General features: G+C 60.7%; 44 protein-coding genes, 5 pseudogenes and 1 riboswitch (1 of these 50 only partly in view). Of the genes and pseudogenes, 12 read left to right on the top strand and 37 right to left on the bottom strand.

The window, feature by feature from the left end:
* From ABID19_RS32800 to ABID19_RS32785, 4 genes and pseudogenes are all read right to left on the bottom strand, one after another.
* Positions 1–111: pseudogene (locus tag ABID19_RS32800) on the bottom strand (sulfur carrier protein ThiS); the annotation flags it as partial.
* A complete protein-coding gene (thiO, locus tag ABID19_RS32795; RefSeq protein WP_263806753.1) occupies positions 80–1,081 on the bottom strand; it encodes a glycine oxidase ThiO in 1,002 nt (333 codons plus the stop codon). The gene thiO and the pseudogene ABID19_RS32800, both read right to left, overlap by 32 nt.
* Positions 1,078–2,913: a phosphomethylpyrimidine synthase ThiC gene (thiC, locus tag ABID19_RS32790; protein ID WP_263806754.1), complete on the bottom strand. Its 1,836-nt coding sequence runs from the start codon at positions 2,911–2,913 to the stop codon at positions 1,078–1,080. Before thiC ends, thiO begins: the two co-directional genes overlap by 4 nt.
* A 104-nt stretch (positions 2,914–3,017) precedes the next feature.
* A riboswitch (TPP riboswitch) is annotated at positions 3,018–3,134 on the bottom strand.
* 188 nt (positions 3,135–3,322) lie between these two features.
* Entirely contained in the window at positions 3,323–3,505 is a 183-nt protein-coding gene (locus tag ABID19_RS32785; RefSeq protein ID WP_354494714.1) for a Fic family protein, read from the bottom strand.
* 484 nt (positions 3,506–3,989) lie between these two features.
* On the opposite strand from ABID19_RS32785, the pseudogene ABID19_RS34420 reads away from it, so the two are divergent.
* The 5 genes and pseudogenes from ABID19_RS34420 to ABID19_RS32765 all read left to right on the top strand — a co-directional run.
* A pseudogene (locus ABID19_RS34420) lies at positions 3,990–4,250 on the top strand (sugar ABC transporter ATP-binding protein); the annotation flags it as partial.
* Between the two features lie 30 nt (positions 4,251–4,280).
* Positions 4,281–4,530: pseudogene (locus ABID19_RS32780) on the top strand (ABC transporter permease); the annotation flags it as partial.
* A gap of 20 nt (positions 4,531–4,550) precedes the next feature.
* On the top strand, positions 4,551–5,483 hold the full coding sequence (locus ABID19_RS32775; protein WP_263806755.1) for an SMP-30/gluconolactonase/LRE family protein: 933 nt from the start codon (positions 4,551–4,553) through the stop codon (positions 5,481–5,483).
* Positions 5,484–5,884: 401 nt separating this feature from the next.
* Positions 5,885–6,334 (top strand): c-type cytochrome, encoded by a 450-nt coding sequence (locus ABID19_RS32770; protein ID WP_263791801.1) that lies wholly within the window; start codon positions 5,885–5,887, stop codon positions 6,332–6,334.
* Between the two features lie 47 nt (positions 6,335–6,381).
* Positions 6,382–7,659 (top strand): molybdopterin molybdotransferase MoeA, encoded by a 1,278-nt coding sequence (locus tag ABID19_RS32765; protein ID WP_263806756.1) that lies wholly within the window; start codon positions 6,382–6,384, stop codon positions 7,657–7,659.
* Between the two features lie 24 nt (positions 7,660–7,683).
* Here the strand turns inward: ABID19_RS32765 and ABID19_RS32760 are convergent, their stop codons facing one another.
* Entirely contained in the window at positions 7,684–7,911 is a 228-nt protein-coding gene (locus ABID19_RS32760) for a hypothetical protein (protein WP_263806757.1), read from the bottom strand.
* Positions 7,912–9,110: 1,199 nt separating this feature from the next.
* On the opposite strand from ABID19_RS32760, the gene ABID19_RS32755 reads away from it, so the two are divergent.
* The 6 genes and pseudogenes from ABID19_RS32755 to ABID19_RS32730 all read left to right on the top strand — a co-directional run bounded on the left by ABID19_RS32755 (position 9,111) and on the right by ABID19_RS32730 (position 22,317).
* On the top strand, positions 9,111–16,754 hold the full coding sequence (locus ABID19_RS32755; protein WP_263806758.1) for a shikimate kinase: 7,644 nt from the start codon (positions 9,111–9,113) through the stop codon (positions 16,752–16,754).
* A 51-nt stretch (positions 16,755–16,805) separates the two neighbouring features.
* Positions 16,806–17,133, top strand: a pseudogene (locus tag ABID19_RS32750) (IS110 family transposase); the annotation flags it as partial.
* Between the two features lie 227 nt (positions 17,134–17,360).
* Positions 17,361–17,756, top strand: coding sequence for a helix-turn-helix domain-containing protein (locus tag ABID19_RS32745; RefSeq protein WP_263806759.1), 396 nt, complete (start codon positions 17,361–17,363; stop codon positions 17,754–17,756).
* Between the two features lie 106 nt (positions 17,757–17,862).
* The gene (locus ABID19_RS32740) at positions 17,863–18,894 is read left to right on the top strand and encodes an AAA family ATPase (RefSeq protein ID WP_263806760.1); all 1,032 of its coding nucleotides are present in this window, start codon (positions 17,863–17,865) and stop codon (positions 18,892–18,894) included.
* Complete coding sequence (locus ABID19_RS32735) at positions 18,845–21,451, top strand: S8 family peptidase (protein WP_263806761.1); 2,607 nt, start codon at positions 18,845–18,847, stop codon at positions 21,449–21,451. Before ABID19_RS32740 ends, ABID19_RS32735 begins: the two co-directional genes overlap by 50 nt.
* Positions 21,448–22,317 carry a hypothetical protein gene (locus ABID19_RS32730; protein WP_263806762.1) on the top strand — a complete coding sequence of 290 codons (870 nt, stop codon included), beginning with the start codon at positions 21,448–21,450 and terminating at the stop codon, positions 22,315–22,317. Before ABID19_RS32735 ends, ABID19_RS32730 begins: the two co-directional genes overlap by 4 nt.
* Before the next feature lie 740 nt (positions 22,318–23,057).
* Here ABID19_RS32730 and ABID19_RS32725 read toward each other — a convergent pair.
* From ABID19_RS32725 to ABID19_RS34415, 29 genes and pseudogenes are all read right to left on the bottom strand, one after another.
* Positions 23,058–24,743, bottom strand: a complete 1,686-nt coding sequence (locus ABID19_RS32725; protein ID WP_263806763.1) for an enoyl-CoA hydratase-related protein — start codon at positions 24,741–24,743, stop codon at positions 23,058–23,060.
* Between the two features lie 9 nt (positions 24,744–24,752).
* Positions 24,753–25,835: a hydrogenase expression/formation protein HypE gene (hypE, locus tag ABID19_RS32720; RefSeq protein ID WP_318528299.1), complete on the bottom strand. Its 1,083-nt coding sequence runs from the start codon at positions 25,833–25,835 to the stop codon at positions 24,753–24,755.
* Positions 25,816–26,955, bottom strand: a complete 1,140-nt coding sequence (gene hypD / locus ABID19_RS32715) for a hydrogenase formation protein HypD (RefSeq protein ID WP_263806765.1) — start codon at positions 26,953–26,955, stop codon at positions 25,816–25,818. Before hypD ends, hypE begins: the two co-directional genes overlap by 20 nt.
* Positions 26,952–27,170: a HypC/HybG/HupF family hydrogenase formation chaperone gene (locus ABID19_RS32710; protein WP_006205709.1), complete on the bottom strand. Its 219-nt coding sequence runs from the start codon at positions 27,168–27,170 to the stop codon at positions 26,952–26,954. The genes hypD and ABID19_RS32710 overlap by 4 nt, the downstream gene beginning before the upstream one ends.
* Entirely contained in the window at positions 27,161–29,431 is a 2,271-nt protein-coding gene (hypF, locus tag ABID19_RS32705) for a carbamoyltransferase HypF (RefSeq protein ID WP_263806811.1), read from the bottom strand. The genes ABID19_RS32710 and hypF overlap by 10 nt, the downstream gene beginning before the upstream one ends.
* Before the next feature lie 2 nt (positions 29,432–29,433).
* Entirely contained in the window at positions 29,434–30,336 is a 903-nt protein-coding gene (gene hypB / locus ABID19_RS32700) for a hydrogenase nickel incorporation protein HypB (protein ID WP_263806766.1), read from the bottom strand.
* Positions 30,337–30,678: a hydrogenase maturation nickel metallochaperone HypA gene (gene hypA, locus ABID19_RS32695; RefSeq protein WP_263806767.1), complete on the bottom strand. Its 342-nt coding sequence runs from the start codon at positions 30,676–30,678 to the stop codon at positions 30,337–30,339. It lies immediately after the preceding gene.
* On the bottom strand, positions 30,671–31,771 hold the full coding sequence (locus ABID19_RS32690; protein WP_263806768.1) for a hydrogenase assembly protein HupF: 1,101 nt from the start codon (positions 31,769–31,771) through the stop codon (positions 30,671–30,673). Before ABID19_RS32690 ends, hypA begins: the two co-directional genes overlap by 8 nt.
* On the bottom strand, positions 31,768–32,271 hold the full coding sequence (hybE, locus tag ABID19_RS32685) for a [NiFe]-hydrogenase assembly chaperone HybE (RefSeq protein ID WP_263806769.1): 504 nt from the start codon (positions 32,269–32,271) through the stop codon (positions 31,768–31,770). The genes ABID19_RS32690 and hybE overlap by 4 nt, the downstream gene beginning before the upstream one ends.
* Positions 32,261–32,476 carry a rubredoxin gene (locus ABID19_RS32680; RefSeq protein ID WP_263806770.1) on the bottom strand — a complete coding sequence of 72 codons (216 nt, stop codon included), beginning with the start codon at positions 32,474–32,476 and terminating at the stop codon, positions 32,261–32,263. Before ABID19_RS32680 ends, hybE begins: the two co-directional genes overlap by 11 nt.
* Positions 32,473–33,321 carry a hydrogenase expression/formation protein gene (locus ABID19_RS32675; RefSeq protein ID WP_263806771.1) on the bottom strand — a complete coding sequence of 283 codons (849 nt, stop codon included), beginning with the start codon at positions 33,319–33,321 and terminating at the stop codon, positions 32,473–32,475. The genes ABID19_RS32680 and ABID19_RS32675 overlap by 4 nt, the downstream gene beginning before the upstream one ends.
* On the bottom strand, positions 33,318–33,767 hold the full coding sequence (locus tag ABID19_RS32670) for a thioredoxin domain-containing protein (RefSeq protein WP_263806772.1): 450 nt from the start codon (positions 33,765–33,767) through the stop codon (positions 33,318–33,320). The genes ABID19_RS32675 and ABID19_RS32670 overlap by 4 nt, the downstream gene beginning before the upstream one ends.
* 159 nt (positions 33,768–33,926) lie before the next feature.
* Positions 33,927–34,223 carry a HypC/HybG/HupF family hydrogenase formation chaperone gene (gene hypC, locus ABID19_RS32665; RefSeq protein WP_263806773.1) on the bottom strand — a complete coding sequence of 99 codons (297 nt, stop codon included), beginning with the start codon at positions 34,221–34,223 and terminating at the stop codon, positions 33,927–33,929.
* A gap of 117 nt (positions 34,224–34,340) precedes the next feature.
* Complete coding sequence (locus tag ABID19_RS32660) at positions 34,341–34,628, bottom strand: HupE/UreJ family protein (protein WP_354494721.1); 288 nt, start codon at positions 34,626–34,628, stop codon at positions 34,341–34,343.
* 35 nt (positions 34,629–34,663) lie between these two features.
* Positions 34,664–34,849, bottom strand: a complete 186-nt coding sequence (locus tag ABID19_RS32655) for a HupE/UreJ family protein (RefSeq protein WP_263806775.1) — start codon at positions 34,847–34,849, stop codon at positions 34,664–34,666.
* 44 nt (positions 34,850–34,893) lie between these two features.
* Positions 34,894–35,472: a HyaD/HybD family hydrogenase maturation endopeptidase gene (locus tag ABID19_RS32650; RefSeq protein ID WP_263806776.1), complete on the bottom strand. Its 579-nt coding sequence runs from the start codon at positions 35,470–35,472 to the stop codon at positions 34,894–34,896.
* Positions 35,473–36,195 carry a Ni/Fe-hydrogenase, b-type cytochrome subunit gene (gene cybH / locus ABID19_RS32645; RefSeq protein WP_263806777.1) on the bottom strand — a complete coding sequence of 241 codons (723 nt, stop codon included), beginning with the start codon at positions 36,193–36,195 and terminating at the stop codon, positions 35,473–35,475. It lies immediately after the preceding gene.
* Positions 36,196–36,208: 13 nt separating this feature from the next.
* A complete protein-coding gene (locus ABID19_RS32640; protein ID WP_006205723.1) occupies positions 36,209–37,999 on the bottom strand; it encodes a nickel-dependent hydrogenase large subunit in 1,791 nt (596 codons plus the stop codon).
* A gap of 21 nt (positions 38,000–38,020) precedes the next feature.
* Complete coding sequence (locus ABID19_RS32635) at positions 38,021–39,103, bottom strand: hydrogenase small subunit (RefSeq protein WP_065518353.1); 1,083 nt, start codon at positions 39,101–39,103, stop codon at positions 38,021–38,023.
* A gap of 216 nt (positions 39,104–39,319) precedes the next feature.
* Positions 39,320–39,559 (bottom strand): hypothetical protein, encoded by a 240-nt coding sequence (locus ABID19_RS32630; protein WP_354494719.1) that lies wholly within the window; start codon positions 39,557–39,559, stop codon positions 39,320–39,322.
* 115 nt (positions 39,560–39,674) lie between these two features.
* The gene (locus ABID19_RS32625) at positions 39,675–40,457 is read right to left on the bottom strand and encodes an aspartate/glutamate racemase family protein (RefSeq protein WP_263806778.1); all 783 of its coding nucleotides are present in this window, start codon (positions 40,455–40,457) and stop codon (positions 39,675–39,677) included.
* Positions 40,458–41,257: 800 nt separating this feature from the next.
* Positions 41,258–41,467, bottom strand: coding sequence for a hypothetical protein (locus ABID19_RS32620; RefSeq protein ID WP_263806779.1), 210 nt, complete (start codon positions 41,465–41,467; stop codon positions 41,258–41,260).
* A complete protein-coding gene (locus ABID19_RS32615; protein ID WP_263806780.1) occupies positions 41,461–42,447 on the bottom strand; it encodes a helix-turn-helix domain-containing protein in 987 nt (328 codons plus the stop codon). The genes ABID19_RS32620 and ABID19_RS32615 overlap by 7 nt, the downstream gene beginning before the upstream one ends.
* 64 nt (positions 42,448–42,511) lie before the next feature.
* A complete protein-coding gene (locus ABID19_RS32610; protein WP_354494707.1) occupies positions 42,512–42,787 on the bottom strand; it encodes a hypothetical protein in 276 nt (91 codons plus the stop codon).
* 715 nt (positions 42,788–43,502) lie between these two features.
* Positions 43,503–43,691: a hypothetical protein gene (locus tag ABID19_RS32605; protein WP_263806781.1), complete on the bottom strand. Its 189-nt coding sequence runs from the start codon at positions 43,689–43,691 to the stop codon at positions 43,503–43,505.
* Between the two features lie 314 nt (positions 43,692–44,005).
* Positions 44,006–45,358 (bottom strand): phospholipase D-like domain-containing protein, encoded by a 1,353-nt coding sequence (locus tag ABID19_RS32600; protein ID WP_263791495.1) that lies wholly within the window; start codon positions 45,356–45,358, stop codon positions 44,006–44,008.
* A 17-nt stretch (positions 45,359–45,375) separates the two neighbouring features.
* Positions 45,376–45,621, bottom strand: a complete 246-nt coding sequence (locus tag ABID19_RS32595; protein WP_263806782.1) for a hypothetical protein — start codon at positions 45,619–45,621, stop codon at positions 45,376–45,378.
* Positions 45,622–45,631: 10 nt separating this feature from the next.
* The gene (locus tag ABID19_RS32590) at positions 45,632–46,384 is read right to left on the bottom strand and encodes a chymotrypsin family serine protease (RefSeq protein WP_354494705.1); all 753 of its coding nucleotides are present in this window, start codon (positions 46,382–46,384) and stop codon (positions 45,632–45,634) included.
* Between the two features lie 426 nt (positions 46,385–46,810).
* A pseudogene (locus ABID19_RS34415) lies at positions 46,811–46,897 on the bottom strand (CopG family transcriptional regulator); the annotation flags it as partial.
* Between the two features lie 284 nt (positions 46,898–47,181).
* Between ABID19_RS34415 and ABID19_RS32585 the strand changes: the two are divergent.
* Positions 47,182–47,367 (top strand): hypothetical protein, encoded by a 186-nt coding sequence (locus ABID19_RS32585; protein ID WP_354494703.1) that lies wholly within the window; start codon positions 47,182–47,184, stop codon positions 47,365–47,367.
* 216 nt (positions 47,368–47,583) lie between these two features.
* Here the strand turns inward: ABID19_RS32585 and ABID19_RS32580 are convergent, their stop codons facing one another.
* The 3 genes from ABID19_RS32580 to ABID19_RS32570 all read right to left on the bottom strand — a co-directional run.
* The gene (locus ABID19_RS32580; RefSeq protein ID WP_081482278.1) at positions 47,584–47,811 is read right to left on the bottom strand and encodes a hypothetical protein; all 228 of its coding nucleotides are present in this window, start codon (positions 47,809–47,811) and stop codon (positions 47,584–47,586) included.
* A 348-nt stretch (positions 47,812–48,159) separates the two neighbouring features.
* Complete coding sequence (locus ABID19_RS32575) at positions 48,160–48,633, bottom strand: hypothetical protein (RefSeq protein ID WP_006205731.1); 474 nt, start codon at positions 48,631–48,633, stop codon at positions 48,160–48,162.
* Positions 48,634–48,984: 351 nt separating this feature from the next.
* On the bottom strand, positions 48,985–50,783 hold the end of the coding sequence (locus ABID19_RS32570; RefSeq protein ID WP_263806784.1) for a Ulp1 family isopeptidase. It continues 2,344 nt past the right edge of the window; 1,799 of the gene's 4,143 nt are visible here — the last part of the coding sequence; the start codon falls outside the window, past its right edge; its stop codon occupies positions 48,985–48,987.

The raw sequence follows: 50,783 nt of genomic DNA, 5'->3' as shown, positions 1-50,783 counted from the left end.
GCTGTTGACCGCCGTTGCCAGCCAATCGCCCTCATAGTCAAGCGCGGCAAGCAGTTCGGCCAGCGTGGCGGCGGCAACCTCATGCGCTTCGCCGTTGACGGTCAGTTTCATGAGCGAGCTCCTTGGTTCTGTCTTGACTGAAAACCAGGTCGGCAGCCTGGCGCGCCATGGCGGGGGCGAGAAGAAAACCGTGGCGATAGAGTCCATTGATCGCGACGGTAGTTCCACGGGCCTCGACGCGCGGCAGGTTGTCGGGAAAGGCTGGACGAACGCCGACACCAGTTTCAACGATCTTGGCCTCGCCAAAGGCCGGATGGAGGGCATAGGCGGCACCCAGTAGCTCCATCATCGAACGCGCCGTGACTGGTCCGGCGGACTGGCTCTCGATCATCGTCGCGCCGATCATGAAACTGTGGTCGGTGCGCGGCACTGCATAGAGTGGAAAGCGCGGATGCAGCAGCCTGACCGGTCGCGACATCGAGATATCAGCGGTGCGCAGGATCAGCATTTCGCCGCGAACACCGCGCAGCCTGTCGTCGACGGCGCCCATACCCGTGCAGTCGATCTGGCGATTGAAACCGGAACCATGCCTGGCGTCGGCGCCGAAGCGGAACTTGACACCCATGGCCGCGAGTCTGTCATGAAGTGCTGCCATCGCCTGGCGCGGGTCGAGATGAGCCTCATCGGGGAACAACAATCCGCGCCGGAAGCGGCCGGCGAGGTCGGGCTCCAGGATCGCAATTTCATCTTCATCGACACGCCGATGCCCTGACGTGCGGCTGGCGAACCGGTCAAGCTCACCGGCATCACGCGGCATGGCCACGACCAGTGTTCCGGCCCGTGTCACCTGACCCGGCAGTACCGCATCCCACCAGTCGGCGGCGTTGCGTCCGAGGTCCAGCACCGGCTGCTCGGCGCTTTCACGCTCGCACCATGGCGCCAGCATGCCGCCGGCGAACCACGATGCATTGCCGCCAAGGGTCTGCCTGGTCTCGGTAACGGTCACCGACACGCCGCGAGTGGCGAACTCGAAGGCGGCGGTGAGGCCGGCGACGCCGGCCCCTTTGACAAGCACCCTCATGACGGTTCCGGCGCCTCTGGCATGAGCGGTACGCCGGTCTCGTCAGCCGCCATGTAGAGATCGCCACCCTCGCGGTATTTCGCCGCCATTGCCGCCATGCCCTCTTTCTGTGCCTCGGCGCGGATGTCGTGGGAGATGCGCATGGAGCAGAATTTCGGTCCGCACATCGAGCAGAAATGCGCCACCTTGTGCGCCTCCTTGGGCAAGGTCTGGTCGTGGAAGGACCGCGCCGTTTCGGGGTCGAGCGACAGGTTGAACTGATCCTCCCAGCGGAACTCGAAGCGCGCGCGGGAAAGGGCATCATCCCTGATTTTCGCCGCCGGATGCCCCTTCGCCAGATCGGCGGCATGGGCTGCGATCTTGTAGGTGATCACGCCAATCTTGACGTCGTTGCGATCGGGAAGGCCGAGATGTTCCTTGGGCGTGACGTAGCAGAGCATGGCGGTGCCGAACCAACCGATCATGGCAGCGCCGATGCCTGAGGTGATGTGGTCATAGCCCGGCGCGATGTCGGTCGTCAGCGGCCCCAGCGTATAGAAGGGGGCTTCACCGCAGACAGCGAGCTGCTTGTCCATGTTCTCCTTGATCTTGTGCATCGGCACGTGGCCGGGACCCTCGATCATCACCTGGCAATCCTTTGCCCAGGCGATCTGCGTCAGTTCGCCGAGCGTTTCCAGTTCGGCAAATTGCGCCGCGTCATTAGCGTCTGCGATCGAGCCGGGACGAAGACCATCGCCGAGCGAGAAGGAGACGTCATAGGCACGGCAGATGTCGCAGATTTCCGCAAAATGCTCGTAGAGAAAGCTTTCCCGGTGATGGTGCAGGCACCATTTGGCCATGATCGACCCACCGCGCGAGACGATACCCGTGACCCGGTCGACGGTCAGCGGGATGTAGTGCAGCCGCACGCCGGCATGGATGGTGAAATAGTCGACACCCTGTTCGGCCTGTTCGATCAGCGTGTCGCGGTACACCTCCCAGGTCAGGTCCTCGGCGATGCCGCCGACCTTCTCGAGCGCCTGATAGAGCGGCACCGTGCCGATCGGCACCGGCGAGTTGCGCACGATCCAATCGCGGATGTTGTGGATGTTGCGGCCGGTGGACAGGTCCATCACCGTATCGGCGCCCCAGCGGATCGCCCAGACCATTTTTTCGACCTCTTCGGCCATCGAGGAGGTGACGGCCGAGTTACCGATGTTGGCGTTGATCTTGACCAGGAAATTGCGACCGATAATCATCGGTTCGCTCTCCGGGTGGTTGATGTTGGCGGGAATGATTGCGCGGCCGCGCGCCACCTCGTCACGCACGAATTCGGGCGTGACGAAATCCGGTATCGATGCGCCGAAGCTTTCACCGTCGCGTTGCAGCTTGCCGCGTAAAATCTCGCGTCCAAGGTTCTCGCGGATGGCGACGAACTCCATCTCGGGCGTGATGATGCCGGCGCGCGCGTAGGCAAGCTGTGTCACCGCCTTGCCGGCCTTGGCCCTGAGCGGCCGGTTGCAAACGGGAAATTCCGGAGTCAGGCGCTCGCCCACCGCGAATCCATTGTCTTCGGGCCGGACATGGCGGCCATCATAGGCTTCGACATCGCCTCGCGCCGTAATCCATTCCTGGCGAAGTCGGGCAAGGCCTTTTTCGATGCTGGTTTCGACAGTCTGGTCCGTATAGGGGCCGGACGGATCGTAGACGGTGACGGGCGGTTCGCCCGCCGTCGGATGGACGGTGATTTCGCGCAGCGGCACCCTGATCTGCGGATGGAGGACGCCGGGCTTGTGGATCTTCCGTGAGGCGGGCAGTGGTCCCGTCGACACGGTGGGGGTGAGGGCATTCATCTTGAGGCTCCGTTGCTCATTGCATTGGAGACCCAGTTCTGTGCCGGAAGGATGAAAAGACGCTTTGGTTGGCCTTCCGAAACAGGTCTTCGGGCGTCAACTCCCGCAAAGCGCTTGCACCGTCCCTACGCCAGTATGAACTGGATCAGGTTCAACGGGTCACTGCGCCGCGAAAGCCAGCAGTATCTCAGCCCCTTGCCGGGACTCCCCTGGTGAATGCGCTGAATTGAACTGGCTGGCGCCATGTTGTCAAGCGCGTTCGGCCCGGGGGCAGTGTCTCAGTCGTCTAATTGGTCCGGCAGCGTCGATCACGGACATAAGCTGATTTGCAAGCATGGCGGATCATCCACTCCATCCACCAACGTCTTCCGCTCCATCAACGGCAGCGAGCGCATCTATGTAGCGGGTATTATCTTCCCCGATCTGCTCTGGGATCGTCGGGCGCCGGTAGAACATACCCAAGCTTCATGCTTAGGAGAGCGTAAGATACAGATCTTGAAGTACGCCCATTGCCATCTGTAAATGGATGGGTCCACTTGAGGCGCCAACGCGCATCCCGGCCGAGGAACTCCGGCTTGGCTACCTGCGCCACATCTGGCCAGAAGCCCGGTATAAGCCGGGCCTTGGGAGGTCAAAGGGGAACACCGAAATCGGGAGGATCGAGCCCTTCGGCATCGCCAATTTTGCATCGCATTGCGACGCCTGCATGAAGCGACTTGAGTACCATCGTCCATGCGTTCCGCGATGGCGAACTCCTGTAGGGTCTAATGAGTCCACACGGCCTAAGTCGCGGGCGAGCGCCGTGGTAATCCTCTCTGGAATCTAGATGACCCACATGATGCGCAAGCGACAGGGCGGTATGCCTACAATCGCAGTCTGTTGATCGCCGAGCAGTTCAATATCCTCGCTGCCCGACGGCCAGTCCGAAAGAGCCGGTCAAAGTGGCACGAATTTTGGCTTGCTCGGGTACAAGGCAGTGAAGGCTTCCTTGTACGACCCGCATGGCTGAAATGAAGGAAAGTAGACAATATGATAGACCCAACAGGGTTCGTTATGGGCATAGTTCCTCCCCTCAACGTAGGCTGGCGCGTAGAGCGAGAGTTCAATCACTGTCGGCCAACTTTCCTGCCGATGAAGGTCGAGCGCGTTCTCGACGCCAGCCGCCCGCTCGAGCAGCGCGGCGTGGCATGATTTATGTCTCGCATCGTCTCGACGATATCTTCCGCATCGCCGACCGCGTCGCCGTGCTGCGCGACGGCAGGCTGGTCAACCAGAAGAAGGTCGCTGACACCAGGGCGGATGACCTGGTGGAAATGATCGTTGGCCGGCCAATCGATCGAAACCCGCGGCGAAATGGCGGCTTTGCCGTCGGGGCCTTTCTTGGCTCGACCACCATCAAGCCCGGGCGCGTCAATGTCTGGGCACGATGAACGGCATCATCATCGTTGCCGTTGGCACATTTCCTGCAGCCAGCAGTTTGGCGGGCTCGTTCCTTGTCGCCCCCTGTTCAACGGCGTGGGGCTGCTCGTCGCCATCGGCATCGCTGGCTACGCCCAGCGCAAGCGCGCCGTCGCCCGCAAGGCTGGGCCCCTGCGCAACCTTCGAAGTGACCAATAGAACACATCCTGGATTATGATATGAGCGATTACGAGATTCTGGACGATCGGTTCCAAAAGTTGACGATCGGGCATGCCAAGCTCGAACGGCTGTGGACTGGTAGCCGTTGGGCGGAAGGACCGGTCTATATCCCGGCCGCAAGGCATTTGCTGTGGTCGGACATCCCTAATGACCGGCTGCTGCGCTACGACGAAGGCGATGGCTCCGTTAGCGTCTTCGAGACGCACTGCAACAGCCAGAACGGCCATACGCTCGATGCGGAAGGCCGCGTCGTGGCTTGCGAGCATAGCGCTCGACGCATTTCCCGGCTCGAGCATGATGGGCATTGGCGCTCCCTCATCGAAACCGTCAACGGCAAGCGGCTCAATTCGCCGAACGATGTGGTGGTAAAATCCGACGGAACGATCTGGTTCACCGACCCTGTCTACGGCATCGATAGCCACTACCAAGGCATGATTGCCAGACCAGAGATCGGCGGCTCCCATGTCTACCGGTTCGACGAGGCATCGGGAGCGGTGAGCGCCGTCATCACCGATCTGATTCAGCCCAACGGCCTGGCTTTCTCACCAGACGAGAGCATCCTGTATGTGTCGGATACCGGCGCAAGCCATGTTCAGGGGCTGCCGCGCGCGATCAAGATCTACGATGTCGCCGAGGACGGCCGCTCTCTGCGCCCGCGCGGTACCCTGGCCGAATGCGAAGCAGGATTCTTCGACGGGTTCCGCGTCGATCGCGATGGCAACATCTGGGCCTCCAGCGCCGATGCGGTTCGCGTCTACTCTCCGGACGGGACGCTGATCGGGCGTATCCTGGTTCCCGAAATCGTCTCCAACCTGTGCTTCGGCGGTCCGAAGCGCAACCGCCTCTACATCACTGCCCAGACGTCGCTCTATTCCATCTATGTCAACGCGCATCCCGCCGGTCTGGGCCCGGTGGCCGGCATCAGTCAGTGACTTGGCGCCGGTGCAAAGCCCCGTGGAAGTCGAGTTCCGGAAGGCCATGCAATCTTTCTGAGCCCAAGGGAGGTACCAAGATGCAACGCAGAGCATTCCAGAAATCTTCCGTCGCCCTGACGATCGCAATCACGGTACCGGCTCTGCTCTGCCGCCGGGCCAAAGGGACTCTGTTTTGCACGTCAAGCACTTCACAACGCAGGCCCGGTCTAGCAATGAGCGGGACCTTGGGCTGTTCGACTTCCTGAACCTTCGGCAGCGCAGCATGGTCGCATTTCGGACCTAGTGGGCAGTTGGAGGCGGGGTCCGTTCGCATCCCGTAGTGAAATCGCCGGCTTTTACGGTTGGCACAAGCGTTGCAGAGCTGTTTGCAACGGCATTTCGCCAAATGGGAGAAACGCATGAATCGCTGGAGCAAGCTGGGCGACATCGGCCGCCCTCAATGTCTAAGGAGAGGACGGGGGAGTTCCTACGTGAAATATCTGTTCGTTGGTGCCACAATAGTTTTGGCGTTACTGCCTCCGGTTGTGCGGGCCCAGGATATCGAGGGCGGCAAGGCGGTTTTCAAAAAGTGCGCTGCCTGTCACAACGCTGATACCGAAGCGAACAAAGTCGGGCCATCCTTGAAAGGCGTCGTGGGCCGGACAGCAGGGACCGCCCTTGGCTATTCTTATTCGAAAGCCATGAAGGATATGGGCGCTGCGGGCCTCGTATGGGATGAGCCGAACCTGATGGAATATCTGGCCAACCCCAAGGCGAAAGTGCCGGCCAATAAAATGGGGTTCCCTGGCCTCAAGAATCCCGACGACGTCAAAAACGTCATCGCCTATCTCAAGAGTGTGTCAGGTTAGAAACATTAGGCCATGCGTTTTGAGCACAGCGCAAGGGAGGAGCGATCGTGTTTCACGCGCTTAAACCTGTTTTGAAAGCCGACTGTTCTGCCGGGCAGAGTGGCGAAGCTATCCCGTTCGAGACGGCGGTAGCCAAAGCCATCGCGCTCGCCAAACCTGTTCGATACAGGGAAACGGTTTCGCTTGCCGGAGCATTGGGGCGGGTTTGCGCGGCCGATATACACTCGCCCATTCCGCTGCCTCCGTTCGACAATTCGGCCATGGACGGGTTTGCCGTTCGAACGGCGGATTTCGAGAGGGAAGGGCCTTGGAGCTTCCCTGTGGCTGAACGGGTGGTCGCCGGCGACGTACGCGCTCTTGAGAACCTCGACCCACGAATTGCACTTCGAATATTCACGGGAGCGCCCGTTCCGCCGAGCTTCGACGCTGTGGTCATGCAAGAGCACTGCGAGCAAATTGGCGATGTCGTGACGATATGCGAGCGGCCCCGTCGTGGCCGTCACATCCGTCTTGCTGGCGAGGACGTCGGCGTCGACATGGAACTGGTAAGGCGGGGCAGGGGCCTATCAGCTAGGGATCTAACCTTGTTGGCAGCGGTGGGGATCGTCGACGTCCAGGTGCTTCGAAAGATCCGGATAGGACTGCTCTCGACCGGAACCGAATTGAAAAACCCGGGTGAACCCCTCGAACACGGTCAGATTTACAACTCCAATCAGATCATGCTCAGTTCGTTGTTGGCGGGCTGTCCTTGGGCAGAGATCGTCGACTTCGGCATGGTCCCTGACAGGCTAGGTCTCCTCACGGACGTTGTCGCTCGCGCCGTCACGTCCTGTGACGCCTTGGTTACCAGAGGCGGGGTCTCGGCGGGCGAGGAAGACCATATGGTGGCGGCCGTTCAGGCTCATGGTGCCGACCTTGACGTCCTCAAGGTGGCGATGCGGCCGGGCAAGCCACTGAAAGTCGGAAGGATCGGGAACACGGTTTTTGCCGGGTTGCCGGGCAATCCGAACGCGGCGCTGATGGCGTTCCGGCAGATTGTCCTGCCCGCCCTGCGAAAGTTGGCCGGCCTTACAGAAACCCAGCCACAGTGGTTCTCGGCGGTGGCTGGCTTCAACCACAAAAAGGGGCAAGGCCGAACCGAGTTTGTGGCTGTCCGCATTTCCGGCCGCACCGAAACGGGTGAACCTGTGCTTGAGATGCTTGAACGTGGATCCCCGGCCAGTTTCATGGCCATTGCGCTGGCAGACGGGATTGCACTCCTGCCGCCTGAGGCCGCCGAAATCACAAACAGAATGCCGCTACGCTACGAGCCGTTTGGGGCCTAGCATTTGGCGAGCCTGCAGGGAAGGTCAGCCTGCCCGCCGCAAATCCTGATGCCGCGCCCGAGCTGCGATGAGCAGGCAGGTCTCGTCGCTAAGTCCATCCTGGAAAAGTCGAACCAGGTCAGAGGCAACGTTCTCGGCTTCTGGAGACCCTGGCTGGATATGGCTCTCTTGGCAAAGCTGGTCGAAAACCGACTTCAGACTTTCCAAGTCGCTCGGATAGAGGGCTGGGTCAAGGTTGAGACGATCAATCATCTGGGCCTCCCGCGGGCTGAGATCTTGAACGAAACAAAACGTGGCGACGAGGAACCCGCCGACAGGCGAAGATGACTCCGCCGAAAGGGATTGTCATCAAAAAAATCATCCACCCTGGATCGGTTGGCACGCTGCGTCGCCATGGCAAGAGCCACCCGAGACTGCGGCACAGACTGATTATTGCTCAAGCGGCTATTCGCCTTCGTTTATCTAATCCTGAAAGCGGGCAATCGTGCCGCGTAAACGATCAGTTGCCACGCCTGGCAAGTCTCGGAATGGTGAATGCGGTGCATATTGCCGATCTTCGTCGACGCGTCTGCCTCTGCCGAATGCGAGGCGCGCCAGATTACGGACCGGGACATCCGATACGCTTGCTCTGGCTTGGCTGCGGTTAACATTTTTGCTGGGGCATTCGGGAACAAAATCACGTGAGGGGCAGCACGACATCTTCTGCCCAGCCCCCAGCGCCATCACCGCCGGGGCGTCAAAGCCCGCGAGCCTACATCAGTAAAGGACCAGCGCATTGCAATGTCCTTGTCTCGGCGGGTGCAAGTCAGGTGTATGTCAGCAACGGAGGCTATGTGCAGGATCAAAGCGCGTCCTCGCCAAGGATGACCGCGCTATGGGCGAAAGATCGATGGTGTCGTCCGTCGTTGAGGGTGACCCTATTGGATGCATTGGAATGAGCGGAGCGAGGTTGCCGAGGGGCACGTGCGGTTTGTGTTGTCATGCCGCGAACGCGAAGCTTCCAATTAAGTGGTCATCGGAGATGGATAGTGACAGGCATTGGCCGAGGCGGGAAGTCGCATATTAGGGATTCGAGAGCCGACAACGCGCGGGGATCGAGCAACTCACGCCCGGAATCAGGTTTTGCCCCTGGAACAGGCAGCCCATCGTTCGCTTCCATCGTGGCGCGGATGCGCTCTGAGCCTCAACATGAAGGGACGTCCTCCGTTCGCAGCCCGCCGCTTGCCGATGATGCCGTTCGAGACAGGCCTGCCAGCTCCTCAGTTGCCCCCCCTGTGATCCCTGGGGCTTTGCCGCGTGCGGTTGGGCGTCGTCGTCCATCTTCCTGGCTGCTGGAGGATGACGCGCCAGCCCCAGAAGAAAGCCCCTGGCATTCCGACGGCGAGCCCTGGCGCGGCGATCAGGCCGCCGGAGGCTCGCAAGCAGATGGGCGACCACCCCGTCGGCAAACCGTGTCCAACCTGAATGCAGGAGCAGGAAGGTGGCGTACCGATGATGTCTCGGCTCAAGGCAGCCAAAACGCAATCGCGCAAGAACAACTGAATGCCGCCTTGCATGAGATTAATGACGCCCGCGGCATCGTTCGATTTTCAACTGCGGTGGTGCAGCATGATAAGGCGCTGCAAAGAGCGGACGGCCCGAACCACGCGATATTTCTGAAAAAGGCGGCCGTCCGGTTCACGCGTGAATTGCTCCCAAACTTGGAGCAAGATATCGACGCCTGGAAATCATGGGGGTATGCCACAACATGCAACGCAGTGAGCCGGGAGGCTGGAGGGCAGGAGGGTAAAGAAGCCTGCAGAGCCATGGCAGCTCGGGTGGCGCAGCTTGATCATGCGCTAATCAGCCAAGTCGACCCCAAGGCGCTTTCGCTCTTGTCATCATCGTTTGGCCGGCATTCCCCGATAGCGGAATGCCGCAATGGCATGATCAGAATCGCCAAAGTCTGCCGCGACGACAGAAGCATACTTCAAGAACTCAACAGTCAGAGCCTGGCGCTGCTGGTGAACGGTTTCAGCAAGTGGCCGGAGGATTGTCATGGCGCCATAGTTGCAATCGCCCGTGAGGTCCATCACCGCGCCGACCAGCTCTCTCGATCTAAACCGCAGGAATTGTCGACGTTGGTGAACGGCCTCAGTAAATGGCCGCAAGAGGAGAACACGCGCCGAGCCGCGCTCGCAATCGCCCGTGAGGTCCTTCGCCGCACCAATCAGCTCTCTGGTTTTAATCCGCAGGAATTGGCGAACCTGGTGAACGGCTTCGCCAAATGGCCGGACGACTGTCGCCCCGCCATAGTTGCTATCGCCATCGAGATCATTCACCGCCCCGGCCGCCCCGATGCGCGGCTCGCTGCGTCTACTTCGCAAGGATTGGCGCACCTGGTAAACGGTTTCAGCAAGTGGCCGGAGGATTGTCGTGGCGCCATAGTTGCAATCGCCCGTGAGGTCGGCCGCCGCGCCGGTCGTGCCGATGTCCGGCTGTCTGATTTTACTCGGCAGGATCTGGCGACCCTGGTGAACGGTTTCAGCAAGTGGCCGCAGGACTGTCGCGGCGCCACAGTTGCAATCGCCCGTGAGGTCCATCACCGCGCCGACCAGCTGCCCCGTTTTAATGCGCAGGAATTGTCGACGTTGGTGAACGGCCTCAGTAAATGGCCGCAAGCGGAAGAGTGTCGCCAAGCCGCAGTCGTTATCGGCGGCGAGCTGCTTCGTCGCGACCGGCTCTCTGATTTCAGCATTCAGAATCTTGCGATCCTGCTGAACGGCTTGGCCAAATGGCCGCAGGACTGTCGCGGCGCCATAGTTGCGATCGCCGGTGAGGTCGGCCGCCACGCCGGTCATGCCGATGTCCCGCTGTCTGGTTTTGTTTCGCAGGATCTGGCAACCCTGGTGAATGGCATTAGCAAGTGGCCGGAAGAGGCTGAGTGTCGCAAGGCCATAGCCGCGATCGCCGGTGAGGTTAGTCGGCGCGCCGACCAGCTGTCTGGTTTTAGCCCGCAGGTTTTGGCGACGCTGGTAAACGGCTTCGGCAAGTGGCCGGAAGCGGGGGATTGTCGCCGCGCCACCGCCGAAATCGCCGCTGAGGTCCATCGCCGCGCCACTGCCGAAATCGCCGGTGAGGTCCATCACCGCGCCGACCAGCTGCCCGGTTTTAATGCGCAGGAATTGTCGACGTTGGTGAACGGCTTCAGTAAATGGCCGCAAGAGGAGAACACGCGTCACGCCGCGCTCGCGATCGCCGGTGAGGTGCTTCGCCGCGCTAACAAGCTATCTGGCATTACTCCCCAGAACCTGTCGAACCTTGTGAACGGTTTCAGCAAATGGCCGGAACAGGCGGATTGTCGCGAGGCAACAGGCGCGATCGCCAGGGAGGTCCGCCGCCGCGCCGGCCGGCTCTCTGGCTTTAATCCGCAGGACATGGCGAACCTGGTGAACGGTTTCAGCAAGTGGCCGCATGTGGAGAGCTCGCGCGATGCCACTGTCGTGATCGCCGATGAGGTCTGTCGCTGCGACGACCAGCTCTCTGGTTTCATTCCACAGGACTTGGCGACCTTGGTCAACGGCTTGAGCAAGTGGCCGGAAGAGGCGGAGTGTCGCGAGGCTATAGCCACGATCTCCGGTGAGGTCCTCCGCCGCGCCAACCAGCTCCCTGGTTTTAATCTGCAGAACCTGGCGAACCTGGTCAACGGCTTCAGCAAATGGCTCGACGGGACCCACTGTCGCGAAGCCACGGTCGCGATCGCCGGTGAGATGCTTCGCCGCGCCGACCAACTCTCTGAATTTACTCCCCAGGACATGGCGAACCTGTCAAACGGGTTCAGCAAGTGGCCGGAAGAGGCGGCGTGCCATCAGGCGATAATTGACATCGCGCACAGACTCGGCTCGGCAAGCCTCCGATTCGGAGTTTTTACCACAGCTGCGCTTGGCACTATCGCCAATGATTTGGCGCGGGGCGTCATGAAGGGAGAGGACGCCGGAGAGATTAATGAGACCGCTCTGCTGAAGGACCGGCTGCACAAGCTCGCCCACCACCTTCACTATGCCACTGATCGCCTGGAGCAGGCCAACGCTCTGACGATCACCAACATTTTCAAAGCGCTGGCGAAGGCCCGGCTGGTTGACGATCTCGGGTTGCTCGCACGCACGGGGTTGGATCGCCTTCAGGAACTGCATCGAGCGCCGGGATTTGCCGCCGAGAATAACCTGGAAACCGTGGGTAATCTCTGCGCCGCTCTGCTGCCGCTGGCGCGCAGCCCGCACAAGCAGCTGCGCTGGCACCGCAGGCAGGCACTCAACCTGCTCAACGATATCCAACCCGTTGTGGAGCAAAAGATCGAGGCGCACCTCAACGCAAGCGATGCCGAACGGGCCCGTGGACCGTGCTCGAGCCGTTGTCCCGCCCTGTCGATCTATCAAGTGTTGAAGACCCGTGCGGTCCTCGAGAGACTCTATAGACGCCCCTATGTCGAGGGCGACAGGTTCGTTTTGCGGAACAGGCAGCAGAAGTTGCAGCGGGAGACCAGAGGCATCCTGGGCCGCACCCGCGATCTTATCGAGCGCGATCTTTCCAACATGAGCTGGAACGTGATCGCGGAAATCGAGGCCGATAACCCGCTGGATGCGGTAGATTCATTCCTGGAGCAGAATGCGGCAACCGTCCACGCCCAGCATCCTGCATCGGTCTTCGACGTGCATCAGGTGTTGCGAACCATGGATCACGAGCCCAGACCGCCGCAGGGTGACGCGGGACTGATGCAGTTGCCGGTGGTGGACATGCAGGGGCGACCAGTGGCCACGGAGGCCGAGACACGATATTCGATTTTTCATCGCCTGACCTCGGGGGCGGTGAAGGTGGTCGCGGTGCAACTGCCAGGCAAGCCCAGCACATTCATGCTGACGCGCACGCTCACCGTCGAGGGTGTGCCGTACCGGATGGACCTGTTTGGCGGCAGCAAGTTGAAGCCGCCGAGATTGACGCTGGCGCAGATCGCGTCGCGTCAGCCAGGCGGGCGACTCGAGCCGTCCGGGGGGAAGCTGCTGGCCATTCCTTATAGTGACACGGCAGCGGGCACGGACTTCGAGAGGCTGTCGCGCGCCTGGGCTCCGTTCAAGGAGGCCTATTATTACACGCAGCGCCGGGGGTTTGCCGCGCCACCGGCCATCCAGGGTCTGGGGCCTCACGACTACGCCGTGGAAGGCGCCTTCAAACTGTTGCTGCTGCCGGACCGCCCGGCCAATGAACAGCATCCCTTCAAGCTGACCGGAAAGGCAGGTCCGATCGCCCTGCAGCCGCATGACGGCTGCGGCTTCATCAAGGCCTCGCTGGCCGCGCTCATGCCAGCTGTTCGCCGGGCCGGTCCCCGGAACGGCTCCGATCGGATGGCTGCCTTTGGTGAGGGAAGGAGATCGTCCTTTCCTGCCTCGGCACTGCAACATTATCCGCGCAGCGAACTGGTGGCGGATGAGGCGCGCGAGAAGGCCAGGACCTGGCTCGAGAGCCAGCAAGGGCGCGCGTTGACGTCCGAAGAGCTGTTTCGCACCGTGACGACCGGACATATCGACGGTCCCGGCGCGGTCGCCGTGCCGTCCAGTGATGGCCGCGTCCACGTGCCGACGCTCAAGAGCGAGACGTTGACGGGCAGGGACGGCGTGCTGATCGGCCGCTCGCCCTATGACAAGCCGAACCTGCGCCCGTTTGCCGCCGGGCAGGTCAGGTCGGCGGTTGACGGGGACCCGACGGCAGGGTTCCTGGATCAGTGCGTGGCCATCCAATACAGCTTTAATGTCGCCCAGAAGTCGGGGGAGAAATTGGCCGCCGCCGATCCGACCTTCTTTGCCAAAGGCATTCTGATCGTGGTCCCCGACGAGATGTGGCCGGCCGACTATGCCGAGCGTGGGCTGGTGATGTCGGCCGAGGACGTCAAGAGCCATTCGAGCTGGACCACGAGCAAGGACCGGGTCACGGTGGACACCTCGCTCGACTGCGTCGGCATCCTGCAGGCGACGGAGGTGTTTGCTCCGGGGTCGCTGGTTGCCGTGCCGACCGGTGAACAGAAAAAACTTGACGGCGACTTCGACGGCGACACCGTCATCATACTCGGCGACCGGCCGCGGCTTTATGAGCATGTGCGCGAGTTCGATCAAAAGGAGCAGGCGCGCGGCCTGCGCTCGCTCAAGCCGCCGAAGTCGCACACTCCGGCCATCGACGGCGAGCGTTACCAGTTCAGCCGCGCCAGCCAGATCCTGGCTGCCACGCAGAACGTCCTGGAAACCTATACCAGCCTGCAGCGAAACTTTCTGGCGCAGCCCCATGAGGCACGACAATGGTTTGCCGAGCGTGCCATCTTTGGCACCTACGAGGGCGTCAACCCCGAGCTCAGGCACGGCCTTCGTGAGCTGTTAGACCAGGAACAGGCGAGCCGGCAGGATATCCAGGACAAACTCGACACTGCGAGACACGAGATCGAGGTTGCCAGACATCCGGTCGCCCGCGAAATGGCCGCTCTGCTCATTTCCGCCCTGGAGGCATGGGCGGTCAAGCCGGATGAGCAACGCCGGCCCGAAACAGTCGAAAGCGTGAACGACGCAAACCCAGGGCTCAGCGCTGCGCTGTGCGCCCTGTTCCCGGATCTGGCTGAGGCCTACCCGGCAACTCCCCAGCCACGCGAGCTCGTCCAGCTTTTGCTCAACCACTGTCCTGCGCGCATCGATCCCCGCCCGGATGGCTACAATCCCGACGACCTCGTCGAAAGCGCAAACAATCTCCTGAGCCTCGGCGTCAAGGTCGGCACCGACGCCTATAAATCCGACACTGGCGCCCGCCTGTTCATGAAGAAGAGCGAGGAGCTGCAGCGGCTGCTGCATCAGACGCCGGGCTTGAAGGCCGTGCCCTACGTCAAGGGTCTGGCTGCGACCCTCAACCGGGGCAGGCTCGATGTCGATGCGACCCTGGAGGACCTGAAGGACAATCCCACGCTGACGGCTTCAATCATGGAGACCTCGATCAAGCTCGCTGCGGAGCAGGGCATTTTGCCCAAACCGTCTGGCCTGCACCTTGGCACCGCGGACGGCGCGACGATGACGCTGAGCCGCGAGGAGGCATCCCGGCGCGCCAACATTGAGGCTGCCCGCGCCAGGGAGGAAGAAGAGGCAATCACCGCGGCAGCGCTCGACGTGGCCACCAGCCTGGCAACAGCTGGCATCCAGGTGAACATGCCTCATATGAAGCTCCGCTTGAAGTCGGCAGCCTCCATGACAGCCCATCTCACCGGCATAAGCGCCCCGAGCAGCAGCGATGTACAGCTGCTCAGCAGCGCCGTGCGCCATGTCTTCGAAGTCCCTGACAAGGATTTTACGCGCGCCTTCAAGGCAGCCATGCTGGCCTTCGATGAGCGGGGCTACTCCGAACTCCAGACCACCAACTGGTTCAGAACGCGGAATCCCAGTTTTGTCGGCATCCAGAGCGTGCTCACCACGCCGGATGGTTACCGCTTCCAGCTGGAGTTCCACACGCCAGGCAGTTACCAGGCCAAGATTGACAATCACGATACCTACAAGGAGCTTTTCGCGCTTCAGCAGCAAGCAGGCGGGGATGGACTGGAAAAGGCCAGTGAACTCGTCCAGCGCGTGCGAGGAGCCTGCAAGCAAGTTGCGACCCCCGATGGCGCCATGGACATCCCCCACTGGGGAACCGAAGAGGGGACAACGGGCGGAACCAGTCTCGCCAGCTTTGGGGTGCGCGCGGCCGAACAGCCAGGACCACCCCAGACCGCCAGGTCACCGGTCGCAAAGGAGATCTTTGCCGCCCTCAATGGACGGCCGGTCGTGCTGGTTGGCATGCCGAGTGCCGGAAAATCCAGCATCGGCCCGGCTCTCGCCAGGCGGCTGCGGCTGCCCTTCGTCGATACCGACAAGATAATCCAGAAGCAGGCCGGCACCTCGATAACGCAGATTTTCGCTACCAATGGCGAGGCGTATTTCAGGGACATGGAGGCAGGTGTGATCGCAGATTTGCTCCAGAAAGGGCCTGCCGTGATCGCGACCGGTGGCGGCGCGTTCATGCGTGAGCAGAGCCGTCACCTGATCGGCGAGAAAGCGGTCTCGATCTGGCTCGACACCAGGCTCGACGTGATCGAAAAACGCACCAGGAACGATACCAGCCGCCCGCTGCTGCAAGGCCCCAACCCGGAGCAGAAGATCGCCAGACTGTTGAGCGAGCGCAGGCCGTTTTATGCACAAGCCGATATCACCGTCGTCCCACCCCACCAGCAAGATAGAAAGAACGTCGATCCATGCGTGAGCGCCCTGCACGCCCACCTGTGCCCCGAGGCGGGCGTGGACCGCGGCCCTGCCAGACAGGAAGCCGATCGGATACATGTGCCAGGAGCGCAAACTGTCAACGGTGAGCCCACCTCCACGGCGCGGGAGCCGGACGGGCGCATTCTTCCCACCCCTCACGCTCGAGTTGCCCAGACGGATGAACCGGCCTCTGGCTCGGGCAGCGCACCGCAGGATCGGCCGGCGCTCGGCCCCACCGATTGGCTGACCGACGCCCATATCACTGCGGATTACGGGCTCCTGGGCCAGGAGTTGCAGGGACGTTCTCCGGATCTGGCTGCCCGGACGCGCCTCGTGGATCCCCTCATATCATATCAACTGCGCTTGATCCCCGAGCGCGATGCACTCGGCGAATTCCAGCGCATAGTCCATAATCAGAATGAGGAGGATACGGCCGACTTCCTGTTCCTGCCAGTGAACGATGGCCGTGCTGGCGTTCCTGATAGTGGCAGCCACTGGTCGCTGCTGCTCGTTGATCGCCGCGACCGGGAAAACCCGGTCGGCTATCACTACGACTCGCTGGGAGAGTACCACCGCCCCATTGCAACGGAGTTCGCAGCAAGGCTGGGCGCCCGCCTGCGGCCAGTGCGCATGGCCAAACAGCACAACGGTTATGATTGCGGCGTCTTCATGCTGGAGGCCACGCGGGAGCTGGCTCGACGGTTGGCGCAAGAACCGCGGCTGCGGCGCGAGTCCCTGCACCTCGACAATCTGGTCGCCGATCGCCAGGCACTCCAGGAGCGGCTCGCGCGAATTTGATGACGCGCTCGGGCTGATGGAGCTGGCTGGGGCGCTCTCGCCGGCGGGGGATTGGATGTTTCGACGGATCGGCGTGCTGTTGCTAGCCGAGAGCGGGCGTACCGGCGAGGTTCGATATGTCGGAGAGATATCCTCCGATAGTGCGCCAGTACGCTGCCTCGTCCGTAAGCTCGGACGCCCGGGTGTACAATCGAAATTTTGCTATGAGGCTGGACCCACCGGATACGGTCTGAAGCGGGAGATCGAGGCGCTTGGCTATGAGTGCGCCGTGATTGCTCCTTCTCTGATCCCGCGCAAGCCTGGCGATCGGGTCAAGACGAACCTCCGCGATGCCGAGAAACTTGCCCGGCTGTTCCGTGCCGGTGAGCTGACGGAGATCTAGACACCGGACGCTGCTCATGAGGCTAGGTGCCTTGTGCTGTGGAAGGGATGCTTTCGGACATGTTGATGCCTTTCATTGGCCGATCTAGTCAGTCTCACCGCGCTTGGCCGAAGTCCCTGTACCCACAACGACACACCCCAAGGAATGAGACGACGCAGCCAAGCGCATTTTGAAACCGTCGGACGCGTGTTTGTGTTGATCTCTGATATTAGGAAACCCATCAGATGATTGCCAATTTGCAATTATCTGATATTCTTCTCCTTATGTCCGTGATTGAATTCAATCCAATTGAGATCGCCACGCAGATCGACTCGGAGCGTCGGAAACGCAAGCTATCTTGCGCAGATTTGGCGCGTCAGTCGGGTGTGCATGTAAGCCAAGTCAGTCGAGTATGCCGTGGCCGTTTCCGCACGGTTAGTCAGAATACGATGCGAATTTGCAACGCGCTTGGCCTTGCAGTCAATCCCGACAGTTCCGCTAGCTGCCAGCATGGGAGGTTGCTCGCTGAGGCCATAATTGCTGTCTGGGACAAAACGCCATCTGACGCGCAGAGATTGCTGCGATTTATTGAAAGTGTAGCGGCATTGCGGGAGAGCACCCATGGGCATTCGGATCAGTGATTTCTTAAAAATTCTGTATCGACGAGCTTGGCCCTATCCGATGCAGGCCTAATATGGATAATTGGGCTAGGGCAATCTACGCTGCCAAGGCTGGCGGAGTGAGAAAATGCGAAGCGATCTGATCTTAAATCTTGCCCACGCAGGCATTGCCGGAGACGGCCCAGGACTGAAGCGGACGGTTCGTGCGTTGGCTGAAGAAGCGGCCGCTAAACAGCAGCATACACTCGCAAAACGCTTTTCAAGTCTCATTGAGGGACGTGAAATGGGGTATGTCGGACAAAGCGCGCGCTTCTCAGTGCCGGACAATGTTCGCGGGCTGTTTCACCAGATCGAGCCGAAGCGCCGTTTTCGGGACCTGCTGTTGCCAACGGGCGTCGTGAGCGAACTGAATGATCTCGTGGAAGAGCACCGCCAACTCGAACTGCTGCGCTCCTACTCCATAGAACCTCGGCACACCATGCTGCTCCAGGGGGCTCCAGGCACAGGTAAGACAAGTTTGGCCGAGGCGGTCGCAAGCGAACTCGGCTTGACCCTGTTCGTTGTGCGGTACGATTCCATAGTTGGCAGCTATCTCGGTGAGACCGCAGCAAAGCTGAACGATCTCCTGGAATATGCGGCCACAACTCCCTGCGTTCTTTTCTTTGACGAGTTCGACGCGATCGGCAAGGAGAGGGGGGATATCCATGAGACTGGGGAGATCAAGCGCGTCGTAAGTTCGCTGCTGCTGCAATTGGATTCGTTGCCACCCCACGTTTTTGTTATCTGTGCGACGAATCACCCGGAGCTTCTCGATCGGGCCGTCTGGAGGAGGTTCGAGATTCATTTCGAGCTGCCTCTGCCCAGCAAGGCGCAGGTCCAAAGATGGCTTAAGTCGTTTATTCGCGACATTGGGGCGGGTGAGGACGTTCCTGTTGAGAAACTTGTTGCTGCATTTGCCGGAGTAAACTACTCAGATCTTGAGCTGTTCAGCCTTGACATAAAGCGTCGGCTTATTTTGACGAAAGATCCAAGTTATTCGAAAGTATTTGACCAGACAGTGCGGAAGTGGAGTGCGCGCCTGCGTGCTGCGAGGAGAGTCAATAAAGTAAATGGCAGCCAATCGACCGATTCTCCTGATCTCTTCCACCAGCACGATTAAGCGGATACCCGGCACGGCAGACGGCCGCCAAAGGCCTTCCTATTCTCCAGAGCAGCAGCGAGGACGCCTTGGTGGCCGTTTCGAACGCATCCGCACGGTTTTGAGCGGCATCGCCGAGCAGGGCGGCTTTACATCGGACGCCACCGCTATTGCGCCTGATCGCGCGCTCGTCTTCGAACTGAAATCACCCCTTAAGGATTTCGAGCGCGAAGCTCGCCGTATAGGACTCACCTGGCTCACCGAAGAAATTGAGGATTCCGACGATCCGTTTGCGGAGGAAGAGGGGGAGGAAGACGGTCCGGAAGACGCAGCAACTCCCATCGAGGACACCCGCCTATATGTTTCGATGCCCAGCGTGGAATCCCTAGCGGAACTGTTGAAGTACTGGGACCTGTACCGCAGCGATGCAAGCGCTCCCTATGGATTCGGGGAATGGTGGAAAATATTCGACCGCTTGGAGAACATAAGGCCGTGGGGTGTGGAAGATCGCCTGGATGACCGGACGCTTGCGTATCTGCGAAAGCGTCTCGCAAGTCAGCCCAATGCAAATGTACTTCTGGAGCTTGATATCTGGTTCTCGTCGGATCCGCTGGTGCGGCAAGCACGGCAGCTTGCGATATCGCAACTTGTGCAAGCCCACTCCGGTACTGTCCAGGATGCATTTGACCTCGCGGAAACAGCATATCACGCACTTCTGGTTGAAATGCCTGCGGTGCGCGTTCGTGAGATGACAGAACGCAGCGGTTTGCTCGCGCAAGCCCATCAGATCATGAGCATTAGGCCGCAATCGTTCGGAATCCAGCCAATTGTCGAGGAACGGGCCCCCCTTCCGATAGAGGATCTGCGGTATCTGGATCCAACGGACGCGCGCGCTCCAGTCGCTGCTCTGCTTGACGGTTTCCCTATCGAGAACCACGAACTGCTGGCGGACCGCATAGACGTGTTTCCGGTCGACATCGATCCGAGCATGGCCTCGATACGTCATCGCCATCACGGAACTCAGATGGCATCGCTCATTCTCCACGGAGATTTGGACGGTGGGGAACCAAGTCTCGGCAGGAGGCTGCTCGTCGTTCCGGTTCTTGCAACCGACCCAAATGGAGGCAACGAGCGAACCCCGCCCCTTCGTCTGCCAATCGGCGTCATTTACCGAGCAGTCCAGGCGATCAAGGAAGGGCTGCCGGGCCAACCTGCGCCCGGGCAGGAAGTGGTCGTGATAAATCACTCCCTTGGAGACGCAAACGCACCTTTCATCTCTCGTCCGAGCCATTGGGCAAAGCTGCTCGATCATCTCGCAGGCAAGCACAACCTGCTGTTCGTGGTGAGCGCGGGCAACGTCTATGAAGGCTTTGAGGTTCCTGATTTCACCGACATTCCCGCCTTTAGAGCTGCCAGGCCACAGCAACGACGCGACGCGTTGCTTACGGCCTTGGAAAGGTGGAAGAACCACAGGACGATGCTCAGCCCTGCGGAATCGATCAATGCTCTCACCGTGGGTGCGCTTCACCATGACTGCTCGTCAGAACCATTTCCGCCAGGCGCCACCGATCCGTACGGTTCCTTCCGAATGGCGAATGTTGGGTCTGGGCTAGGCCTCGGGGTCGCCAGGTCTGTCAAACCAGATCTGGTATTTCCGGGCGGACGCCAAGCTGTCCGCCCGTCAGCCGGACCGCCGTTTAGAGTGTCAGGACAAGAGGTGGCGCAAGTCGGTCAACGGGCTGCGGCTCCCGACAAATTCGGAGCGCGGCGCGACCTGACGCAACGCTCTACTGGAACCAGCAATGCCGCCGCATTGGCGACACGCGCAGCGATTCAGATAGTCGATGCTATCGAAGATATCATTCCACCGGCTTCGCCGGGGTTGTTGAGGTGCAAGCCGGCTATCGTCAAGTGCCTTGTTGCCCATGGGTGCGGATGGGGCGAAATCGGCCGACATCTTGAAGGAATTTGTCCTCCCACGGAAGGGAATGCCTGGAGCCGTCGCCGATCCAATATTGCTCGGTTCATAGGATTCGGTGAAACGCAAGTCGACCGGATAATCGAGGGTTCTTCAAAGCGCGTCACAATGCTGGGCTTTGCCGAGATCAAACACGGCAGGAGAGACGTTTTTCGAATCCCGCTGCCAAGCGAGCTTGCGAGTAGAACGGACCTCCGACGCATCACTGCCACGCTGGCATGGGTTGCACCGATACGGCCAAAGGCACGCAACTATCGCGCCATTAAGCTTGAACTTACTGGACCGGATGGAGGCTTGAATCTTTGGTCCGGAGTGGCGCGCAAGGACGTGCTGCAGCCGCCTTCAAGCACCGCTTCGAAGGGGACCCTTATCCATTCCATCTACGAGGGGGCTAGGGCAATTCCATTTGCCGTTGGCGAGGACCTCGAGATCGGTATTCAGTGTCAAGCGTCGGTATCCTCATTCAATCAGATAGAAGTCCCGTACGCTCTCGCAGTCACGATCGAAGTCGCCGACACGATCCGGTCAGATATCTATCAAGAAGCTCGTGCTGCCATTGCAAGCAGGGTACGTGCTCCACGTGTGAGGTTGAGGCAATGACAGTGTTTTCTCCGGATTTGAGCTTGGGTAGCGAGACGCCCAACAACATCGCGGTGTATCTGTATGAAATTGAAGATCACGCTGCGGCGATGGCGATTTCCGGGAGCGGACCCGGGGGGCAGGGATATATCTTCGATAGATATGTCTATCTTGGAACGGATGCGGTGTACGGGTTTCTCGAGCCTGGTTCGACAGATATTGTCCCCGTAAGCAGCGTCGAGGCGGACGAAAGTCTCAAGGATGCCAAACTGAAGGTTACCCTGGATCGCTTCTTTGTCGAAAACTATCCGGGCGGAGGTGAGCACCGTATTCTCTGCGAGTTCGCCGGAAAGAACCAGGCTCAGGGTGTGGTCGAGGAACTTCGGTTCGCGACCACCTGTGTTGCGAGAGACCAGCAAGGGTCTTCAGTGTCGTCTCTGCCTGTCTTCTTAGGTGTAACAGCCGGGCAGAACGGGATTAGTTTTGAGGGGCGAACGGTTAACGTCCGTAGCTCGTATGATGACACTGTTCTCGAAGTGCTCGGAAGCGAAACGTTCAAGCAGGGGCTTTCCTTGCTCGATGCTGTTCAGCCTGCGATTAGGCCCTTCGCAAAACTGGCTGAAGGAGTCGTCAAAATGGCGGCCAGCCGAAACAAGAATCGGCAGGTTCACACCTTCTCGCTTGGTCTGGATTTTGGATCTAATTCGACGTCGGCAAGGCTGCGCTGCGGTTCTTACATTGTTGTGCAGTCGGGCTCCGTCTACAACTGGGACTGGTCCCTTTACAAATGGGATGCCAATACCAATCGGATTGTGGCCCGCATGGATAGTGGCGTGGCACCGCCAGCGTGGAACTACATGGTATTTGGCGTATCGCGGTACAGTTGAGTCGGGGGCAAGCGGCGAATTACGGGATGGCAAGGTCTTGCTGCGGTTTTCGAGACGCGTCAACCATTTTTGAAGACCGAGTCCGCTGTCATGAAGTCCAGGAAGTAGGAGTCGTGGTCGCCTCGCATCTACCGCGACTGTGGCCATCTGACGAGGGTGTCGCAGACAAGGTCCATCGCTGCCCGCCTGCAAGGTCAATCCTTTAGCATTCGGAATGTTTTCCCTTAAGCTGATCGTAGCCTGGGTAATCCATGGCGAGGGAGCTATGATGATAGCATTGGCCTGTATGCCTGATGGAAATCTCTATCTCATGAAGGCTGGCGTCGCATCTGATTGGACGCGTCGGCGATCCAGGGAAGATCCGAATCGTTTCGCGATGTCGTGCCAATGGTCTGCCACCTGCCGAGCGCCTCAGTCCCGACTTGAGTCGCTGGAAGCTGCTGTTGTATGATGGGGGATTGATTGGAGGAAAGTACTTCCCGGCAATGGAGTGATTGCGCAACGGCGCAGGACGGGCCGTAGGTCGTAAAGTTGCGCACGACCCCCAACTCAAGACGCTGATAGACGGTTGCGTGCAATACGGCATCAGCAGGGACATCGCGGTCAGACGCCCCCCGACGCCAACCATGCACTCGTCGTGCATCATTCCCTCGCACGATGGATAGAGGACCAGCACGCGGTGATCGATCTGCACGCGCGCGTCAGTGGGATCTCGGTTTCTATGGTGGCGAGCCGATTTGTCATCGCCTGTTCCTCCCGCGGTCAGCGCTGGCCCTCTTGTCGCGATGGACGGCAAGGGTAACCGGCGTGCGCGACTTGGGCGTCTTGTGGATGAAGTTGTGACGCGCGATGTGATAGCTGGGATCGAAACCGTAGAAGTTGTTTCGCATCCGCTGCAATTCCTCGACACGATAGGCAGCCAGCGGCTTTATCGCCTCGTCCCGGGCACGACGCAGCCGCTTTGCGGCGATTCGAGCGGCAATGTCGGGCGATCCCGCCAAGGCGGCGGCCTTGCGACGGATCTCCTCGCGGGCGATTTCCATCTCGCCGGGCAGGCGGCACGTGGCGAGTCCCAGTTCGAGCGCTTCATCGATGCCCATCGGCAGCCGCGCCTGGGTTACACGCTTGGTACGCTCTTCGCCGACGCGGGCTGGCAGCAGGTAGGTCCAGTATTCCGAGCCGTAGAGATTGCCCATGTCCTTGTAGTGCAGGTTGAGAACAACACCTTCGCGCATCCAGATCTCGTCGGCGGCAAGCGACAGGAAGACGCCGCCCGCACCGGCATTACCGAGCACGGCGGCGATCACCAGACAATCGTTGCAATCGATGATTTCGCGCACGAGATCGTTCATTGCGTTGATGTTGCGCCAAGATTCGTCCGCGGCGCTCTCGGTGTTTTCGATGATGCCAAGGTGGATACCGTTCGACCAGCAATCCGCATCGCCTTCCAGCACCATCACCGGCAGCGCACGCGCCTTCGCTTCGACGATCGTTTCGCGCAGGGCAGCGCAATCCTCGGACGACATCGCACCATTGTAGAACTGGAATTCGAGGAAACCCACGCCGTTCTCCTCATGATAGCGGCAGGGGTGGGGGCCATCGATCACCGGCAGATGGCCCGCCTCGATTTCGAGAAGATGAAGCGCCGGCAGCTTCAATTTGCTTGCTCCCGGCTGACGAAGATGGCCGATCCAGAGCGCGCCTTCACGGAAGGCCATTGCCACAGCCCGCCCCGAGCTGCCGATCAGCATGCCCGGTCGTTCGGAAAGTCCCGCCGCGACCGCCGCATCGAAGACCAGGAACGGTTGTCCGGCGATCGTCATCAGCGCGCCGGGATCACCGTCCGAGGCATCGATGATCCTGAGTGCTTCTTCGGCGGTATGGAGCATCGGGTCGATGGTGCGGTCGGCTTTGCGGCAGGCGGGCCGGGTGGAGCCCTTGCCCCAGTTTGCCGGCAGCTGAGCGCCCATCTGCCCCTCAATGCGGCCGATCGCCTCCAGGACACAGCCGACTGCCGCTTCCGTCACTTCATGGCGGTAAAGGCTGGATTTTCGTGTCCGGCGCGTCGGAAATTCGCGCCACGCCCAGACCGGCCCCGCATCCATATCCTCGCGCGCCTCGATCAAAGTCACGCCCCACACGGCTTCCCCAAAGAGGATCGCCCAGTCGAGCGCGCTCGGTCCCTTGTCGCCCCGGATGCCGGGATGGACGATCAGACAAAGCGTCTTGCGCCAGATATCGGCCGGAATCGGCCGCTTCAGGAACGGCGCGATCACCAGATCGGGGCAGAAGAGCGCGACTGCCTCCCGCGTCAGGTCGTCATGGATATCGAGCTCGACCGACACGTCATGCCCGGCTCTGCGCAAATCCACATGCAGGCGCTGGGACAGAGAATTGAAGCTATGGCAGAGGAGCAGGATGCGCATCGGCACTCCTCAGCAGATTCTGGGAAGCTGTTCGCCGGACAGCCAGTCAACGATGCGTCCGCCGCCGAATGACGTTGCCATTTGCACGAAGCAATCGTCGTCCGCCACGACATGGCCGACCAGCGCCGCTTCCCTGCCAAGCGGGTGAGCCCGCATGACGGCGAGCATTGCATCAGCGGCTTCGGGCGCCACGACTGCGACGAGCTTGCCCTCGTTGGCGACATTCAGCGGATCGAGGCCGAGGAATTCGCAGGCCGCAGCCACCTCGGGCTTGATCGGAATGGCCTCCTCATCGATACGAAAACCAACCTTCGACGCATTGGCGATCTCGTTCAGCGTCGCTGCAAGGCCGCCGCGGGTCGGATCGCGCATCAGCCTGATCGCGGCTCCGGCAGCCTCGACCATGCCGGCCACCAGACCATGCAGTGCGGCGGAATCCGAGACGATACCTGTGTCGAATTCGAGGTTCTCTCGCTTCGACATCACCGCGACGCCGTGATCGCCGATCGAGCCGGACACGATAACCACATCGCCCGGACGGGCAGCATCGGAGCGGAGATCGAGCCCGGCCGGAACCATGCCGACGCCGGCGGTGGAGATGAACACGCCGTCGGCCTTGTCGCGTTCGACCACTTTCGTATCGCCGGTGATGATCGGCACGCCCGTCTCGCGCGACGCGTCACCCATGGTTTGGGCGATGCGGTCGAGATCGGTTAGCGGAAAGCCTTCCTCGATGATGAAGCTCGCCGAAAGATAAAGCGGCACCGCGCCCGCCATCGCAATATCGTTGATCGTGCCGTACACGGCTAGCGAGCCGATATTGCCGCCCGGGAAAAACAGCGGCGAAACAACGTAGCCGTCGGTGGTCATCACCATGCGGCCGCCCGGCACCATGAAGGCCGACTGGTCGTTGCCGGCCCGCAACCATTCATTGTCGAAAGCCTTGTGGAATATGTCCTCGATCAATTGGCCCATGGCGCGGCCACCAGCCCCATGGGACAGGTCGACGCGGCCATTTTTGAGGTCGAGCTTGCGCCTGTTGGCTTTTATCATAACGTCGTTTGACTGACCTTCATTCAAAGGCTTTGGCATGCTCGCGCAAGCGGCCGTAGGTCCAACGGGCGGCACAGGCACCCTCGGGAGAGACCATGCAGGATCCCATCGGCGTGTCCGGCGTGCAAACGGTGCCGAACAAACTGCAGTTGGCCGGCTTCTTGACGCCGCGCAGGATAGCGCCGCATTCGCAGGCCGGGTCGTCCTTCGCGGCCGGCGTCACCATCGAGAAGCGCTTTTCCGCGTCGTGTTCGGCATATTGCGGCCTGAGCCGCAGCGCGCCATAAGGCACTTCGCCGAGCCCGCGCCATTCGAAGCTCTCGCGAAGTTCGAAGAAATTGGCGACCTGGGCCTGCGCCTTCTCGTTGCCGAACCTCGTGACGGCGCGGATATACTGGTTCTCGACCTCATGGCGGCCGTCGTTCACCTGCCGGACCAGCATCAGGATCGCCTGGATGACATCGAGCGGTTCGAAACCCGCCACCACGACCGGTTTCTGGAATTCCTCGGCGAAAAATTCGTAGGGCTCGGTGCCGATCACGATGCTGACATGGGCAGGGCCGATGAAACCGTCGATCTTGACCGTGCCCAGTTTGCGGACATCCGGGCTTTCGAGAATATTCTGGATCGCCGCCGGTGTCAGCACGTGGTTGCAGAAGATCGAGAAATTCCTGAGCTCCTTGGCAATCGCGACCCTGAGCGCCAGCGCCGTCGGCGGCGTCGTGGTTTCGAAGCCGATGGCGAAGAACACCACTTCCCGATCCGGCTCGGCTTCGGCGATCCGTAGCGCATCCAGTGTCGAATAGACCATGCGGATATCGGCGCCGGCGGCCCTGGCCTTGAGCAGGCTCGATTCGTTCGAGCCCGGCACGCGCATCAGGTCACCATAGGTGCAAAGCGTGATCTCCGGCCGCATGGCAAGCGCGATTGCCGCATCGATGCGGCCGATCGGCAGCACGCAGACGGGACAGCCAGGACCATGGATCATCTGCACATTTTGCGGCAGAAGGTCTTCAAGGCCATAGCGGGAAATCGCATGCGTGTGGCCGCCGCAGAATTCCATGAAATGATAGGAACGCGCCGGATCGGCAAGCGCGGCGATTTGGCGGGCGATTTCCTTGGCGAGCCTGCCGTCGCGATGTTCGTCGATATATTTCATGCCAAGGCAGCTTCGCGGATCAGGGCCAGTGTCCTTTCCGCCTCTTGCGGATCGATCTTGCCCAGGGCGTAGCCGACATGCAGCACGACATAGTCGCCCGCCTTGACGTCCTCGACAAGCGCGGTCGAAATGATCTTCGAGACGCCGTCGAGCGTCACCTTCGCCATGTTGTCTGGCAGCACGTCCTTTACCTTGACCGGTATGGCTAGGCACATTTCGGGTTGTCCACCTGGCCTCTATCGTTGTTGATGACCTGCCTTGCGAAGGCGGCCTGGCCAAGCGCAATGCCGCCGTCATTGGCGGGAATCATCCGCGGCAAAAGTGGCTCCAGGCCAAGATTGCGCAAGGCGTTCGCAAGGCCTTCAGCGAGGACGCTGTTCATGATGCAGCCGCCGCCGAGCATGATCTTGCTCGTGCCGGCTTGCGAGGCCCCGCACGCCGCCCAATCGGCAAGACCGGCGATCAGCGTGCCATGGAACAGGTTGGAGGCGCTGACGCCGCAAAGCTGCCGCTCGGCCAGATGAACGATCAGCGGCCGGAAATCGAGCGTGTCGTCGACAATTCTGTAGCCTTCGGGAAGACAGCGCGGGCTCTCAGCCAGAGCCTCGAACTCCATCGCCGCCTGTCCCTCGTAGCTCTGCACGAGGCGCACTCCGCTGACCGCAGCTGCCGCATCGAAGAGCCTTCCCAGGCTCGACGTCCGGCTCGGCTGCATGCCACACGCGAACATGGCTTCGAGATGCGCGACGCCGGGATGTCCCGGCCAGAGCTTTGGCGCAAGATCGATGCGGCCAGCGGCCCGCAGCGCGGCGACCCCCATGCGCCAGGGTTCGCGCGCAGCACGATCGCCGCCCGGCAGCGGCAGGGGCGAAAGCGATCCCAGCCGATGCCAGCGGTATCCGTCGACCATCAGCATCTCGCCGCCCCAGCTGCCGCCATCGGCGCCATAACCATGCCCGTCGAGCGCCAACCCGAGAACCGGTCCGGTGACGTGATGCTCGACGACGACAGCGGCAATATGGGCAAGGTGGTGCTGGACCGCAACGAGCGGCAGGCCCAGGCTCTCAGCCATCCGCACTGACCGGAAATCGGGATGCAGATCGCAGGCGGCATGGTCCGGCCTGATATCGAGAATGGAACTAAGATGCGCGACCGTCTCCTGCTGGAAGCGGATCGCTTCGGTATTGTCGAGGCCGCCGATATGCTGCGACAGGAACGCCTCCCGGCCGCGCGTGATGCAGACCGTGTTCTTGAGATCGGCGCCGGTGGCGATCACGCACGGACCGTCCTCGCCGAGATCGAGAGGCTCCGGCACGAAACCGCGTGCCCGCCTCAGGAAACTTGGAGCACCATCGATCACCTGCATGACCGAATCGTCGGCGCGAACGGCGATATCGCGATTGTGCGTGACGATGAGATCGGCAATCCCGGCAAGCCGGCGTTTGGCATCGTCATTGCTGGCCACCACCGGTTCGCCGCCCGGATTGGCGCTGGTTGCGATCAGCGCGGCGGGGCCATCTTGCGGACGCTGGGCAAGTGCGTCAAACAGCAGATGATGCAGCGGCGAATGGGCAAGCATCAGGCCAATCCGCTTGAGTCCGGGTGCGATGAGGTTGGAAAGCCCATCAAGACCCTTCACCAGCACGATCGGGCCGGCGGCGGACATGAGCAGCGCTTCTTCGACCCCCGTCAGATCCGCAAGAAGCCGCGCCGCCTCGATATCCCGCACCATGACGGCCAACGGCTTTTGGTGGCGCGCCTTACGCAACCTGAGAAGGCGGATGGCGGCATCGTTGCGCGCATCGCACAGCAGGTGGAAGCCGCCTATCCCCTTGAGCGCGACGATTTTGCCTTTCAGCAACCGTGCAGCAATCTCCCCGACGGGGTGACTGAGTTGCGGACCGCAGGCCGGACAGGCGACGGGTTGTGCATGGAAGCGCCGGCTTTCGGGGTCGGCATAGTCGGCGCGGCAGGACGGACACATCGGAAAGGCGGCCATCGAGGTCTGCCGACGGTCATAGGGCAGGGCGCCGGTGATGGTGAAGCGCGGGCCACAATGGGTGCAATTGACGAAGGGATAGCCGAAGAAGCGGCTCTGCGGATCGGTCAGCTCCCGCCGGCATTCGGCGCAAGTTGCGGCATCGGCGCCGATGCGCGTCGCGCCGTGTCCGCCGACGCTTTCAAGTATCTTGAAGAGTTCTCCGCCGGCTGCGTCCATCTCCAGCACGTCGACGGAGTCTATTCGTGCCAAGGGCGGCGCCTGCATGCGCACAGCTTCGGCGAACCGGCCTGCACAAGTGCCTTCGACCTCGATCAGCACGCCGGCGCTGTCGTTAAGCACGAAGCCCGTCAGGCTCATCGTCCGCGCCAGCCGGTAGACGAACGGACGGAAACCGACGCCCTGCACGCAACCGCGCACCCGCAGCCGCAGCCGCTGGACCGGATCCTCTACTGCCGATGCCTGGCCGCGTGCCATGGTCAGGCCACCTTGGCGCGCCTCGCCAGCGTTGCGGCCGAGGCCTCCAGCCACGCGCAGAAGGACTCCATGCCTTGACCGCTGCGGGCGGAGACGACCAGCGTCCGCAGCCGCGGATTGACGCGCAGCGCATTGGCGATGCAGAGCCCGACATTGAAATCGAGATGCGGAAGCAGGTCCGACTTGTTGAGGATCATCAGATCGGAGGCGGCAAAGATGTCAGGATATTTGAGCGGCTTGTCTTCGCCTTCGGTAACCGACAGCACCACCACCTTGTGGGCCTCGCCGAGATCGAAGGCCGCCGGACAAACCAGGTTGCCGACATTCTCGATGAGCAGGATCGAGCCCGGCTCAGGCGCCAGGTCTTGCCTCGCGTGGCCAACCATGTGGGCATCTAGGTGGCAGCCCTTGCCAGTATTGATCTGGATGGCGCGGGCGCCGGTTTCGCGGATGCGGGCGGCGTCGTTGGACGTCTGCTGGTCACCCTCGATGACATTGATCACCACACGATCCCTGAGTTCGCGGATGGCGCGGACCAAAAGGCTCGTCTTTCCGGAGCCGGGGCTCGAGACGATATTCAACGCGAAAATACCGTTCTGCAGGAAGAAGGCCCGATTTTCTGCGGCATAGCCGTCGTTCTTGGAGAGAATATCCTTTTCCACCTGGATAATCCGATCCTGGCTCATGCCCGGCACATGCACGCCGGCAATGCCCTTGCCGCAGTGGACGCTGCCGTCCTCTGCGTGGTGGTGGTCATGCTGATCCGGGAAATGGTGGGCATCATGATCGTGATGATGGTGGTGATGATCCTGATCGTGACTATGCGCGCCGGCATGGCCAGGAGCCTCGGCCCTGCTTTTGTCACCTCCAATCACTGCCGTTGCGCAGCCGCATACCGTACACATTCAGATGACCTCCATGTCCTTGATCTTCAATTCGTCGCCCGCCGTCATCTGCACCCGAAGCCGGCCGCAGTCCGGACAGGCTCCGAACCGCTCCTCGAGCGCCACCGTCTTTGTGCAATCGAGGCACCAGCCTTCGCCAGCGATGCGATTGATCTCAAGTGCCGCGTTTTCCGCGATCGTGCCATGCCGCACCGCTTCGTAGCAGAACACCAGCGCATCCGGACTGACATGGCTCAAGACTCCGACATCAAGACGAACGGACTTGACCGTGCTCGCGCCGTTCTGCCGCGCCGTCTCGCAGACGATCTCGATCACACTCTCCATCAACGACATCTCATGCATGGGCAGCCTCGTGAACGCCGATCTCGAACGGCACGCAGGGATCAAACAACGTGGCCAGCCTGGATACCGACCGGGCGGCCGACTCTCCCACGCCGATCCGCGATGACAGCAGGGTTTCGACGAATGGACCTGCCGGATGAAAATTCCATTCGGTCGGAGCGAGTATGCGGTAGGCGCAAAGATGCCCGTCCATGCCGATCTCGGCCAGGTGGTAGAGCCTGCCGCGCGCGCACTCCACGGCACCATAGCCCCCGGCGCCGGGCGTCGGTCCGCCGCCCATCAGAGAGGAACACGCATCCGTGTCCTGCTGGTCGAGATTAGAGAGCTGCTGCAGGCAAAGGCCAACGTCGTGAATGCGCGCCAGGAAGCGCTCGGCCAGATGCGGGCCTTCGGGCATGCGGCTCAGCCGGGCATAGGCCCCGGTCTCGGTCACCCGGCCGGCTAGATACGGCAGGCTGGCATAATCCGCCTCATGGCTGAGATGAGCGATAACCTCTGCATCGTCCGCAACCGTCAGCGGGTCGGGCCGCCGGCTGGCGAAAATCCGGTCACGTTCGATATCGCCGAGGATTGCTGCGTAGGCCGTATCCCACGGCGGCTTGCCTTCACCGTCGGGAATGCCAAGGGCGGCAGCCGCAGCGGAAAGCCGCGCCGCTGGTTCGGCCACGAATGCGCAATTGGCGATCTTTGCCTTCGCACCAGCAATAATCGCCTGCGCAGCGGCCAGCGCCTCGCGCAGATATTTGCCTGCCAAGGCGACGATGCCGGCGGGTAGCGGCAAAGGCCAGTGCAGGATCAGTGCTCTCAATGTCTCGAAGATACGCTCCGCAAGCAATTTGGCGGTGGCAGCGAACCGCTCCTCGCCGCGCATCGGCCGGTCAGCCGCATTCAGCACCGCAAGCCGCGCTGCCACCGATTGCGCAACACCACAGAGCGAAAAAACCTGACCAGCAAGCACTGGCGCCTCTTCGGGGCGGCGGCCGACGAACAGGCGTGCCAGTCCCTGCGGGCGGTTGGACTTTATCTCCACGCAACAGGCCAGCGCCCGCGACACCGTCACGTCGATCCGGATCGAGCCCGCACCGAAGGTCATTGCGCCAACTCCTGCTGCTTGCGGAAATTCCCCCTCAGCAGGTCGCGGCGTTTGACATTGGTCGACGGGACCGACGCCGGCGTAAGTGCAGCCGGGTCGAAGAAGGCGCGGACGGCCTCCACCGCGGTCTCCAGCGCTGCTTCCATCGTCCCAAACGCGAAGACCGGCGAAAACAGCGAGCAGGAAGCGACCCGGCCGATCGCATCGAGCTCACCGGCGATGAACTCGACCTCGGCTACGGGGAGACCGATGCGGACGGTCGTTCCTACGGCAACCGGAGCCGATTGCACACTACCGGGAATATCTGCCGCCACCAGGTTCATGAACCACGGCGTCGCAATGATCCCGAGGGCTCTTCCGCCATAAATTCGGAAGCCGGTCGCCTTGATGCGGAGGGCGGGATTGCAGCGCGGCACGTCCTGCATGGCGGTTGCATGAATGTAGCGATAGCACATCTCGGCCGGATTGATTTCCGTGCGTTCCGCCGCGTCAGCGTGCATCGCCGAGCCTCATGAACTTCGATTGCAGGGCGTCACAGTTGGGACAGCGCCAGTCTTTGGGCAGGGCGGAAAACGGCACGCCGGGCGGGCTCTGCCAGACCGGGTCGCCTTGCGCGGGATCATAGACATGCCAGCAGATGCCGCACTCCATCTTGTCGTCATCGGACGCCGGATCGCACTTGCCGAAGTTCTCGAAGCTCGTCATTTGAAATAGGCCTCTTCGATGTCGCGCAGCCGGGCTTCCGAATCCCTGAAATCCTCTTCGGCAGCGATGACGACGGACGGGATGTCGGCAACCTCCAGCGTATCGAGAATGATCGTGTCCATGGCGTTGTAGAACTGCACCGACCAGACGTTGCGGACGCCGGCCGCCACGACCCGACATGTGCCATAGCCGCGCGAGGTGAACTTTACCGGCCCGGTGCCGAGCGTCGCCTGCAGGAAACCCATGTCCTGTGGGCTCATCGGAAAGAGCGAGAAGTTGATGATATCAGCAGGATCGCCGTCGCTATAGCGGCCGATGCGGTCGCCGATCTCGGTCAGCACCGGCATGACATTCATGGCGCCTGCCGGCGCCGGTCCGTGGGAAATCGATGCCGGCAGTGCCGAACAGGCCTGACGTACGGCTGCGGGAATCGACGCGACCTCGATATAGTCAGCAAGCAGCCGGCCATCCGGGTCGGTGAAACGGATGCGCCAGACGCCGGCCATCACCGCTTCCTGGATCTGCGCCAGGATGCCGGACGGCAGCGCGGCAATTCCCGCAACTTCGCCTTCGCCGAGGGTCTGGGTGATCAGCTCCCTTTCGTCATCCGGAAAATCGGTAATGTCGAACAGGCGGCCCGGCTGGTCAGCCTTCTGCACGGCGAGCGCATCGGCGAGTTGCGGCAGCAGCATCGCCGTCCGGCGACAGCAGCGGATCATCTCCTCGGCGCTGCTGGTCGCGAGATAATTGAGCTTGCGGGCGCTCTGCGGCGGCTCCGCGCCGATCGGCATGACCGTCATCGCCGCATCGGCGCCCTCGGGGGCGACCCAGAAACCTGCTTTCATCGGGCGATCTGGTTGCCGGCATGGGTGATCTCGACCTTCGACCCGCCAGATGCCGCCATGACCGGCGCATCCGCAGATAGCCAGTTGCCGATCTTCTCCATATATTCCGACCAGTCGCGGATCTTGCCGATGACGCCAAGCGGCTGGGCTCCGCGCGTGACAACGAGGCTTGGCATGACCACGACATTGAACCGCGGCTTGAGCTTGTCTTCGGCGGCGCGGAGCACGATGGCGCCCCGCACCCGTCCCGGGAACGCTCGTAGGAGTTCGGGAAGAACGACGGCGACGTCGTCGGCTTCAGGTCGCAGCGCAGGATCGCCGGTGAAAAACAGGATAGCATGTTCCGCTTCGTCCGCGGCCGGCGCCAGGAAGGTGTCGATGCTCGCTTCGTCGACGATGGGCAGTCGCATCTGCTCACGCAAGACGCGGACCAGGTAAGAGGGCATTGTCTCCTCCAGAAATCAGCTTGCAGAACGTTCTTGGGAGTTGACCAGCAAGCGGTGTGCCAGATCCGGGGGGTCCATTGATCTGCAAGGAGAGTTTCCAGCTCGGTTGCTCGCGTCGAATTGCTGGAATCCCGGTTTCCAGATGCGGCCACTATTCTCTCACCCCTCACGCAGATGCGCGGGCAATTCCGGCTCGCGGGCGATGAGATCGGCAAACAAGGCTTCGAAGGGCCGGCCTTCGACAGCTTCCGCCAGACCCGCAAGGGCATCATCGATGGCTTGCGCCTCATCACCCTCAAGGACGCGAATGGCCGAGCCCAGATGGGTCAATAGATATGTGCCTGGCAGCTGCGCGCCGACCAACATCATCGACACGGAAGAAATCGTACCATGACGCTCGCATTCGGCCACGCACTCGTCGCCGGTGACGACCCGCATCGGAAGACCTATGCACATGGCGTTGTCTCTTTTCTGTCATTCAAGCTACGAAATCGGGAACCGTGTGGACAGCGCCCACACGGCAGGCCTCCGCCTTGGGAGCGAAATATCAAGCGGCCAGCAGCTCGGCCCCTGTTAGGGCGACGGCAGCTCCGGCAACCCGGCCAGACGCTCTGCCCGGGCCTTGCAGAAATCTAAGCGACGCGAGCGCGATGCCGCCCGCATGCAGCATGCGGCCGGGAAGCCCGTGACATAGCCCGCGGCATGCGACATGGCAGGCGTTTCTGAACCATGGGCATGACCCGTGGGAGAGTGCGCATATCCCACGATCCCCGCCACCGGCGCCCGAACCTTGACTTCGAAGGCGACGAGCAGGCCGAGCACCGCTACGGTGAGGGCAATCCCCGTTTCCACCATCGACAGCGGGACGCCCTAGATGCCTATCGCTCCGCCGATCGTCATGACGATGACGAAGGCACAATCCAACTGTCCCTGTTGCCGAGCGTGCCGGGCCGGAAGCCGACCGCGACGGCGGCAAGGATATGGTGGAGGCCGCTCAAACGATGGCCGAGACCGGCAAGCGTGCCATCCGCATGAAGTCCGGTATGGGCATTGGCGACGCCCGGCACGCCAGGGCCGCGCATGCAGCCAATATTCTCCGAAACTTCATGGGAGCCTCCTCAGGTGATCAATGCGGCTGGCGCTGTTCGTAATTGTCAAAATCCAGATCGTTGCCGAGGAGCGAGGGGACGATGCCGCCGCTCCGCGCTCTTGCCTCGATGCCCCATCCCTTGAGAATGGCGACCGCCGTCCGGATCGCTTCGGGGATGACCGCCTTCACCGGCTCCGTCAGCGGCCCGCCCCAATCCTCGAGATCGACCGGCTGGCAGCCGATCAACGCCAGCTTTTCCGGATAATGGCCGAGCAGGTCGGCGGCGCTCAGCACTTCCTGGAATCCGGTCTGGTGCAGGCTCATCTTCCTGGCGCCGGTGAATTTCGGCACTTCGTCGTTTTCGACGATCTTCAGCGTGCCCGGGCTGAGCCCGTAGTCGATGGCATCGAAGACGATGAGATAATCGGTTTCCATCACGAACTGCACGAGATAGAGCCCTTGCGTCCCGCCGTCGAGGACGGTGACATTATCCGACACCGAATAGGATTGGTGAAAAGCTTCGACCACGCGTACGCCAAACCCCTCGTCGGCCCACAGGATGTTGCCGATGCCGAGGACCAGCACCCGGGGCCGTGTCGAAGACAGTTTGCGCACCTAGTCCTCCAGGTCCTTGAACATGCGATCGCCCGAGATCATCGACGAGATGATGCTCTGCCGGCTCATGATGTCCTCACGCACAGCCACATAGATATGGACCATTGTGAAAACCAGGATCACCCACATGCCGAGATGGTGGAAGGTGTGGACGTCCTGGCTGTTCGGCCAGATCGAGAACAACCAGCCGAACAGGCTGTATTCCCAGCTGTCGCGGCCAGTGCCCTCGCTGTAGAGCGCAAAGCCGGTGATGACCATGAACAACAGCGGCAGCGTGAACATCAGGAACATGGCGGACTGGGCAAGCGGTTTGTGACCGACATATTTTTTCGGCTTGCTGATCAGGAAGGCATACCAGCGCACTTCATGCACGCATTCCTTCCAGAACCGGCCGCTCCAGACCGGGACGTAGAAGATCTGTCGGGCATCGACATTGCCGACGAACACCCAGTAGATTCTCAGGATCAGGGCTATGGCCAGGATCTGTCCGGCGGCGAAATGGTTGAAGCGGATATATCCCATCAGAAAGTTGGCGCTGGCCTCCCCCGGCATCGACAGCAGTGGGCTGCCGATTAAGTAGCCGGTCAGCGCAAGCGTGAGGATGGAGAAGGCGTTGATCCAGTGCCAGAGACGCACCGGCGCCTCGTAGACATAGACGCTCTGGCGCTCCACGGCTCTTTCGCCGTGTGCGTCCAAGGTTGCAAGCGGGTCGAAAAGGCTCATCGCATATCCCTCCTCATCTCATCTGCACTTTTGCCATTTCCTGCCCGTCCGGGCTCATGACATGCGTGGAGCATGCAAGGCACGGATCGAAGGAATGGATTATCCGGAGTATTTCCAGCGGCTGGGTGGGATCTGACATCGGGGTATCCACCAACGAGGCTTCGAACGCGCCGATACCGCCTTTCGGATCGCGAGGGCTGGCGTTCCAGGTGGTCGGCACGACGCATTGGTAGTTGTCGATCTTGCCGTCCTTGATCTTGATCCAGTGGGCGAGCGCGCCGCGCGGCGCTTCGGTGAAGCCGACGCCCTTGACTTCCTTCGGCCAGGTCTGCGGTTTCCATTTGTCGACGAAAGCGGTCGCGCTGTCGCCAGCCTTGATATTGGCGACCAGCTTGTCGAAGAAATAGCGCATCTGGCGGCCCGCCCATTCGGAGTCTAGGGCGCGCGCCGCGGTGCGGCCGAGCGTGGAGAAGAGCGCCGACATCGGAAGACCGAGATCTTTCAGCACCTTCTCGATCGGCTCCTTGAATTCAGGCTTGCCCTGCGCATAGCCGACGACCCAGCGGGCGAGGGGGCCTACCTCCATGGCGTGTCCGCGCCAGCGCGGCGCCTTGATCCATGAATATTTGCCACCTTCGTCCAGTTCCTGGATGTTGGTCTTGGTGCCCTTGGCATTGGGGCCTAGTTCGTAATGCGGCTCGGTGACGCCATCCCAGGGGTGCAGGCCCTTGGCCTCGTGCGGATACTTGTACCAGGAATGGATGACGAATTCCTGGATTTGCTCCGGATCGGCGAGGTCGATCGGCAGAATGTCGGCAAGATTACCGTTGATGATTGCGCCGCGCGGCAGTTTCAGGCTCGCTTCCGAATAATCGTTGGCATGTTCCGGCACATCGCCATAGGCGAGCACGTTCTTGCCCGAAAGGCCGCCGCCAAAGAGCCAGTCCCTGTAGAATGAGCCGATCGCCATGACGTCGGGCACATAGACCTTTTCGTTGAACTCGATCAGCTGGTCTATGATCGACGACACATGGTTTAGGCGCTCGATGTTGATCGCACCGACCGCGCCGGTTCCATCGATGTTGATGGGACAGGGCAGGCCGCCGACCAGCCAGTTCGGATGTGGATTCTTGCCGCCGAAGATCGTATGGATCTTGACGATCTCCTTCTGGAAATCCAGCGCCTCGAGATAGTGCGCGACGGCCATCAGGTTGGCTTCCGGCGGCAGCTTATAGGAGGCGTTACCCCAATAGCCGTTCTTGAATGGACCGAGTTGGCCGGATTCAACGAATTTCTTGAGCCGGGTCTGGATGTCCTTGAAATAGCCGGGCGAGGAGAGCGCCCAGTCGGACACCGACTGGGCCAGCTGAGACGTCGCCTTCGGATCGGCCTTGAGCGCGCAGACGACGTCCACCCAGTCAAGCGCATGCAGGTGATAGAAATGCACCACGTGGTCATGCACCTGCAGCGCAAGCTGCATCAGGTTGCGGATCGAATTGGCGTTTTCCGGGATGGTGATGCCAAGGGCATTCTCGACCGCGCGCACGGAGGTCAGCGCATGCGCGCCCGTGCAGACGCCGCAGATCCGCTCGGTGAAGGCCCAGGCGTCGCGCGGATCGCGGTTCTTGAGGATGACTTCGATGCCGCGCCACATCGTGCCAGTGGACACAGCGTTGCGGATGACGTTGTTGGCGTCGACATTGACCTCGACCCGCATATGGCCTTCGATACGGGTGACCGGATCGACCACGATGCGTTTGCCGGAATTGTCGAGCGTGAAGCCGTTGGGCGTTTGGATTGACATAAGTGTTCCCTGCCCAGAGTTTTAAACGTCGGTTTTTTCGCGCTTGGTGGTGACGCGCTTGACGGCGGTGATCGCGGCGTGGGCCGCGATCGCTCCGCCGATGACGCCGGCTACCGTCATGCCGATCCGGTCGGCATTGGCCTCGATGCCGAACTGGTTGATCGTGGCCAGGCGGTCATAGAAGCTGCCCTTGTCCCAGAACCCATCCTCGGAGCAGCCGATGCAGCCGTGACCGGACTGGATCGGGAAGGAGACGCCGCCGTTCCACCGCACCGTCGAGCAGGCATTGTAGGTGGTCGGGCCCCTGCAACCCATCTTGTAGAGACAGTAGCCGTTGCGTGCTCCCTCGTCGTCCCATTCCTCGACGAACTGGCCGGCGTCGAAATGCGGCCGGCGGTAGCATTTGTCGTGGATGCGCTGCGAATAGAACATCTTCGGCCGGCCCTGCCGATCGAGCTCGGGCAATCGGCCGAAGGTGGTGATGAAGGTGACGACGCCGGTCATCACTTCGGCGATCGGCGGACAGCCCGGGACCTTGATGATCGGCTTGTCGCGGATCACCTTGTCGATCGGCGTTGCCTGGGTCGGGTTGGGCTTTGCGGCCTGGACGCAGCCCCAGGAGGCGCAGGCGCCCCAGGCGATGATCGCCATGGCGTCTTCGGCCACATATTTGAGTTTCTCGACGAAGGGTCGGCCGCCGTCGATGCAGAACATGCCGTCCTCATTGAGCGGCGGATTGCCCTCGACGGCGAGGATGTACTTGCCCTTGTATTTCTGCTTGGTCTCTTCGAGGATGGCCTCTGCCTGATGGCCGGCTGCGACCATGATCGTGTCGTCATAATCGAGCGAGATCATCGAAAGGACCACGTCCTTGACCAGCGGATGGGCCGAGCGGATGAAGCTCTCCGAGCAGCAGGTGCATTCGAGGCCGTGCATCCAGATGACAGGAACCCGTTCCTTGGTTTCGAGTGCCTCGGCCATCGCCGTTTTCGCGTCCGGGCCAAAACCCAGGCTCGCCGCCGTCAGGCTACAGAATTTGATGAAGCTGCGTCGGGTAATCCCCTGACGGCGAATGACATCATAAAAGGTTTCTGTTTTGCGCATCGTGCTCCTCTAGCGCTCCGTCCCCAGTCAACTCACCCGGATGAGATACCTAGGCAGGCATGATAGGGAGAGGTCGCAAGAAGCGGGCCAGTTTGAAAGCCGGTGCCGAACTCCAAACTCAAGCTCGTTAAGCGCCAAATGTACGGCCGAGGAAAACTCGACCTACTCCAGGCGCGCGTCATCGGCGCTGCGTAGGAGCCAATTTTGCACGCCGATTCACAGCTCCAAACACGAAACGCGGTCCGAAGGCAACAAACTCAGAAATTTGGACAAAAGACTGCCAGCCTGGAGGTCTTTTTTCGAGATCGGCAACGGACGCTTGGTGGATGTCCCTGAAGTCGTTAGCGACACGATGTTGCTTCCGCCCTTTAGGGTATTAACATAGTTTAGAAATGATTGCGATATAGGCGCCGTCGCGGTGATAAGTATGTCGTCGTCCCTAGCAAGCCATATCATTCTTTTTGCTTCCGCTGCATTATTCTGCAAATACTTGTCAGACAACGAGGGAACTGCTGTGGCCATGGCGTGGGAGCCAACATTTCCTAGTACTAACGCGGTCATCTTTTCTACATTATGATCGGCTGGCCAACGTGTCCGGAAGTGATTGGCTTTCTGCTACCCACCAGTCAATGCAGGCGTCAGCAAGGATATCAATCGGGTCGACAATATCATTGTCGTATGCGAGGTCACCGCAGATCGCTGATAGTTCACTGCAACCAAGAATAATTTTGTCAGGTTCGAAAGATCGCACGGCTTGAACAAGCCTCGTTAGATTGTCCTGTGCATTTGCCATGTTGCCTGACTTGACGTCAGATATGATCTTGATGGTGTCTTTCTGAAGTTTCGGGTTGCTGCGATAAAATTCTTTGCCGAAGTCGCTCTCAGTTTGTCCGGCGTAAAGCCCGTTGTGCATTGACGCGCTCGTTCCGATGGAAATTGAGCGAAGGTTGCGTGCTTCGCTGCCACGCGAGTCCTCTATGGCTTGTCTTGTTATCTCTACCATATCAATCAATTTTACTGACAGCGCTTTTTTAATCTCTGTGGCCCAGAGATGTGCAGTATTGCAGGGGATAGCGATTGCTCCGCATCCAACTTTCTCTAGCCAATACGCGCGTTCCAAAATTTGCCGCAAGGGGGCGTCGCTGCCGACTAAAATTGCCTGCGAACGATCAGGGATATTGGGAACCGATAGACAAATAAACGGGATGTGATCCTGGTCTCTTTCAACGCGGCTTTTGCGAGCCAGAATCTCCAAGAATTTAGCAGTCGCAAAGCTTCCCATTCCGCCGACCACTCCAAGTGGTTTTCGTTGACCAAGTAGTCCGGGAGATGGGGGCGGGATGGCGTCGATCATCAAGAAATTCCTATTGTTGAGGTTTTGCGCCACCGATCGTCTGTGAGGCGGGGCATCCGCGGTCGCGTGTTCTCAAAGCGAAATGTTCTCTACCTGCTCCGCCGCCGTCTGCGGGATGCCCGGCATCGGTTTAGCTATAACGACGCGGATCCGACTTGTTGACGCACGACGAGCGCATCAAAAATCGTACCACCTTCGCAAAAATAGCCCTGGGTAAGTTTTGATATTAAGATCAGATAGTTAAGCCAGAGCGCGGACGAAATTGGGCCAAACGCCACTATGCCACTATGTAGCAGGCGCGACAAACCCGACAGGGCATGTGGAGACAGCGCCAATGCCGGAATTTTTGCCTAGGACTCGGCAATTGAACCGGCCCGCAACGTGGCTTGCAGGAATGCTTCGATGTGCGCGCCTAAAAGGTGTACCTGGTGCCGTAGGGCATCTCCTTGCCACTCTGCCGGATCAACGCTCCCAGAAGCGCCGTTTTTGAATCTTCCCCAGTTCGCGTATTGGAAAGGATATCGCATCGCTATTCTCGCGAATTGGATGGCTTTCCATTCTGGCATTCCGGGCGCGAGTAAATGTCGCGTGGCATTGTATGATTTTGTCGGACATCGACATGGCTGGTTCGCCCCGGGCCATGTTCTGAAACGATTTTTCTTTGGTACGCAATTTGCTCGTCGTCAGGAGAATGTCGAAAAGTCACGAAAACACATCCTGCCGGGAACTCGGTCCTACTCGTCGAAACGGTCGACACAGCCAAGCGCGAATGTTCGCAGGGCTCCAATGTCATTTTGGTTTCAGGTGCCCTGCTCGACAAAGGCCCAGAAGCGCTCCGCGAAGGCAGCGTCCAGCGCCTCGACGATTAGAACGATGTCAAGATCCTTGGTGGCACGGAAGTCTAGGCCGACCTCGTTCATGATAAGCTCGCAGGCGGCACCACCGATCAGCACATATTGATGTTCTTGGCCCGCGAAATGCGCGCGGAAGCGGTCTACCCCGGTCACCATTCAAACGTCTCCAATAATTGTTCCGCCGCTTGCGCAACACGTTCGTCCGGGCTCCCCCGAACACTGAGATACAGGGACAGCCGATCTATGACATTGTCCCGCGCGAGGATCTGCGGGTCGTAGGTCCAGGTCTGAATTTCTATTCGGTCGTCATCGAACGCCGCGGCTGGGCTGAGTGCGAGCCTCTCCTTGAGGCGCATCCAATGCATCGACAGAATGGCGCGCGTCTCGACCCGAGGGGCCGGCAGCATGGTGTAGTGGGCAAGCGCGCTCTCGCCGGCGAGCGGTGCGATATGGTTTTCTATCCGGCCGCTAACAAGGCGAACCTTGCGCACTGGGGACTGCAATCGCTCTTGGATTGCCTCCCATAGTTCGTGACCACCTAGGAGCATGTGAAGACGCCGTTGTCGGCCGACATGGCGAGCCTTTGCAAGTTGGAGTGCCTCAAGCTCATCTAGTGTTCGGCTTATGCTCATGATCGACACATGCAGTCGCTCGGCAAGGTCGGTGAGGTGTTCATCCTCAAGGGCGACACCCTGCAGGACCGCGAGGAGCACCAATTGCGTGGTAGGGCTGATCTGGTCAGAGGGAGGGATCGCGGCCGTCGGCGCGCGCTCGCGCAGGTCTAGCAAGGCTTCCGGGACATAAAGCTGCGCACCCGGCGCGATGAAGCCGATCTGCCGCTCCACCATCTGGCGTCGGATGGCGTTCGGCACATGGTCAAGTAGCAGCAGAATGAGATCGACGCCAAGTTGGCGGCGGACCAGATCGCGGTGCTTGAGATAATCCGTAGTAGGGCCTTGCCGGGGTTCGCGAATAGCCATGAGAATCAAAGTTCGACCGTCCAGCAACCCTTCCCACAACATGTAGCGGTCAAGCACGAAGTGCGGGACGTTTGCTGGCACTATAGGCGTGAGTTCGAGCCGCCGCCCGAAGGCGTGCTGGACATACACTTCTGCCGCCTGAGCGAGCGCTTTCAACCGTGCTGCAGGGATTGTTTCGGTGGCTCTCTACGTCCGTGCCTGTCCAGATCGCCTTTGCCCGTCAGCGAAAAGCCCCCGCCAGGCGGTTGCTGAACCGTCTATCCTGAGCCGATGTCGCCAGAAGCGGTGCGAAAGCGATTGGTTTTTTATGTGCGGATGGCTCGTAGAACCCTGAGTTCCGCTCTCCTTTCTCGGCAACCGCAAGCTGCCAGTCAGCTTTTCGGCCACTCCAGCCATTCGCCATGTTGTCACTCATAACGTCTGCAATTGGCGCGATCCACATCCCGCTTGTTTGCCTGAGGCCCTGATCCGTGGCGAACGGAATGGCGACTTCCAAAGCGAGTTTCTTACATATTGGCAGCATGCAGGACGCCGACGGGTCCGGACCATCCGGTCGCTTATCGAACCCGCGCCGCCATCGCGGATTGTCAGAATCTGGGAGAGCGCAAGAAGAACCATCATCGCCGACGATTACAAGAGGTTGCGCGATTGGCTTCGCAATTTCGCTCCGGCAAACCCCGCAGCCGAGCACCGCTTTAATAGCGGCTTGCTGGTCTGAACGGATGTCGTCCCGCTGCCAACCGAATACACCTCGTCGGCGAAGGATGGTTACGACATGGCTGCCCGCGCAGGCGTCGCTCACTGTCTCGACGAACTTGCCCGAGAGACACGTCAGCGGCAGATCGTGGTGCTGGGCGCAAGTACCGAGAACGGACCAGCGCTCGTAACCACAGTCGTCAATCGACCGAAGATCGTTCGTGGGTCGGATCCGTTGATCGCCGGGTTTCGCCCCTCGCGCGGGCTCGACAACATACTACACGCCCGACTGTCCGGAAGAAATGCCGCCGACCGCACTTCGGTCGAACGCGCCGATCCGACATGGTCCATGGGCGCGACCACGATCCGCGGATTCCCACGTTGCGCGGGGCGACCGTTGCCATTCCGCCGATCTCAAGGCTGTCTGGTCGGCGCCGACGACCGACGCGAGGCTCAAGAAGCGCATCGTGCGCACCGTCATCCACGAGGTGGTCGCCGATATCGATGAAGAAGCCTCAGAGATCGTTCTCTTGATCCATTGGATTGGCGGCGTCCACACCGAACCGTGCCTGCCGAGGAGGCGGCGCGGACAGCGCAACAGCACTTCGGCCGACATCTTGGCCGCCGTCCGGCAACTGGTTCTCATCGCCAATGATGACCTTATTGCCGGCATCCTCAACCGGAACGGCCTGGTGACCGGCCACGGCAATCGCTGGACACGGGAGCGGGTCACGGCGCTCAGCGCCGCGGGACCTGTCACTTGGAACAGTCGCTTGAGGGCGGCAAGGTCGAGCCCCTCGTACTTGAGCGCGAAGGTCAGATGGCCTTCGAGGGTTGGATGTGGGGCATGGCGGGGCGTTATGATCCGCCAAGCGTTCCGCGATGGCGAACGACTGGAGGCTCAGCGGTGCAAATACAGGAGATCGGCGGTCTCACATGAGCGCGCGCCGCCGCAAGGTGGCGGCTCTATCCACCTTGGGGCCTCGGAAGATTTCGGGGAGCCGATTCGAGCGAGGGATCAGACTTCCTCGTAGTCGCCGCGATCGACGCGGATATAGCCGCCGGCGCCCAGCGCCTCGGGCGTCATGACCTCGGGGGCGTCGACTTCAGGTAGGGTCTGGAAAGCACTCGCCCAGTCGTTCTCGAATATCTTGGTAAAATATGCGGCGATGCCCGGATGGGTCAGCCAGACACCTGCTTCGCGGTTTCTGGAGACTGCGGCGTCTGACCAGTTCTGCGAGCTGATGAGAATACTGTCGCCGTCGACGATCACCATCTTGTTGTGGCAGTGCACGAACTCGTCGGTGTTGATGTAGCGGATGTTTTCGGCGATGTTCAGACCGTAGTTGGCGGCGAGGTTTTCGAGGTTCTTCTTCTCCTTCGCGACGTCGCTCTTGCTAAACAGCTTCCCGAGCACGATTCGGACGTCGAGTTCGGGCGCCGCGTTGCGCGCCTCGGCGATTGCGGCAAGCAGCCTGGCGACCAGCGGCTGGGAGGATCTGATATACTGCTGTTCGATGAGGACGGATTTGCGGGCCTTCGCAATCAGACCGGGCACGACGTCCATGTAGTTGTCGGGACTCAGCACCGGTTGGATTGTGAGCGGCGCGTCGAGGTCGAAGGTTTCGCTTGTAAAGAGCTGCTCGGGTTTGCGTGCCGGCGCGCGCTCGACCAGGAAAAACTCGTCCTCGACCGGACGGCGCAGCATCTCAGGTACGGCATCGACAAGGGCCATGTCGGCTTCCAGAATGCCGGCAAAGAAACCGCTAAGCTCTCTCGATCTGATGGCAAGGCCCGTATCGCGGTTTCCCGGACGGAAGACCCCGCCGGAGGCACCATCCTCGACGTTCATCGGAATGCTGTTGACGCTGTAGTTTCCGCTTTGGACCAGGACCCATTCGTTGTCGATTACGATCACCTTCTCGTGCGAGGAACTGAACACATGGACGGTGGGATTGGCACAGGAGGGGGCCGAGACGCCGCGCGCGCCCATCTGCACCAGGCGGTCGAAAATGTCGCTCTCGGTCCTACTGTCGATGTCGAGCATCAGCGAGACCTTCACCTTGCGGGCCATCGCGGCAAGAAGCAGGTCCTCCATGTAGGATGCCGTAAAATCGTAGATGCCGACGAGGATCGATTCCTTCGCGGCGTCGATCAGTCGCTTCGTCACCGCGAAGGTCGAGTCCGGCGAGGCGTAGGCGATGATTTGCTCGCTGAGGTCGAAGGCTGGAACATCGCGCGCCTGGTAACCCTCGAGGTGACAGCTGCGGCCGACCATTTCGGGGACCGCGATCGCGATGGTCGGTTGAGTGCCGACGGCCTGTGCGGTGGCGAGCGTCGGGATGCGGGTCTTCAGAACATAGGTCGGCATGAATTCCCCTTTTGCGGCTATTGCGGTTCGAACGGTTCGGCCTTCTGGACGACGAGCGGCACGTCGACGTCGTTTCCCTGGTGATTGATCGTCAGCGATTCAGGCAGCTTCACCGCCGCGCCGGGCTGCGTGTAGGCGACCACCACCCAACCCGACCGGCCGTATGGCTCGCCTTTTTCGACTCCGACCGCATGCGCGCCGATTTTTGCAAGACCATCGGCGTGCCTTTGTCGTGCGCTGTTGGCCTCGTCGAGCGTCGCCACGATGCCTCCGTCAGAATGCGAATTTCAGGGCGTCCAGCACGGTACGGATGGGCGTGAAGACGCTGCCCTTGGGCGATCCCGCGAAATGCAGGCCGACGATAGCGCCTGTGTCTGCCGCAACGACTAGCGCGCCGGAATCGCCGCCGCCGGTATAAGTGTCGCACAGGACCTGGCCAATGAAGCCGACGACACCGACGCCTTCATAGCGAACGAGCACCCGGAAATCGACGTCGCGTACGACCGATTGCGTATCCCCGGTCGTGCGGCCGCGCTTCTTGACCGCCATGTCGCGCATGGGTGTGGCCACCTTCAGCGGCGTCGCAGCGCCCCAGATTTCGTTGTCGATGTCCGCCAGATGGTCGGGATCTATCTCTGCTAGTGCGGCATCAACGGTATTCGTGAAGCTATCGCCAACCGTGAAGGGCGAAAAGGCGCTCAACGTCGCGATGATATCGGCTGGCTCCGCCCCGCCATCAGCAGGTCCCGGATAGAGGATCGGATCTCCGGCGGCCGCCAGTCCCGACTTGGCCAGAACGTGCGAGTTGCTCAGCAGAAACAGCTTGCGTTCCTTGCGCACGATCGCCCCAAGCGTCCCTGCTGTCACATCCTTGTGCCCTACGCTGAAACCACTCTGCAATGGCGATTGCTTAGCATTCTCCTGTGGAACGATGTCGCCGATTTCCACGATGTCGGTGTAGATCGCCCGGCCGTTCGCCGCCGCCATGACCGGCGGGAGGATCTGATCGGGGCGCAGGTCGCTCATTGCCAGCTTCTGCCGGACATAAAAGACGATCCCGAGGTCATCCCTGCGTTCGCCGTCCGTCACCTTCCGCGCGATGCCGGCGCCGACGACGTTGTCGTCCTCGAAAATCGTGCGGACGCGTTGATAATGCTGAAGCGTCGTAGGGCTCAGCGATTCCGGCTCCGCAATTTCGGGAGCGGTCACGCGATCCAGAATGTCGAGTAAGGTCCTCGGTGTCGCCATGCTCACGTCCCCCCAAGCAAATGCATCTTATGCATGGATTTGTGTCACCCCGATGAATTTTTACCGCGCAGACCGTCGCGTTGCAGAGAAAATACTTCATTCGAACGGGAAGTTTATTGTAGCGCCCGGACTTGCAGTACCCGATCGCTTGATCAGCAAGCTCCCACAAGCTCCCAATGGGTGGTGGTACGATTGCTGATCCGCCTCGCGCGGCCCGACGTTTTCGGCTATTTCCTGACGCAGCTTTGGTCCTTTGATGAGACGGCGGCCGAGCGCGGTGACAAAGGCGTCGCGCAAACCTGAAACGGTTGCCGTATGGCGTCGATCCTCGGTCCTCGACTAATTGGCGGAGATGTACAGGGATTTCCTGAGGGCTTAATCTCGACCGCGCAAGACCGGCTGCGGCTGAGGAGGGGAGGGCGCTTGTCCCTGCGCTTTGGTACTGCCGCCCATCGGGGCCGGCGCGACGTCAAGTCCAAGGGCTTCCTGGGGCTTCCTCCCACGCGGTGCCGACCTTCTTCCCGAAGAGCCTCTTTGTCTGAAGACCGATGCGCGGGCATGGATGGATCAAGGCGTTGCGTCAGGACGACGCCCGGCAGGTGCGTGCGCGCATTGCCGAACTGGAGCGCGACCTCATCGCAACCACACCTCAGGGACGCCATCGACGTTTCGAAGCCGGACATGAGCTTCGCAATGCTAAGTTCCGCCTGGCACGTCTCGAGCAATGCATCGCCGAAATACCGGAGAAATGTAGGCGCTAGCGTTAAATTCGCCGCTACTCAATCCCTGCCGCGCGGTCGGCTGGGAACAGATGCAGACTGCACGGTTAACTCGTCGCCGCGCGTCCGAAGCACATAGTGTGGGGCGTCGATAGTCGCGCTCTTCCCGGCGCCTGAATTCCCGAAGATCACCGACAGTTTGCCGTCGCGCGACGAGCCGTTTTGGACCTATCACTAAGCGCGAGACTGTGGGGAAGGTCAGCCCGCCCGCCGCAAATCCTGATGCCGCGTCCGAGCTGCGCTGAGCAGGCAGGTCTCGTCGCTAATTCCGTCCTGGAAAAGTCGAACCAGCTCAGAGGCAATGTTCTCGGCTTCCGGTGACCCTGGCTGGATATGGCTCTCTTGGCAAAGCTGGTCGAAAACCGACTTGAGGCTTTGCAAATCACTCGGATAGAGGGCTGGGTCAAGGTTGGGACGATCGATCATCTGGGCCTCCCGCGGGCTGAGATCTTGAACGACACAGAGGGCGGCGACGAGGAAACCCGCCGACACGCGAAAATGACCCCGCCGAAAGGGATTGTCATTAAAAAAAGTTGTCGGGTGACGGCTTGGTGCATTCTTGACATCCCGATGTAGGTGGCCACGGATGCCTGGTCCCGTCTGCGAGGAAACGCGGCACAGGTTCGCCGTTCACGAAACAGGGGAGGCTGCGGTCATCGAGACGTTCAACGCCTCCACCACGGCGGGGGCGGACCTGCACGACGCTTTTTGCGTGCGTTGTATTCTTTGAGGAGGATTACAAGTAGTTCGGATCCGCGCCCGATCGCAGCTCGTCTATGTCTTTGTAAGGATGGCTTCTACCTTCTTTTGCATCGAGATTGTCGTGCTGTAATACGGCCAAATGTAAGGCCCGCCAGCGCCTTGATTCAGGTCTTGATTGATTGACGTATATCCAGTGATGGCTGGCGGAGTGGACTGATTGGTTACAAGCAGTTGGAGGGCCGTGATAGGCTTATTGCCTGTTTCGCCGATTTTCCAGACCATGTAAATGTACTTCCCGCCTGCTCCTTGTTTGAGGTCTTGGCCCGTCCATTGCCAACCAGAAGGCGGATTCGATTGCTGTTCATTGTATGCAACGAAGTTGATCGATGTCACAGGATTGCTGTCGCCAAGAATATAACCGATGTAGATGTACTTCCCTCCCACGCCTGTATTCGTGTCGGTGGGCAGGAATTCCCAAGGCGGCTGGTATTTTGGCCCAACACTGTCATCGACGTGATTCGTCAATTGCTGAATCGGCACGGCCATTTTTGGCACTCCAGTTTGTTTTGAATAACGGGGGCAGAGCTTGACCCTTCCGCTGGAGCATCACGGACCCTTGGTTCGCGCGAGAGCGACTGTCGATCAGCAAGTCTCACGCCAATCAAAACTATTATTCTGGAACAATGGGTTAACTCTGGGTGGCGTGTCCCATGTCGGACATTGTCAAATATCCCACAGCTTGGGCCTTTGGTGCCGTTCACCCAATTCGACATAAGACGACTACGCCGCGATCTCCCAGAGATGCCTGCGGCCATCGGCCGTGCCAGCATGTCTGACCCCGTCGGCTTTCGACAACTGGTCGCTTCTTCCGGCCATATATATGGGCAGAAACCGACGTCAGCCCCTGAGTCGGTACTGGAGTGCCTGCCGGTCGGCGACGAGATTGTCGAGGTGCAGCACGGCTGGCTGGTATCCTTGCGCCAATCGTCTAACCAGAGCCCGCGTGCCGTCGACCATAAAGACGCCGCAATCATAACTGTTCGGCTGCTGGGCCATGCGGGCTGGTTCGAGGCGAGCGCCCAGCCTTGCTGCGAACTCTGCTGCGGGCTGGTCATTGTACCCGCGGGCGGAGTCGTAGTGATAGGCGACAGGGCTTTCCCGCACACGGCGGTCGACGAGCAACAGCGACCAGTGGTCGCCGGGGCGATCAGCTTGGGCATTGCTTACTGGCATAAACAGGAAGTCAGCTGTATCGTTACCCCTCTGATCATGGACTATGCGCTGGAATGCGCGTAGCGCGAGGATCTCGGCGCCCAAGCGCAGATGATAAAGGGCTACGAGGGGATCCACGAGCCGCGTCCGCGCGGCGAGATCAGGATTGTCCCTCTGCAGATCCTGTGCCAGGAGCGCGTAATCCGCCAAGATATGCTTGTCGGCCAGCCACTCACTGGCGCCGAGCTCCAGCCCGCCGCCATCGTGGAGCGAGGCTGTCGGATGCAAAGCTCCGACCTGAGCGTCGGACGGTGGGCGCGGGAGCCCCGGCGCATAGTGAGCGTCATCCCGCAGCTCCTGCGGAGTGACCGGCAAATGAACCAGAGAGTCAAGGCCGCCGTAGATGTCCGACTGAGCCCTCGGCGTTGCCGCTGACGCAGCTTCACTCATCGGCCCATGGACGAGCTGAACGTCGGATGGTGGGCGCGGGAGCCCCGGCGCATAATGAGCGTCATCCCGCAGCTCCTGCGGAGTGACCGGCAAATGAACCAGAGAGTCAAGGCCGCCGTAGATGTCCGACTGAGCCCTCGGCGTTGCCGCTGACGCAGCTTCACTCATCGGTCCAACTTCGGCGTGATGGACGGGCTGACCGTCGGATGGTAGGGGCGGGAGCCCCGGCGCATAGTGGGCATCATCCCGCAGCTCCTGCGGAGTGACCGGCAAATGAACCAGAGAGTCAAGGCCGCCGTAGATGTCCGACGGAGCCCTCGGCGTGGCCGCGGGCGCAGCTTCACTCATCGGCCCGACTTCGGCGTGATGGACGAGCTGAACGTCGGATGGTAGGCGCGGGAGCCCCGGCGCATAGTGAGCATCATCCCGCAGCTCCTGCGGAGTGACCGGCAAATGAACCAGAGAGTCAAGGCCGCCGTAGATGTCCGACTGAGCCCTCGGCGTGGCCGCTGACGCAGCTTCACTCATCGGCCCGACTTCGGCGTGATGGACGAGCTGTAGCTGAACGTCGGATGGTAGGCGCGGAAACCCCGGCGCATAGTGGGCATCATCCCGCAGCTCCTGCGGAGTGACCGGCAAATGAACCAGAGAGTCAAGGCCGCCGTAGATGTCCGACGGAGCCCTCGGCGTTGCCGCTGACGCAGCTTCACTCATCGGTCCAACTTCAGCGTGATGGACGAGCTGAACGTCATTCAGTCCTGCCGCCCCCTCAGCCCTTGCGGAAACCGCCCTGGGTGGTTCCATCGTCCGGTCGAACAGCTGTGGCCAGGTGGGATTCCCCGGCCGCGAGTTGGGCAGCGGAGCGGCTTCCGGTCGATATCTGAGGCGAATGGCAACGCCTCGCGGATTGAGTGGGGTTCTCGGCCTACCCCCTAGCGGCAACCAACCCGCCGTGTAGCGCTCGCCATCAATCAAAAAGCTGGTCAGTTGAACCTCCTGGTTCGGCATGAGGTTGCTCCTGTCCAGCGCAGCGA

It is taken from the genome of Mesorhizobium robiniae, from assembly GCF_040545535.1.
Taxonomy (GTDB): Bacteria; Pseudomonadota; Alphaproteobacteria; order Rhizobiales; family Rhizobiaceae; genus Mesorhizobium; species Mesorhizobium robiniae.
This window is presented reverse-complemented; position numbering and strand designations above follow the sequence as displayed.

Excerpts from the sequence above, each read along its gene's own strand:
- ABID19_RS32575 (WP_006205731.1), bottom strand. The coding sequence starts at position 48,633 with ATGGCCGTGCCGATTCAGCAATTGACGAATCACGTCGATGACAGTGTT.
- hypD (WP_263806765.1), bottom strand. The coding sequence starts at position 26,955 with ATGAAATATATCGACGAACATCGCGACGGCAGGCTCGCCAAGGAAATC.
- ABID19_RS32630 (WP_354494719.1), bottom strand. The coding sequence starts at position 39,559 with ATGATATGGCTTGCTAGGGACGACGACATACTTATCACCGCGACGGCG.
- ABID19_RS32590 (WP_354494705.1), bottom strand. The coding sequence starts at position 46,384 with ATGAGCGACCTGCGCCCCGATCAGATCCTCCCGCCGGTCATGGCGGCG.
- ABID19_RS32640 (WP_006205723.1), bottom strand. The coding sequence starts at position 37,999 with ATGTCAATCCAAACGCCCAACGGCTTCACGCTCGACAATTCCGGCAAA.
- ABID19_RS32600 (WP_263791495.1), bottom strand. The coding sequence starts at position 45,358 with ATGCCGACCTATGTTCTGAAGACCCGCATCCCGACGCTCGCCACCGCA.
- ABID19_RS32655 (WP_263806775.1), bottom strand. The coding sequence starts at position 34,849 with ATGCGCGGCCCTGGCGTGCCGGGCGTCGCCAATGCCCATACCGGACTT.
- ABID19_RS32670 (WP_263806772.1), bottom strand. The coding sequence starts at position 33,767 with ATGCCCTCTTACCTGGTCCGCGTCTTGCGTGAGCAGATGCGACTGCCC.
- ABID19_RS32675 (WP_263806771.1), bottom strand. The coding sequence starts at position 33,321 with ATGAAAGCAGGTTTCTGGGTCGCCCCCGAGGGCGCCGATGCGGCGATG.
- hypE (WP_318528299.1), bottom strand. The coding sequence starts at position 25,835 with ATGCCAAAGCCTTTGAATGAAGGTCAGTCAAACGACGTTATGATAAAA.
- ABID19_RS32740 (WP_263806760.1), top strand. The coding sequence starts at position 17,863 with ATGCGAAGCGATCTGATCTTAAATCTTGCCCACGCAGGCATTGCCGGA.
- ABID19_RS32760 (WP_263806757.1), bottom strand. The coding sequence starts at position 7,911 with ATGATTGATCGTCTCAACCTTGACCCAGCCCTCTATCCGAGCGACTTG.
- hypC (WP_263806773.1), bottom strand. The coding sequence starts at position 34,223 with ATGTGCATAGGTCTTCCGATGCGGGTCGTCACCGGCGACGAGTGCGTG.
- ABID19_RS32690 (WP_263806768.1), bottom strand. The coding sequence starts at position 31,771 with ATGACCTTCGGTGCGGGCTCGATCCGGATCGACGTGACGGTGTCGCGG.
- ABID19_RS32620 (WP_263806779.1), bottom strand. The coding sequence starts at position 41,467 with ATGGTGACCGGGGTAGACCGCTTCCGCGCGCATTTCGCGGGCCAAGAA.
- hypA (WP_263806767.1), bottom strand. The coding sequence starts at position 30,678 with ATGCATGAGATGTCGTTGATGGAGAGTGTGATCGAGATCGTCTGCGAG.
- ABID19_RS32625 (WP_263806778.1), bottom strand. The coding sequence starts at position 40,457 with ATGATCGACGCCATCCCGCCCCCATCTCCCGGACTACTTGGTCAACGA.
- ABID19_RS32775 (WP_263806755.1), top strand. The coding sequence starts at position 4,551 with ATGAGCGATTACGAGATTCTGGACGATCGGTTCCAAAAGTTGACGATC.
- hypF (WP_263806811.1), bottom strand. The coding sequence starts at position 29,431 with ATGGCACGCGGCCAGGCATCGGCAGTAGAGGATCCGGTCCAGCGGCTG.
- ABID19_RS32635 (WP_065518353.1), bottom strand. The coding sequence starts at position 39,103 with ATGCGCAAAACAGAAACCTTTTATGATGTCATTCGCCGTCAGGGGATT.
- ABID19_RS32735 (WP_263806761.1), top strand. The coding sequence starts at position 18,845 with ATGGCAGCCAATCGACCGATTCTCCTGATCTCTTCCACCAGCACGATT.
- ABID19_RS32730 (WP_263806762.1), top strand. The coding sequence starts at position 21,448 with ATGACAGTGTTTTCTCCGGATTTGAGCTTGGGTAGCGAGACGCCCAAC.
- hypB (WP_263806766.1), bottom strand. The coding sequence starts at position 30,336 with ATGTGTACGGTATGCGGCTGCGCAACGGCAGTGATTGGAGGTGACAAA.
- hybE (WP_263806769.1), bottom strand. The coding sequence starts at position 32,271 with ATGCACGCTGACGCGGCGGAACGCACGGAAATCAATCCGGCCGAGATG.
- cybH (WP_263806777.1), bottom strand. The coding sequence starts at position 36,195 with ATGAGCCTTTTCGACCCGCTTGCAACCTTGGACGCACACGGCGAAAGA.
- thiO (WP_263806753.1), bottom strand. The coding sequence starts at position 1,081 with ATGAGGGTGCTTGTCAAAGGGGCCGGCGTCGCCGGCCTCACCGCCGCC.
- ABID19_RS32710 (WP_006205709.1), bottom strand. The coding sequence starts at position 27,170 with ATGTGCCTAGCCATACCGGTCAAGGTAAAGGACGTGCTGCCAGACAAC.
- ABID19_RS32725 (WP_263806763.1), bottom strand. The coding sequence starts at position 24,743 with ATGCGCATCCTGCTCCTCTGCCATAGCTTCAATTCTCTGTCCCAGCGC.
- ABID19_RS32580 (WP_081482278.1), bottom strand. The coding sequence starts at position 47,811 with ATGATCGATCGTCCCAACCTTGACCCAGCCCTCTATCCGAGTGATTTG.
- thiC (WP_263806754.1), bottom strand. The coding sequence starts at position 2,913 with ATGAATGCCCTCACCCCCACCGTGTCGACGGGACCACTGCCCGCCTCA.
- ABID19_RS32745 (WP_263806759.1), top strand. The coding sequence starts at position 17,361 with ATGATTGCCAATTTGCAATTATCTGATATTCTTCTCCTTATGTCCGTG.
- ABID19_RS32770 (WP_263791801.1), top strand. The coding sequence starts at position 5,885 with ATGAATCGCTGGAGCAAGCTGGGCGACATCGGCCGCCCTCAATGTCTA.
- ABID19_RS32680 (WP_263806770.1), bottom strand. The coding sequence starts at position 32,476 with ATGACGAGCTTCGAGAACTTCGGCAAGTGCGATCCGGCGTCCGATGAC.